Genomic DNA, 57,671 nt, shown 5'->3' with positions numbered 1-57,671 from the left:
ACAACTTGAAACTTGAAACTTTGAACTTTCAAACAAAAATAAATGCTAAAGCAATTTTTAAATTTAAAATTATCTCAAAAATTATCTCCTCAGCAAATTCAGCTGATGAAGTTAATTCAATTGCCTACGCAAGCATTTGAACAGCGTTTATTAGAAGAAATGAACGAAAACCCAGCTTTAGAAGCCGGAAAAGAAGAAGAGTACGAAGCAGATGAATTTGCGAATGAAGAATACGATGATTATGATGACGCAGAGTCTGACAGAATCGAAGCAGACGATATTAACATTGATGAATATTTAAGCGACGACGATACTCCAGATTATAAAACTCAAGCCAATAACTATAGTGATGATGATCAAGAGCGTGAAACTCCATTCGCATCACCAGTTAGTTTTCATCAAGATTTAATCAATCAGTTAAATACTTTTATATTAAGCGATGAAGAGCGTGAAATAGCTGAGTTCTTAGTAGGAAGCATCGATGATATGGGATACATACGAAGAAGTATTCCAGATATTGTAGATGATATGGCTTTTACGCAAGGTATCTATACCGATGAAGCAACGGTTGAAAAAATGCTACATGTAATACACGAACTAGAACCTTCAGGAGTTGGCGCACGTGATTTACAGGAATGCTTATTACTACAATTAAAACACAGAACTCCAACAGAATATGTAGAATTGGCAATCGATATTATCGAGAATCAATTTGATGCTTTCACCAAAAAGCATTACGACAAACTGTTACAGAAATACAATGTTTCGAATGAGCAGCTTAAAAAAGCAGTTCATGAAATAGAACGATTGAACCCAAAGCCAGGAGGCGCATTTACAGGAAATAATAAAGTTACTGAAAATGTAGTTCCCGATTTTGCAATCCGCATTGTTGATGGCGAGCTTGAATTAACCTTAAACGGAAGAAATGCCCCATCACTACACGTTTCCAAAGATTATCAGGAAATGATGCAGACCTATAAAGATTCTCGAGATAAATCGACAGCACAAAAAGATGCAGTACAATTTATAAAACAGAAACTGGATTCAGCTAAATGGTTTATAGATGCTATTCGCCAACGTCAGGAAACATTATATGTAACCATGAATGCGATCATGCATTATCAGGAAGAATATTTCCTAGATGGCGATGAAACCAAGCTAAAACCAATGATTCTTAAGGATATTGCCGATATGGTTGGATTAGATATTTCGACTATTTCGCGTGTTGCAAATAGCAAATATGTAGAAACTCCTTATGGAACGAAACTGATAAAAGAATTCTTCTCAGAAGCGATGAAAAACGATCAGGGTGAAGATGTTTCGACTTTGGAAATCAAGAAAATTTTACAAAATACAATTGAAGAAGAAGATAAAAGGAAACCGCTTCCAGATGATCAACTTGCTGAAATTCTAAAGGAAAAAGGATACCCTATTGCCCGAAGAACTATTGCAAAATACCGTGAACAACTTGATATTCCTGTAGCAAGAATGCGTAAGAAAATGTAATTCTTTATATTTTAAAATATAAAAACCCGACAAGTTCAAGAACCTGTCGGGTTTTATTTTATATAAGAATTATTTATTTATACTGACTTGGAAGAACTGTAACCTTAAACAAAAATGCTTTCTTTTTGTCATTATAGCTATAAACCAATGTAAAATCATTTTCCCTAAAAACTTCAAGCCCTGAATTTGCTTTGGCTGTACTCAACAAGCTCTTTTCAATTTCTTCATGTATAACAGCAACATCTGCAGTTTCTTTTTCTACATTTAGTAATGTTAGATTATATTGAACAACTTTATCCTCATGCAGACTTACACTATCTAAACGAATTCCTTCTTGAATTGTTAAAGGGCAATTTTTATTATACTTCACTACCAATTCTTTCACTTCCGTTTTTACCTCATCAGCACTTTCATAAAAATAAAATTGAAAGAAGCCCACCAAAACAAGTGCAATACCAATTGTAATTATTAACCAAATATTCTGTTTTCTTTTACTCTCTTTTTCTTGCATTGCCTCTTTTAGTTTAAAATATTATTCAGAATATCAGAAAAACTACAACCTATTTTTCCTGATTTTTTTTCATTGCATTGTAATATGCCGCACGACTTAATGGCTCATACTCTTCGGTTTCGCCAAGCATAACCAATTTATCATTATCTGTCTTACGAAAACTATAATTAGCAAGATTTCCTGTTCTTGTACAAACTGCGTGTACTTTGGTCACGTATTCAGCTGTTGCCATAAGTCCTGGCATTGGACCAAACGGATTTCCTTTAAAATCCATATCTAATCCTGCAACAATTACACGAATTCCTTGATTAGCAAGATCATTACATACTGTAATAATTTCGTCGTCAAAAAACTGAGCTTCATCAATCCCGATAACATCACAGCCTTGTGCAAGAATAGCAATATTAGCAGCTGCAGGGACTGGTGTTGAACGAATTTCGTTTGCATCATGCGACACAACCATTTCGTCATGATAGCGGGTATCAATAGCGGGTTTAAAAATTTCGACTTTTTGTTTGGCAAATTGAGCACGTTTTAATCTGCGGATTAACTCTTCGGTTTTACCCGAAAACATTGACCCACAAATAACTTCAATCCAACCAAACTGTTCTTTGTGATTTACTGTATTTTCGAGAAACATTTTGTATTTTTCTACCTTTAAAAATGAATAGTTTTCATTACTTTGTACAAGTAATAAATCAACATAAAAATTCAATACTTTTTACGTTTTTCAAAAGTAGAAAATTTTTATCAAATCGAAGATTCAAGAGCACTTATTTAAATAAATAAAAAGAATATTGCACAATGTTTCTTTCATTTTTTGATTTCACTCAAAAGAATACACATTAATAAATATGCCTAACACATTATAATTTTCAAACGTTATGAAAAAAAAATTGGAAGCCGATTTAATCAGCATTGCACATCGAATTTTAAAACTTAAAAACAAGTCCGATATCAATCAATTATATCTTGAAACGCAGAAATTATATGAAAAATTAGCCGTTTTAAAGTTTATTGATGAAAATTTTGAAGAGACTAAACCAACTATTGGTCGTGGTCAAATAGATGCTACAATTGAAACTGCATTTGAAAAGGAAGAAGTAATTCAATCTGAAAAAACAATTGCAGTTGAAGAACCAATTACAAAAGAAGAAATCATTGTAAATCAAGTTGTAGAAACTCCTATTGAAAAAGTTTCTGAACCAGTGGTTAATGAAGTAATTGAAGGCAAAACTGAAGAGATTATAGAAGAAAAAATTATCGAAGAAGAGGTTATTGCAGAAATCCCAGAATCTACAGAAGAGATCCCTGAGCCATTTTTGAAAGAAGTAATCGAAAGTAAAACGGAAGAAATTATTGAAGAGGTAGTTGTAGAAACTCCTGAACCAATAGCAGTCGAAGAATCTGTTGAAGAAGAAAAAATTGAGGAAGTAGCAAGTCCAATTACAAATTTTACTCCTTCATTTGATTTCACTCCAGAAGTAAAAGAAGAAACTCCAGAAAAATCAGATGTAGTTCATATTTCGTTCGAAGATATAATGGGTATCGATTATAGCAATGCACAATTTGTAAAAGTAGATAGTTTTGAAGCTGCATCTCCTGCTTCAACACCGCCAGCTCCAACAGAATTTAAAGAAAAAAAGAAAGAAGCAGCAACCACTTCCGTTTTAGAAGAATCTAAACCTGTTTCTTTAAACGAAAAACTTTCTAAGGGCTTTCATATTGACCTTAACGATCGTATTGCATTTACAAAACATCTTTTTGGAAACAGTCCTGAAGACTACAATCGTGTTTTAAACCAACTAATCACATTTGATAGTTTTGGTGAAGCCAATGAATTTCTTGAAAACATGGTAAAACCAGATTACAACAACTGGGAAGGAAAAGACGAATATGCAGAACGTTTCGTTGCTATTATCGAGAAAAAATTCTCATAAACACGAATTCCACAGATTTACACTAATTTATTTTCGTGAAATTTTTAACATTCTAATCATTCGTGTTAATTCGTGCAATCTGTGTTTAAATATTAAAAAAAATTATGTCTAAATTATATATCGTTCCTACGCCTATTGGCAACCTAGAAGACATGACTTTTCGAGCCATTCGTATTCTTAAAGAAGTAGATTTAATTTTAGCCGAAGATACTCGTACAAGTGGTAAACTCTTAAAACATTTTGAGATAGGTACGCACATGCACAGTCACCATATGCATAACGAACATAAGACTACCGAGAATTTAATCGCAAGATTAAAAGCCGGAGAAACCATTGCCTTGATTTCCGATGCAGGAACTCCAGCCATATCAGATCCTGGTTTTTTACTTACGCGTGCTTGTGTTGAAAATAAAATTGAGGTAGAATGTTTACCTGGTGCAACAGCTTTTGTTCCAGCACTTGTAAATAGCGGATTACCAAATGACAAGTTTGTTTTTGAAGGTTTCCTGCCTGATAAAAAAGGAAGACAAACCCGCTATTTAGTTCTTGCTGAGGAAACCCGAACGATGATTCTATATGTCTCTCCACATAAATTAGTAAAAACACTGGCTGAATTTATCACATATTTTGGCGAAGACAGACAGGTTTGCGTGTGCAGGGAATTATCAAAACTACATGAAGAAAATGTACGTGGAACCGCAAAAGAAGTATTAAACCATTTTGAAAAAACAGCACCACGCGGAGAAATTGTTGTAGTTGTTGCTGGAAAAACAATAATAAAAGAACCTAAGAAAAGTAAATTTTCTAAGGATGACAAAGAAGAAGACGAAGAAGATTAACACGATGTTAGTTCAAACACCATTTTGTCACATCGAGCGGAGTCGAGATGCAACAATTGGTTCTCGACTCCGCTCGAACTGACAATTAAGATCATTTTAAAGATATTAATAAAACATAATATGAGCATACAAGCCTTTTTAGAAAAACTAAAACAAACTCCAACCGAAATAACTTTTCCTGAAACTATTGCAGTAATCGAAGAGAATTACACATTTACTCCAACTGCTTTCCAAAATGGAACTCAACACAATGCTGCTGGCGAAAACTCAGGTTCTTGTAAATTATTTGCCTTCGCGAAATCGCAAAACCTTTCTCAGGAAGAAACTTTAGCTTGCTTTGGCGCTTATTACTTCGAAGAAGTTCTAGGAGATCCAAACGGAACCAATCACCAAAACATTAGAAACTTCATCAACTTAGGTTGGGACGGAATTAAGTTTGAAGGAACTGCTTTGGAATTGAAATAAATGCTAACACCATTATTTAATAAAACATGAAGGAAAGACTAGAGGAAATTGCAGTAGTAATATTTCTGCTTATAATAGGTATTCCTTTATCTATATTATTTCTTCCTTTTATTATACTTTTTTCAATATTTGATTTTTTTCAAAGAAAACGCTTTAAAAAAAGATATATTAATTATTTATCATCAATTGAAGGGAAAAAATTCTTCTGCTTTAATACTCGAAAAAACGGGCATCATTATATTGAAAAAAACGTCATTCCGAAACTTGCTGACGACATTGAATATATTTTCATGGAAGGTAAAAATTTAAAATCCGCATACACTAGAGAGTATATTTCTCATATGCTATCTACCATTTCTGATCGAAAAGGCTTTCCATACTTAATAAAAATTAATAATGGAAAAGTATTGAATAAGTCGTTAAATAGTCAGTTTTACAACTTTAAAAGTCAAAATAAAAATTCTGACGATTTGATTATCTTAATAAATGACAACTTTAATAAGCTAAAATAAATCTTAGATAACTTTAAACTAAATTCAAAATCTTTGTCAAAGTTTAAAACTTTATCAAAGTTAAAACCGAATAAAATGCGTTGGACTTTAAAATCAAAACCATCCGAAGATAAAATCAACCATTTAGCACAAGCACTAAATGTAGAAAATTTTGTTGCGACACTTTTAATCCAACGTGGCATTGAAACTTTCGATGATGCTAAAAATTTCTTTCGCCCATCATTAGAACATCTCCACGATCCCTATCTTATGAAAGATATGGACAAGGCAGTTTCCCGAATAGAAAAAGCAATTGCTAATCAGGAAAACATCCTCGTTTTTGGAGATTATGATGTCGATGGCACAACTGCTGTTTCCTTGGTTTCCTCTTATTTAAAATCATATTATCCAAATGTAGCAACCTATATTCCGGACCGCTATGCAGAAGGTTATGGGGTTTCATTTATGGGAATTGATTTTGCCGATGATAATGGTTTTTCACTGATTATTGCACTAGATTGTGGTATAAAATCTATTGACCATGTCGCTTACGCAAAAGAACGAAATATCGATTTCATTATTTGTGATCACCACCGCCCAGGAGATACCCTTCCCGATGCAGTTGCTGTTTTAGACCCAAAAAGAGAAGATTGTTTTTATCCTTATGATGAGTTATGTGGTTGCGGTGTAGGTTTTAAATTAATTCAGGCTTTAGGGACAAACCGCAATGAAACTATTGATGATTTATTTCCTTACTTAGATCTAGTTGCAACTGCAATTGCTGCAGATATTGTTCCTATGACAGGCGAAAATAGAGTTTTGGCTTATTATGGCTTACAGGTTATTAATAGCAATCCAAGACCTGGAATAAAAGCGTTGGTTCACCAAGTAAAGAAAAAATCACTCGACATTACCGATGTCGTTTTTATCATAGCTCCTCGTATTAATGCTGCTGGCCGTATTAAACATGGCAACCATGCTGTAGAATTGTTGACCGAATTCAATTTTGAACAAGCCCAACAATTTGCATCAGAAATAGAAAAATACAATGCAGATCGTAAAGATCTTGACAAACAAATTACTAAAGAAGCCTTTCAACAAATAGAAAAAAATCAAGAACAGAACCGATTTTCAACTGTAGTTTTTCAGGAGGATTGGCACAAAGGTGTTATAGGTATTGTAGCCTCACGATTAATAGAAACCTATTACCGACCAACACTTGTTTTTACAAAAAGTGGTGATAAATATGCTGCTTCTGCTCGTTCTGTAAAAGGATTTGACGTATATAATGCTCTAGATGCCTGTGCTGAACATTTGGAACAATTTGGAGGACATATGTATGCGGCTGGAATGACTTTGAAAGAAGAAAATTATCCAACATTTAAAGAAGCCTTTGAAAAACAAGTAGAAAAAACAATTCTACCCGAAATGTTAACTCCGGAAATAGAAATTGATGCCGAGATTAATTTTACAGATATTACTCCAAAGTTGATTCGGATTTTAAAACAATTTGAACCTTTTGGCCCTCTTAATATGACCCCTGTTTTTATGACAAAAAACATAAAAGATACAGGTTATGCAAAAGCGATGGGAGCAGATGAAGACCATCTTAAGCTCTTTGTAAAACAAAACAACTCCGAAGGAATTTCGGCAATAGGATTTGGTTTAGGAAAAAAACTAGATCTTACAACACATCAAAAACCATTTCAAGCCGCTTATTGCATCTCAGAAAATGAATGGAACGGTACTATATCTACACAATTAATGTTAAAAGACATTCAGTAAGATGACAGATAAAATCAAAAAAAATGACCCATACGCGGCGCTGCGTTATAGAGAATTTAATGTTTTTTTAATATTGCGTTTTGCCATGGTTTTTGCCTGGTCTATGCAATTTATTGTTATTGAATGGGAAGTATATAGTTTAACCAAAAATCCACTTTCGTTAGGAATTATTGGTTTAATGGAAGTAATTCCAGCTGTTTCGATGGCTTTATTCGCTGGTCATATTGTAGATCAAAATGAAAAAAAAGGGCTATTAGTTAAATGTATTTTAGGTTTTTCGGTTATTAGTTTTGGTTTATTTTTACTAACATGGCCAAAAATGGTAAGTGGTTTTTCTAAAGACGCTATTTTATACTCTATTTATTTTTTGGTTTTCTTAGGTGGATTAGTAAGAGCTTTTTTAGGCCCAACAATTTTCTCCCTCTTGTCTTTAATTGTACCTAAAAAATTATATCCTAATGCTGCTACCTGGAGCAGTTCGGTTTGGCAGGTAGGTTCTGTTTTGGGCCCTGCTATTGCAGGATTTTCAATTAACTATATTGGTGTTCATTGGTCTATGTGCTCCGTTTTTGCCTGTTCTCTTTTTGCATTAATCGCACTATCACAAATTAGCAAAAAACCTATTTTAAATCCAAAAATTGGAGAACCAGTTATGGAAAGCCTAAAAGAAGGAATCAAGTTTGTATTTAATAACAAAACGATATTAGGCGTACTGTCTCTTGATATGGTGGCTGTTCTTTTTGGTGGAGCTGTTGCTTTATTACCAATATTTGCTCAAGACATTTTAAAAGTTGGTCCCGAAGGTTTTGGTATATTGCGAGCTGCTCCTGCAGTAGGCGCCTTTATTACTATGCTAATTTCTGCCTATGTTCCTTTGTATAAAAAAGCAGGAATCAAACTTTTAGCTGCAATTTTTGTTTTCGGACTATGCATAATTACGTTTGGTATATCTACTATTTTCTGGCTTTCAGTTGCTGCTTTATTTTTAAGTGGTGTTGCCGATGGAATTTCAGTCGTTATACGTCAAACCATTCTGCAACTTAAAACTCCAGATCATATGCGTGGCCGTGTTGCTGCAGTAAACTCGATGTTTGTAGGTTCTTCTAATGAGCTAGGAGCTTTTGAAAGCGGTTTAACAGCAAGACTTATGGGAACAGTTACTTCGGTTGTTTTTGGCGGAAGCATGACTCTCTTAACTGTTTTAGGCTTTGGCATAAAATCTCCAACTTTTAGAAATCTGGATTTACAAAAAGATATGGAAGACCATCAAAATATGTAGTAAATGAAAATAACATTCTTGTTCTCGTTTTTATTTTTGACATTCTTAACTAATTCCCAAACACTACATATAAAAACATACGGAAACAAAACCAATACCCCCATAATCTTTATTCATGGCGGACCAAGGGGTAATGCATGTCTTTTTGAGGGAACTAATTCAGCCGAAGAACTTTCGAAAAGAGGGTTTTATGTTATTGTATATGACCGTAGAGGCGAAGGAAGATCTATAGATCCAAATGCAAAATTTACCTATAATGAAGCTTTTAAGGATTTAAACACTATTTACAAAACTTACAATCTAAAAAAAGCAACACTACTTGCTCATAGTTTTGGAGGTTTAGTCGCTACACTTTATTCTGAAAAATATCCAGAAAAAATTAATTCTCTTATACTTATTGGCGCTCTATTTTCCCAACAAAAAACATACAATCATATTTTAGATTCTGTCAAAAAAATCTATACTAAAAACAATAATTTGGTTATGCTTGATAAAGTTGCTCATATAGAAAAACTTGCCAAAAATTCTGCTGAATATAGAAAAGCATGCTTTGAACTAGCTGGAGAAAATAATTTCTTTAAAATGCCAAAACCCACAACTGAATCTAAAGCTTTATATCATCAATATGAAATAAGTGAATTTTATAAAACGAATATCAGGAATAAAAACGCTCCTCTAATATTTTATAAAAATGAAAAGCAAAACAATATCGATACCAAACCTATTTTGCAGAAATTAAAAGCGAAAGAGGTACCTATTTATGCCATATACGGAATGCAAGATGGTATTTTTTCTGTTTCAGAAATCGAAGCGTTAAAGAATATTGTAGGGAAACAAAATTTCGTAACTATCCAAAACTGCTCTCATTATTTATTTGTAGACCAACAAAGAGAATTTCTAGACAACATAGATAAGTGGCTTAAATAAGTAACATGAGCTTACCCTAATCATATCGTTAACAAAATTTAAGCTTTTTTATGATTTTTTTATTTAGAATAAATATAAATAATAATTATATTTGTTTTATAATTGATGATCATGAGAGAAATAGAACAAATATATCATAACGACTTCGGAATTTCTTTTTATTGGAAGAGCCATAATGAAACTCTATTTGATAAAATACAATTGATATTTAAAGAAACTGGATTTTACTTTTCTGTATCCGAATTAAAAGATTTTGATGATTTAATCGAAGACAGCTTAATGACAAATGCCTGTTGTGATGAATGTGCCCTAAAAAATAAATGCCATAAATTTTTACTAAAGACTCCTTGCTCTCAAATAGACTTGGCTGTTTCTATGGACGAATTAAAAGCAATTGAAGATTTAGTAAAAGGTTCTTTATTTAAAATTCAGCTAGAAGAATATGTTTACGGAGTTGGTTTAAACTAAACCAAGTTTGCTTCATTTTAGCAGAAACCTCAATATGATGTAAATATATTTTGAATAATTCCAAAGTATATTTACACCATAAAAATGATTATTTTCCAAATTCTTTCAGTTCGAAAGTTTCACCATCAAAAACACCGTAGGTAAAATATCCAATCCAGTCACCAAGATTTACATAATTAGAATCTTGACCTACTGAAAGAATCATAGGTAAGTGGCGGTGACCAAAAACAAAGTAATTATAATGTTTAGTTTCTAATTTACGCTTCGCATATAATACCAACCATTCATTTTCTTCTCCCAAAAACTTTACATCTTCGGCTCCAGAAATTAATTTATTTTTTACTGATAAATATTGTGCTAATTTCACTCCAACATCAGGATGAAGCCATCTAAAAATCCATTTTGAGAATGGATTGGTAAAGACTTTTTTCATTCTTTTATACCCTTTATCTCCGGGGCCTTTTCCGTCTCCATGACCTATCAGAAATGTTTTTCCTCCAAAAGTAAATTCTTTATTATCATGATAAACAGGAATATTAAGTTCTGTTTCAAAATAATCATTCATCCATAAATCATGATTCCCTACAAAGAAATATACAGGAATTCCGCTATCACGAATTTCTGCTAATTTCCCCAAAACACGAATAAACCCTTTTGGAACTACTGTTTTATATTCAAACCAAAAATCAAATAGATCACCTAATAAAAAAATTGCCTCAGCATCTTTTTTACCTCATCAAGCCACGCAACAAATTTTTGTTCTCTAGGAAAACTTAATTCGGGTGTAGGTGCTCCAAAATGTTGATCAGAAGCAAAATAAACTTTTTTATTATTGGGTAATTGCATGAAAATATATTACGATTACAAATTATCGCTTGCATACCATTCTGCAAATGACGATTCTGTTTCTTGAAGTTTTAAAGAGAAAAGAGAAATATTTGTTGGTAATCTTTTGATAATTCTTTCAGAAAAATCGACAACCATATTCTCACTTGTTGGCTGATAATCAACTAAAATCACATGGTGTCCACGATTTTTTAGTTCGTTTGCCAATTCAATATGTGGTGTTGTTTCATTAAAAACTGTAGCGTGATCAAACTGATCTACAATTTCTTCTTTTATAATCTTTTTTAGATCCGAAAAATCAATTACCATCCCATACTTTACGTTATTACGATCCGTAATTGGTGAACCAATAACTGTTACTGAGAGCTTATAACTATGTCCGTGAACATTTTTACATTTCCCATCATAACCATAAAGTGCGTGTCCTGTTTCGAAACTAAATTGTTTTGTAATTCTGATATTACTCATCGAGTTGTATTTTAGGTTGCAAATTTACTAAATTAAAAACCGTTTTGGTCTCTTTTTTTAGCTCGGTTATACATCCAGTACGCTACTCCAACCAAAATAACGAATGGAATAAACGAACCTATCACGACTCCTATTTGATAACTACTATCAGGAGCAGTCTTCATTTTCTCTGCAACATCTACTTGCTGAAGGGATAAAAAAACATTCATATTAATTATTTTTTAAATTGTAATAAAGCTGACTTTGTAAAATCAGACAAAACTAATTTTCCCGAAATCTGTGCACGTTCCAAAAGTAATGAACCCCAATGCTCAGTGCCTTGCCAAATAATTTTTTTCATTTCGCTTAGCGCTTCAGGATTATAACTTGCCAGTCTTAATGCAAAATGAGACAACTCTTCGTCCAACTCCACTTCGTTATCTAATACTTTTGCAAAAAGTCCTTTATGGTTTGCCCAAGTAGCCGATTTCCATTCATGGGCTGCAAGTGTCATCTCAGTCATAGCCGTTTTTCCAATCTTTTTAGAAACAGCAGGCTCAATAACAAATGGTCCAATTCCGATTGCCAGTTCTGATAGTTTTATTGCGCTTTCTTGTGTAGCAAATGCATAATCGCAAGCCGCGGCAATACCAACTCCTCCTCCAACAGATTTACCATGAATACGTCCGACAATTATTTTAGAACAATTTCTCATAGCATTGATAAGATGAGCAAACCCTGAGAAAAACTCAGCTCCTTGCTCCTCATTCTCAACTGCCAGAAGTTCATCAAAAGAAGCTCCTGCGCAAAAAGCACCATTTCCCTCGCTTCTTAAAATAACAACTGTAACAGCATCATTTTTACTCAAGTTGTCGATTTCAGCAGTTAATTTATTAAGCAAAGTTCTAGGAAAAGAATTACTTGCTGGATGATAAAACTCAACTGTTGCTATATTATTTTGAATTATGGTATGAAGTGAACCGTATTGATTTTCTGAGCTCATAAAAAATAGATTTGATTGTAAAGTTACGATTTTGACAACTATTTTAAGGTGATGCGTTTTGAAATTTGCTTTTTGCCAATTAAATGACTTTATTTGCTATCGTATTGGGGGATTAGCTCATTTGGCTAGAGTGCTTGCCTGGCAGGCAAGAGGTGATCGGTTCGAATCCGATATTCTCCACATAATAGAACAATAACCCTTGCAAATTAATTTTTGCAAGGGTTATTTTTTTATAATAAAGCTATTATTCTTTCTAAATTTAATCTCATAGCTCATTAAACACAAAATAATTTATAATTTTTGCTTTTCGTAAATGCTAAATTATGCTGTTTTCTCCTCATTGCTATTTATTTTAAAATGCCCCGTAAACCCAAGAAGCCACAGCTTAAAACTTCTAACGCATTACAAAAACACCTTAAAAATAATCCTAAACTTACAAATTAATATTATTTTATTTTTTATATAAGAAAAATACACTTATATTTACTCGTAACATTTAGTTTAAAAATCAATTTTATTATACTAAATACCACAACAATAGATTTATTTATAAAGGAATAATAGCAACATATGGTTATACTAAATGGTAACGAACCAACCTGAGAAAATAGGATATAATGAAAATTTCACAAAAGAAAATCATTTGTTTTTCGAATAAAATATAACACATTTTAAATATTTCTGAATTAGTAAGTGGAAATAAAGCACGTCATTAAAATTGTTTAATAAGAGAAAACAAATGCTAAACCGTAATCCGATTTGAAATATACGATTACGGTTTTTTTTATTGCTTTTACAAATGACAATTAAATAACTAAACCAGTAAAAAATGAAAAACAAATTAAAAAGAATTGCACAAGTATTACTATGCTGTTTTCTTCTCATAGTATGGAGTTGTGAAACCGAAAAGTTAGTAACTGACGAACAAACACCTCAGGCGAAAAGTATTCTATCAGCTAAAACATGGTTTGATAAATATGAATCTAATGGTATTAATTATGAATTATTTCAGAATTTAGAATACAACTGGAGCGAGGCAAACATTACGAAATCAGAAGATGGAACAGAAACTATTATTGTCCCTGTTATTGAATTAAAAGAAGATAAAGAGGAAATTTGGTCACAGAAATTATATCTTTATAAATTAGATGAAGGTAATTTCAAAGCATTATTATTCGAGATATATCCCGATAAAGATGTTCTAGCAAGTAGTCAAACGATAGATGGGGGTGATTTCAATGGTTACATTAGCTCTTGGGATTTGAAAAATGGTTTTATAAAAGCGGCTCAATTTGAAAACAATAAAGTTGTTCTAGAAGGGAAAATATCAATACTCCCTTCCATAAATAATGAACAAGGAAAAATGATAGCCGACCCTTGTTATTATTGTCCCGATGAAGAAGAACCAACTGGTGGTAGTAGTGGTTTTCCTGGCACACCGCTTAGAGAAGTTATAATTAAATCTCCATCATCACCACCATCGTTTCCTCCTATGACCTTTATCCCGCGTGGTCCCTCATATGGTGGTGTGATTAATCCGTCTGAATATACAAATCCTCCTCGTGGCGGCGGAGGTAGTAGTGGTGGATCGAAAAGCAATAATGAAGAGGTTTATCCTGATTGTGCTAGTATCAATTTTATAAAAATGGCGGGATTGCCTTGGCAAGAAGCTGCTGTAAAAAATATTAAATTTGACATTGTAATAGTTCAGTCTTTGACTCCCTTAAGGACTAGTACCGAAACAATTATATTACCGCAATCTGTATCTTTTCAAATGCCAACAAATACAATAGTAGGAAATACAGATATTACCCCAGGAACAGCAGCTAGTGTTACTGCAAAAGCTATAGATATGGCAATGAAACAAACAAGAGATTATTATAAAGCTGTTCCAGCAACTGAATTAATGGTTACTGAATTCTTTAAGAAAGCTTTAAAAAACACTTTTGAATTAATGACTCCAGGAAGCAGACTTCAAATTAACCCAGGCAAAACCGTTACTCCAACAGAATATAAAAGCAACTGGTTTTTACCAGGTAACTGTAATTAAACACATATGCTGATAGAAATTTTAAAAAACATTTCAAATTCAAATTACCCTGATAATATTTCAGAACTTAATGAAGTAGAAAAATACAACGAAAGTTGTGAGCATAAAAATTTATGTAAAACATTAACTTTATTTGAAAATATGCATCGTAATGAAGGATATCTAAATGAATTAATAGAAGAATTTAAAGCCATAAATTTAACGATGCATTTTCATGATGTAACTCTGTTTAACTCTGGTGATAGAGCCTTTAATTTTCAACTAACTAAAATGAACGGAAGCCATCTTCATTCTATTTGTTTAAACATTAGTATCTTGTGTCCATATTTCACATATTATGTTCTTGATACATTAGTTGATTTAGAACAAGTAAAATGGATTGGAAGACCTTATAAAAATGAAGAGTTAGAAATTCTGTACGCCACAGAAATTAATAAAATCATTAAATTAGTTGAAAAAAAGCTTAGAATTACAAAATTTCCATCAGAATTACTAACTTACAAGCTCCCACAAATTAGCAAAGGATTTATTCCGTTTGGCGAGTTTACTTTTTTTAATGCATTCTTTTTGGATGAATACTATACAAGATTATGAAATACTTTATTTACGCACTTTTAATTTTAGGAATAGGATTATTGATTTATGGCTACATCTATCCAACTGAATATTGTTTGGATATCAATATTAAAGATACCTATTACGCATTTACTTATACACCAATAGCAACATTTGTTTTATTGTTTTCTTTAATCTTTTATATAGCTAGTCGTTTATATAAACTAGTTAGATGATATATCAATACTCTCTTCCATAAATAATGAACAAGGAAAAATGATAGCCGACCCTTGTTATTATTGTCCCGATGAAGAAGAACCAACTGGTGGTAGTGGTGGTTTTCCTGGCACACCGCTTAGAGAAGTTATAATTAAATCTCCATCATCACCACCATCGTTTCCTCCTATGACCTTTATCCCGCGTGGTCCCTCATATGGTGGTGTGATTAATCCGTCTGAATATACAAATCCTCCTCGTGGCGGCGGAGGTAGTAGTGGTGGAGGCGTTACAGCTCCAGCGCCTGTGCAAATTATTGATGCACTTACGGAAAAAGCAAAGTGTCTGAATGCTTTATTAAATAAAAACGGAAATTCTTTTGTGCAAAAAATATTATCTAATTTTGTTGGTAAATCTGAATTTGATATTAAAATTGTTTCTAAAGAGAAAGTAACTAATTTAGATAAAAATGGAATCCTCAAAGAAATTAACGGAAAAACAATTCATTTACCAGGAAGTGCGCTAATGACAATTGAAATCAGTACATCTAAAGCAAATGAAAATGCTGCTTTAGATGTTGCAAGAACCATTTTACATGAATATATACATGCTGACATCTTTAGAAAATTATATACTACATCTGATGAAATTGGTAATAAATCAACAGATTTTAAGAAAACGTATGATCAATATGAGAATCAACATGGAGCAATTGCAGGATTATATCTTAACAGTATGAAAGAAGCTTTAAAAGAGTTTCATAAATCCGTACTTACCGATGATTACAATAAATATATTAATTATTTTGGAGAAGTACCGAATGATGCTTTTTATGAAGCTTTGGCTTGGGGTGGTCTAAGAGATGGTGATGTAAAAGCTTGGACAGATCTGCCAGCAGAAAAAAAAGCTGAAATTGAGAAGCTTTCAAGCAGAATACCACTTTTAAGCAAAGCAGCGCCATGTTCTAACTAACATTATAAAATTATTTAAAGATGAAAATATTAACAATTGTATTGTTTCTCCTTTTCTTTATTTCTCTAAATGCTCAAGAGAAAACAAAAGATACACTCTATTTTAAGTATGATAATAAGTATATAAATTTGTATACTGAAATCCCAGGTCATTTTTATTTAGATGATAGTAGTGGAGGTAGTAATGGGTCTTTTTTCTTTAAAAAAGGAGAAGTGAAAAGTGATCTAAGTCCTAAAAAGATTTTGTCACTTAAAAAGTTTATACGCTCTTCAGATTTTTATGATAAAAAGAAAAAATTGAATAATGAAAAAATTGCTGTTTTTTTAGTAATTACGTTGTGTTTTTGGTTAAAAATATTGATAAAAAAGTAGAATATATTCAAGTCGAATCAGGCTTTGAGATAGAATGATAATATTTAACATGAAAGTTATTTTTTTGATATTCCTTACAATTGGGGCTTTATTGTGGATTTTTTCTGCTTTGTAGAATATAACTTTAATTTTTGTATTTCTAATACATTTTATATTGTAAGTTATTTTTACCCAGCCATACTAGTTTTAGCTAGTTGGTACATTTTTTTATTCTATAGAATTTATAAAGAGAAAAAATAGAAAGAAATAACTTTGTCAAAATTTTAGGTTTTGTCAAAATCCTGATGCTACTGATTTATAATCCGTGCCCACAACAGTAAAGTATTTTAAAATAACATACGAAACTTGTGGAAATCAACACAATACTATTGCTTTAATGTATCTAAATAGCATGAGAGAAGCTTTAAAAGAATTTCATAAAAATGTGTTTACTGATGACTATAATAAATACATTAATTATTATGGAGAGGTACCAAGTGATGTTTTTTATGAGGCGTTGGCTTGGGGAGGTTTAAGGGATAATAACGTAAAAGCTTGCCAGCAGAGTTCTACTTTTAAGTAAATTAGTTCCTTGTCCATAACAAAACAATTAAAGAAGGTTGTGGATTTAGGAAAATGTATTGGAATCTCAATATAATTTAAGTTATTGCCTTATAAAATCACTCAACTATGAAAAAATATATTTCACTTTTTATATTAATACTTTTTTCTATTTCTGGCCTAAAAGCACAGGAAAGAAAAAAAGACACTCTTTTTTTTAATATAGATAAATATTATACCATATCACCCACAATAACTCCAAATCTTTCAAAGCAAATTTACGCTGAAAGGATAGAATTTGAAAAGGAACAGATGAAGCATACTAAAACAAATGGTTATATATTTTTGTTGGGGATGGTTTCTTAACAAAAGATTTAAAGCCGAAAAAAATCCTATCAATAAAGAAGTATATTGAAAATCGGAAGTTCTATTTTGATGGAAAACATAACGAAATGGTAGACAAATGGAAGCTGAAAGATTCGTTGACTGAGAAGTACATAATATACTTTGTAAATGGGAATGAATTTATCCAACCTAGATATTTAGAATATTATTCTTATTATCCAATTGGTAAAGGAGAAAATGCTGTTAACAATAAAATAAAGGATACTCTTTATTTTAAATTAGATAATAGTTACGTGTATCGACCAAAAGATGAATCAAAAACTTTTTTACTTAAAGATGGGCATGATACAACTAATGGGGGGATTTATTTTGAAACAATTAGAATATTAAATGGTTTAAAACCCAAAGAAATATTTAGTCTAGAAAAATTTGTACGTTCGTCAAAGTTTTATGATGATAACAAAAAAGTAAAATTAAATGATTATGAACTTTATGGATATTTTAATAATTATGTTTTAGTCCTGGTTGAGGAAGCTTTTGGGCAAAAGAAATATGTTGAAGTAGAACCAATGTATGCTATTGAATAATTGCTAATTATGATAAGACATATAGGAGTGTCAACGCATTTTGTGATGCATAAAATTTAAAAAATGAAAATAGTTGTCTTTATTTTAATAGCTTTATTTTCTTCTGTCATTTTAAAGGCTCAAGAAAAAACAAAAGACACCCTGTTTTTTAATTACGATAATAAGTATATTAAAACTCATGCTGAAATACCAAATCATTTTTATCTTCAAGATGGTAGTGGTTCCAATTATGGTAGTTTCTACTTTCAAAAAGTTAAAAATTTAGATAATCAAAAAACAAATAAAAAAACAGCTCTTTGTCTTAAAGATTTTGTACAATCCTCTGCGTTTTATGACAAAAACAAAAATCCTAAATTAAATGATTATAAGCTTTGGGAATATTTTAATAGTTATGTGGTGATTTTGGTTAAAAAAAATCATCAAAAAATAGAATTCATTCAAGTAGATTCAGCTTATGAGATTGAATAAAAACAAAAGCAGTATTTCAATATTTTGAATACTGCTTTTTTCATTTTAAAGTTATTTTGACTGAAAATCGATTTTAAGGCGGTTTCTTGTTAAAAAGCTTTATTTTCATTTCTTCATCATTAATGTAGTTTGAAAGCTTGTTTGCAGTGGTTAATTTTGTGTTTTTAAGTAGATTCGTATTCTTTCAAATAGCTGTAAAACATCACAATCAAAAACTATTTACTAATTGTGTCAACTAATGTAATTGTATCAGAAAGATTATTATTATAAAAGATTCAAAGCTACTTGGAATCACGAAATGATGGCTAATCATTATAGAGGAGCCATTGCAGATATCATTCAACAATTTGATAATAATAGATTGCCACGTTTAACGTACGAAAAGATTGCCTGGGTAGGCTTAGGGAAATTAGAGAAAAATGTTACGTCTATTGCTTGGGATAACTTATCAGCTATCGAAAAAGAATCAGTTACTAAATTAATTAACGAGCACTTTTATAAAGGGCCTTCAAACTGTAAATAATCATGAAAAAGAAGATTTGTCTAATAATACTATTAACGATTAATTTCATAATAAATGCTCAAAAGAAAGAAAGTGATTATTTTACTTTCTATAAAGGAGGAGGTAAATATTTAAAACCTTTAAAGTATGTATTATTTATCCCAAAAGAGGGTAATGTAAAAACAGAAGAAGGTAGAAAAAAAATTTTTAAGATAGGATCAGAGAGATTTGTCTTTGATAAAGACAAACATAAAGTTGATACATCTTCTGTTAGATTTTTAAATAATATAAAATTAGAAAAGACTACTAAGCTTAGAGATAATGAGGTTGTTTTTTATAAAAATGAAATTAAAAAAACTGAAATTTATAAAAAATCTGGATTCTCATATCCTTTTCCAATTACTAAAGTTCATCCATATTTTAAAATTTATCTTTTAGAAAAAACGGATATGAAATTAATAAAATATGAGGTGGATTGGGAATATTCAGATTTTTAAAAACCATTAATAAGGAATAAAAAATGAGAAATAAATTTTTAATATTCTCCACAACAAGTTTTTCGTTATTTGTATTTTTTTACTTTTCGGAGTATTATTTTGATTTTTGCATAGGAGATACTTTTTATGTGGTAAATTATTTTTATCTAGTATTATTAGTGTTTGTATTAGGATGTGTATATCATTTGATAAAGTATATAAAAAGATAAGAAAGTAGAGGGTTTATTTCTTTTGGAGATTTTACTTTTTTTAACGCATTCTTTATTTGGATGAATACTATACAAGATTATGAAATATTTTATTTACGCACTTTTAATTTTAGGAATAGGATTATTGGTTTATGGCTACATGGAATGCATTAAGTCAAACTCAAAAGCAAAAAATAGCAGACGTTTATAAACAATGGCTTTCTAAAGCAGGAAAAGCTTGTAATTAATTCACATACAAAATGAAAACATTATACATAATCTTAAACGTTTTATTTTTCATGAGTGCCTTTTCTCAGGAGAAAAAAGATATTATTGTCTTTGGTTTTGATACTACGACAGATGAAGTTATCTACAGAGTACATAAAGGAAAAGAAGAAATATCAGGTTTTAAAATATTAATAAATAAAAAGAAAGTTTTTTTTAGTTCTAGTCCTTATTTAGGAAATAAAAAATTAACAACAAATACTAGTAGAAAAGAATTAGAGATGGTTTTAAAGAATGATAATATTAACAAACAACATACTTTTTTCCTTTTTTATAAAGGAAAAAAATATTATTCTGTTGATTATCTAGTCAGAAAACAAATCAATTAATTGAGGTAATATATTTTAATCTCAAAAGATACCAATATGAACCTCTATTATATATCGATAATTACTGAAGTTGATTAATAATTATAAAACTCAACTTATGAAAAAAATACTGATTCTAACATTCTTTATCGCAATTTCATTTTCTTGCCAAGCGCAAATTTTACCTGCTACTAATTATAAAACTAATTATTTCACAGCGGGAGATTGTAGATAATATTAATACTATAACTATGATTGATAAGGTTTTAATGAATTTAGTGTATTTACTCTATCCACGAAATATATGTGCTTATACTGAAAAAGATAAGTATTTCATTAGTGAGGAGTATAAGAGATTAAATCAAATCATAACTGATTTCGATACTGAGGATGGAAAGGTTCTTAGGAAGACTATTCTTGAAAAATTTGAAAATGATAAGACTTTAAAACATTTTGCAGACTTCTCATTGTTTAATCTGGGAGATAGATGTATGACGTTTAATGTGTCAATCATTGCAGACAGAGAATTATACACAATATCATTGTTTGTAAGTGTAATATTGCCTTACTATGTAATCAATGTGCAGAAGAATATGATTGAATTATTTTTTTCCGAATCTGAAATTACTGACTTAGAAAATAAAAATACAGAAACCAGACAGATAAATGACTTAGTTTTAGAAATTGAAACTATAATTGAAGATAAATTTCTGTATAGAAAATTCCCAAACGAATTGCTTAATTTTGTCGTTGACGATATCAGTTTTCAAGATTCAGAATTCGGCTATTTTACAATGTATAATGCTTTTTTTAATAATGTAATAATGAAAGAAAATGAAAACTAATTTTTTAACATTCCTTGCAATTGGCACTTTATTGTGGATTTTTTTCTACTTTATAGAATACAATTTCAATTTTTGTATTTCTAATACATTTTATATTGTAAGTTACTTTTACCCAGCCATACTAGTTTTATCTATTTGGTACATTTTTTTATTCTATAGAATTTATAAAGAGAAAAAACAGAAACAAATAACTTTGCCAAAATCTTAAGGTTTTGGCAAAATTATCTTTTAAACTTGTTCATTTATTTGGACAGGTTTTTTTGTATTTCATAAAAATTTATTGTTTTTTTTAATTAAAAATAAATGAACTTGAACTGGCAAATACGGACACTAGAAAATTGAAAGATTTAATCTTAGATGTAGAATCGATTGTAGAAAAGAAACTCCTATATCAAAAATTCCCACAAGAACTAATCCATTCTGTCATAGATAATATTAGTTTTCAAGGAATATATTTAGGACATTTCAAAATGTATAATGCTTTTTTTAATAATGAAAATATATGAAAACACTAAATAGAAATTATTTAATTTTTGTTACACTCTGCATTTTGTTGTTTATCTATTTTTACTTTTACCAATATTTCTATACCATTAATTTGTATGATACTTACTACCTAATAAGTTATTTCTTTTTCGTGGTTGCAGCTTTTATTATTGGGACAGTTTTTTATTTGAGGAAAATTTTAATACAAAAATTAGAAAAACGCATAGAGGAATCTCAGGAGAAACATTCTTCAAAATATTTATTGATGTTCCTTAAACCAATTTCATACCTGAAAATGAACTCAGTTACTAAATACTATTTAATTTTTGTGGTACTCTGTGTTTTATTATCTGCCTATTTTTACCTTGCTGATTATTTTTATTTAGCTAGCTATAATGGCGCTTATCATTTTGTAAGTTATTATTATTTTGTTTTACCAATTCTGATTATTGGTACTATTTTTTATTTCGTAAAAACCAGACAGACAGATTAGAAATGCTTTAAAATTATAATTCAAATTAAAAAGCAGCATTTCAATATTTTTGAATACTGCTTTTTTCATCTTAAAGTTATTTTGACTGAAAATCGATTTTAAGACGATTCCTTAAGAGCTTCCTAACACATCTGCTGTGCGAAGTCTCCTGACTTCGTACTCACTCTAATTTATTTTTCTTTTACTTTCTACCAAAGCTATATTTTCCTATCGTTGTCGCTACGAATTCGGGAGACTTCGCAGAGCAAGGGACACTCGCTCTAGCCAAAGCTATATTGAATAAAAAAAATTGCGAGTTTGCGAGTTATAAAAACCTCAGAACCTTAGTAACTTTAAAAAAACTATTTCAACAAATACCCAAATCGAATAGAGCCAAAGAAATACCCCGTATTAGTATTATACGGATCTCCCTTTAATTCTTTGCCACGGTAAATAAAAGAATAAGACATATTAAAATTATTGTGGCGATATTTTAAACCAAACTCAGCATTAAAACGAAGCGGTTGTAAGTCAAAAGTTATTGGACTTGAATTGTTAAACATACTACCCTGAATTGTAGCGTCATAAAACTGGTAATTAACGCTTGGCATTGCGTAAAAGTAAAACTCTCTAATATTAAATTGCGGTTCAAAACTTACAGAAGCATCATGCAAATTAGAGTCATAAATTGGGAGTAATCTCTTAAAGCCTATTCGGGTTAATAATCCTGTAGAAACTCCCGTAAAAATAGTCCCAAGATTTGCTTCAGACTGAAAATGAAGATCAATAAAATCATTGTGTTTCGTTGGGAATAATTTCTTAGAATACATAACATGAGCCTGCACGGCAAAAGCATTACTAAGCTGATTTTCCCAACCATATACATTTTTATACCCTATTAAATGGTGGAAACTTTCCTGAGTTTCTTTCCCTAAAGCATTTGGTCCCATAAAACCTAACTGAAAATCTGTCTTTAAAACCGATTCGCTTTGATAAAAAAAACTTCGGCCTGCTTCTACAAAAAGATATCCTGTAAAAGGACGATCATTTTTATCAACAGCCGATTTATTAATAAATCTTGGATTATAAATATATTGTCCAAGACGAAATTCTGTAATTTTCTTGTTTATCTTTTCATTCTCATTCTTTGATAAAAAACGATAGAAAAGCTCTAAACCATTTGTATAATACATGTCATTTTTAGACGATGTATATAAATCATTATCAGTAATCAATCCAATCTCACTGGTTCTACTTTGGGCAAAAACAAAAGTGGTTGCTAAAATAAACAGAATACTAAGTCCCTTTTTTGGTATCATCATAATTAATTTTACCAACGCTGCGCATCACTTTAACAATTTTATTTTTTCTTTTATTTATGTAGCTTGAAGATCCGGTTGCTTTAAATTTACGGGGATTTGGTAAGATAGCTGCAATTCCAGCAGCTTGTATAGGAGTAAGACTCTTTGCGCTCTTTCGGTACCAATGTTGTGCTGCAGCCTCGGCTCCATATACTCCATCTCCCATTTCGATGCTATTAAGATACACTTCCATAATACGTTCTTTTCCCCAAACTAATTCGATCAAGACTGTAAAATAAGCTTCAAGTCCTTTACGGAAATAACTTTTTCCTTGCCATAAAAAAACATTTTTGGCGGTTTGCTGTGATATAGTGCTTCCTCCTCTTATTCTTCTGCCACGCTCGTTACTTTTATATGCTTTTTGCAATGCCTTAAAGTCAAAACCATTGTGTTTCAAGAAAGTTCCATCTTCACTCGCAATAACTGCTTTTTGTAAATTCATGGATATATTCTCAATTGGCTCCCAATCGTGACTAAAATAATTCTCTTTTCCGTCTATTTTATTTTCAATACCACGAATTACCATTAAAGGTGTAAAAGGGACAGGGACATATTTAAAAAGCACCACAAAAAATATTGAAATCCCAAAGAACCATAAAAGGAGTTTACAAAAAAAACGAACTATTTTACTGCCAAATGACCTGTTACTTTTTTTAGAAGTTGGTTTTGCTTTACTTGTTGTTGTTTTTTTTGGTGCTGCTTTTTTAGTCGCCATTATATTAAATCTGCTAATTCTGTTCCTATTAAACTACCTATTGCTACTCCCATTCCTCCTAATCGAACGCCACAATATACGTTTTCAGAGAATTGGGTCACAATTGGGTTTTTACTATTTCCTACTCCCATTATCCCACTCCATCTGTGAGCGATATCAATTTTTTGATTTGGTAAAATTACATTTTTCAACAAATCTTCCAATTTATTTTGTATTATTTCTGTATGCCCAAATTCGGTTGTTGTTTCGGTTTCAAAATCAAGATTTCGACCACCTCCTAATAAAATTCTATCACCGACATTTCTAAAATAATAATACCCTCTATCTAAGTGAAATGCCCCTTTAATTTCTAAATCATGAATAGGTTCTGTAATAAGAACCTGTGCTCTTGCAGGCTTTACTCCTCCATCTGTAAGCTTACTAGCAAACCCATTTGTTGCGAATAGAATTTTATTTGTAGTAAAAGTAAAATCGCCTAATGCAACCTCGACATTATTCCCTTTGTCAAAATAGGACGTAACAGTTTGCTTATTCAAAATCAAAATATTAGCTTCAATTGCCTCTTTTAACAATGCTTGCATCATATTACCCGTATCTAATTGTCCTTCAAAAGGATTAAAAACCAAATACTCATGAATCCCTTTAAACTCAAAACAGCCTACTTCTTTAGCAAAAACATCTGTCTTAAAAAAAGGTTTAAGGATTTCATTCACAAAAGGTAATTTGCTGGAACATTCATTGTATCCTTTTTCATCTTCTTTCAGAAATAACTCATACCCTCCATAAGGTTTAAAATCGATCGCATGATCTCCCAATCGTTTACGTAATAATTGCAATCCTTTCCAACGCTTTTCGATAAGCTTGATTACATCTTCTTCTGTATGCGATTTTAAATCATCAACTATTTCAGATAGGCTTCCAAAACAAGCAAAACCAGCATTTTTTGTACTTGCTCCCTGAGGTAACATTCCTTTTTCGAGAATCAAAATTTTGGCTTTGGGAAATTTTTCGCGCAAGCGTAATCCTGCATGCAAGCCTACAATTCCACTACCAACAATAGTAAAGTCTACATTTGTAAACCAATTTTTAAGCTCCCAATAACTTAATTCCATATTGATATTTTTTATAAAAATAGTGATTTTTTGAGTATTTACAATAGGAAGTCTTTTACTGTTTAAGCCTTTTATCCAAACATTTAGAAAACATAAAATCATATAACAAAATTGTCCAAAACAAACTCAAAACAAACTCATATCACTTATTATGATTGAACTAATTATTCAAATCTGCAATTATCCTTTATCTTTTATTTTAAGAGAATACCTACTACACTATCATCAGGTTGCTGGAATAAATTTTGTACTTTTAGAACCTTAAAAATTAAGTTTAAATCTATGAAAAAAGCACTATTTACAACCTTAGTAATGATGAGTTTAAGTACCATGGCACAAAATGTAATGTCACCCGAATTATTATGGAAGTTAGGTCGAGTTACTCCACTTGGACTTTCGAAAGATGGAAAAAACGTTGTTTACAAGGTTACAACACCGTCTATTGCCGAAAATAATTCGAAATCAAAATATTATACACTACCTGTAAATGGTGGAAATGCAACCGAAGTTTCGGATATAAAAACAGTTTTAACTGATAAAAACATCTCCCCAGACGGAAAATTTTTAGTGTACAATGAAGAAGTGAAAATTGACAAAGTATTAGGGAAAGATTTTTATCCAACTCTAGAAAAATCAGATGCACAAATTTACGATGGTTTAGATTACCGCCACTGGGACACTTGGAATGAAGGTAAATTTAATCATGTTTTTTACAAAGAGAACAAAGATGGCGCTACTGGAATTGACATTCTAAAAGGAGAAAATTTTGATAGTCCTCAAAAACCTTTTGGTGGAGATGAAGATTATATTTGGTCTCCTGATGGGAAAAGCATTTTATATGTAAGCAAGAAAAAAGTGGGAACACAATATGCAATTTCTACTAATACTGATATTTACGAGTATAATCTTGAAACTGGTAAAACAATAAATAGAACTGAAGAGAATTTAGGTTACGACATGGCTCCAAAATTTTCACCAACAGGAAATTTAACCTGGTTGCAAATGAAACGTGATGGTTATGAAGCTGATAAAAATGATATTATTGTTGATTTTAAAGGTTTAAAAATCAACCTAACTGCTAACTGGGATGGAACAGTAAATAGTTTTATGTGGAGTAAAGACGGTAAAAAAGTATTTTTTGTAGCTCCTATTGATGGCACAAAACAACTTTTTGAAGTAAATTTCCCAGGATTAACTAAAATTGCAATTAAAGTACTTCAACTTACAAATGGTAATTACGATGTAAATGATTTAGTTGGTTTTGCAGATGACCACATTATTGTTACTAGATCAGATATGAATCATGCCAATGAAATTTTCTCTTTTAATTTAAAAAAGAATACTTGGAAGCAATTATCTAATGTAAATACTGAGGCATACGAAAAACTTACGTTAAGCAAAACTGAAAGACGTTATGTTACTACAACAGATGGTAAAAAAATGTTGGTTTGGGTAATCTTACCTCCAAATTTTGATGCTTCAAAAAAATACCCAACTCTTTTATACTGCCAAGGTGGACCACAATCTGCTTTAACACAATCGTATTCTTTCCGTTGGAATTTCTCATTAATGGCTGCTAAAGGTTATGTCGTTGTAGCCCCTAACCGCCGCGGAATGCCAGGTCACGGTGTAAAATGGAATGAACAAATTAGTAAAGATTGGGGTGGACAGGTTATGGATGATTATTTATCTGCTATTGATGATGTTGCAAAAGAAAGTTATGTTGACAAAACTCGTTTAGGCTGTGTAGGCGCAAGCTACGGTGGTTATTCGGCTTTCTTTTTAGCAGGAATTCACAACAACCGTTTTAAGACTTTTATTGCTCATGATGGTGTTTTCAATACACAAAGTATGTTTGGAACTACCGAAGAAGTTTTCTTTAACAACTGGGATTTTGGTGGTCCTTACTGGGATAAAAATAATGCTGTTGCTCAAAAAGCATACACTACTTTTAACCCAATAAACTATGTTGATAAATGGAATAAACCAATCTTGATTATTCAAGGTGGAAAAGACTTCCGTGTGCCAATTGGTCAATCTCAAGAAGCATTTCAAGCTGCTCAATTACGCGGAATAAAAAGTAGATTATTGTATTTCCCTGAAGAAAATCACTGGGTTTTAAAACCACAAAACGCACAAGTTTGGCAAGGTGAATTCTTTAAATGGTTAGACGAAACACTTTAATCAAATTGTTCTTGAATTAGAGACTAATCAATCAATTCGTTTAAAATAATTTTATTTAAAAGCCACAGATATTAAATAGGTATCTGTGGCTTTTTTGCATTTACTAATTAAAATCATGTAACATATTGATTGTGATTTATAAGCCTAAATCAGAAAATTTTAAATAAATTGCGAAAATATAAAAAAACAAAACCCCTACAATTACGATCTATGGAGAGTAAAAACAGTTACATTCCGCTTAAAGTTTTTATAAGTTACATCGCCTTAGCTTCACTTGTAATTAGCGTGGGTTGGGTTTTATATTCAGAGAATGTTATTTATTCAAATATAGAAAGTAAAATTGCTTTTGAAAAAACTAAAATTTTAAAAGTAAGCCAGCTATTTTCAAACGTATACAAAACTGAAAGCCTAGCTCGAAAAACAATTCAATCCAATTCTGAAACTGATTTTAAACAGTATATCAAAGAATCTGATTCCTTACGAATTCGAATTGATTCTTTAAAAAAAATAGTCACTACCCAATCTCAAATTGTCTTATTGGATAGTGTTAATTATTTATTGGCCGAAAAAACCAGAAACATTCGACAACTAAAGTCCATCAAAAATAAAGCCAGCGATGAAGTCACCGTAAATAATGCGATTGATGAATTAACAAAGCTAGAATTTTCTTTACGAAAATTACAGCTCGAGGATTTTACAAAAAACCCTGAAAAGCTAGGATCTTATCAACGTAATGTCTTGCAAAAATATGTTGACTACCTTAACCAGAATATCCCAGACGACAGTACAAATACACTAAGTAAGAAAGCATCCGACTCTATTTTATCTACATCTAAAAAATTATTGAGCTCGGTAAAAAGAGAAACTGAGAAGAAGAAAGAATCCCTGAATTATCAAGAAAACAAACTACTTAAAAATGAGATTTTAATTTCTGAGCAACTCCGAAAAGTACTGCGTATGATTGAACGAGAAATTATAATAAACTCAATAAAATACAATACAGACAAAGAAAAATCACTAAAAAAGATAAACGAAATTATAACTGGCGCAGCAATTGTTGGATTACTCCTTACCATCTTTTTTTCAATTCTTATTGCGAGTGATTTCTCTAAGACACAACTTTATAAGAAGCAATTAGAAATTGCCAATTTTAAAACCAGGAATCTCTTAAAAAGTCGCGAACAGCTTATTTCCACAGTAAGTCATGACTTAAAAACCCCATTGAGCACAATTGTAGGCTATACTGAACTATTAGACAATTCTGACGTGAATACAAAGCAATCGTATTTCATTAAGAATATCAGAAATTCATCTCAGTACATTTCGCAATTGGTTCAGGATTTACTTGATTTTTCTCAAATTGAAGCGGGGAAAATCACAATCGAAAAGAAGCCCTTCTTACTTCCTGAAATCATAACAGAAGTTGCCAAAAGTATCCAATCTGTATATATTCAGAAAGACATAGAACTTATCATTCAGGCTGACGAAAAACTAAACCAAAGAATAATTGGAGATTCATTTCGTCTCAAACAAATCTTAAGCAATATAATTGGAAATGCTTATAAATTTACCGAAAAAGGTTTTATAAAAATCAACGCTACAATTAATGACAAAGGAGATTTTGTTATTATTAAAATTGAAGATTCTGGTATCGGAATTGAGAAAAAAAATCAAAACCTAATATTCGAAGAATTTGCTCAAGCCAATGAAAATATTGAAAAAAAATATGGAGGAACAGGCTTAGGTCTCGCCATATCAAAAAAATAGCGACTCTTTTGGGTGGTGATTTACAGCTAAAAAGTGTTTTTGGAAAAGGAAGTACCTTTGAAATTCAGCTTCCACTAGTTTTCGATACCAACCCAAAACCTGAATTAGAAGAGTTAACTACAAAAGAACATAATACTCCTTTAATCTCTCCTAAAACTGCAATCGTAATAGACGACGATACTAATTTACTAGGTTTAACTTCTGAAGTTTTAAAGCAAAACAACTATACAGTTTTGGCTTTTAATAATGCAAACGACGCTTTAAAAACAATTCAGAATACTCCTTTTGACTTTATCATAACCGATATACAAATGCCAGAAATTGATGGATTTCAATTTATAGAAAAATTAAAAGAAACTACGAACTCTCAATATCAAAACCAACCAATAATTGCCTTAACAGGGAGAGAGGATCTATATTTGAAAGTTTATTTAGATGCTGGATTTACAACTGTTGTAAAAAAACCATATTTACCTAAAACATTACTAAAAACGATATTTTCGTTATTTGATAGTTCGTATAAAATTGAGTCTGAAGATAGCGAGACCAGTAACTTTAATTCAGAGAAAAAAATCTCTCTAGATTCTTTAAAATCATTTTTAGCAAATGACAAAGAGGCTCTACAAGAAGTACTTAAAACTTTTATAACAACAACACAAGAAAACTTAGTCGTTTTAGAAAAAAGCATCAATAATAGAGATACGATCGAAATTAATGCTATTGCACATCGAATATCCCCAATGTTCAAGCAAATCAATGCAATTGAAATCAGTGAAATTTTAAGCGATTTAGAACAAAATAAATATTCAGATACAGATTTAGAAATAATTTTCAATGAATTAAAAACTAAAATCAATTCATTACTTCAAACCCTTAAAAAAGAAATAAGTTAGTCTATATTATATTGTTTTAACTTATTATATAAGGTTTTTCGAGTGATCTTCAGCATTTTTGCAGCTTCTGATTTATTATTTTTAGCTTTTGAAAGAGCATGAATAATAGCCTCTTTTTCATTTTCAGACAATGAAAAATCATTTGGTACCTGCTTTTGAATCTGAAAAAACTCTAATGGCAAAACACTACTTTCTATAAAATCTCCTTGTGATAATAAAGTTGCTCTCTTAACACAATTTTGAAGTTCTCTTAAGTTTCCTGGCCATCTGTATTTTTGAAAAACAGCAACTACTTCATCCGAGAAACCAATAACATTTTTATTTAATTGCTCATTAGCTTTTTCAAGAAAGTAATCCGCAAAAATCATTAAATCCTCTTCTCTTTCAATCAATGAAGGCGAATGAATAGAAAACTCATTGATTCTATGGTATAAGTCTTCACGAAAATCTCCTTTTTGTACCGCTTCACGCAAATCTTCATTGGTTGCAGTTACAATACGAATATCTACATCAATTTCTTTATTACTACCAACTGGTTTTATCTTGCGCTCCTGTAATGCTCTTAAAAGTTGAATCTGATTTTCATAAGAAAGATTTCCAATTTCATCTAAAAAAATAGTTCCTCCATTAGCCGCTTCAAAGTAACCTATTTTATCGGTGATAGCTCCTGTAAAAGAACCTTTTAAATGTCCAAAAAATTCACTCGCTGCTAATTCTTTAGGTATTGCACCACAATCTACCGCAATAAAATCATTTCCTTTTCTAGGACTTTGTTCGTGAATACTTTTAGCAATTATTTCTTTTCCAGTACCGCTTTCTCCAATTATCAAAACCGACATATTAGTTGGGCTAACCAATTTAATATGCTCTGCTAACTTCTTCGAAGCTTTAGAAATTCCTTTTACAAACTCAAATTCGTTTGACTTTTTTGGACTTTTTACTTTCTGTTCTTTTTCAGGAACTATATCAGAATTTTGTAATGCATTAGAGATTACTAACAAAACTTCCTCTGGGTTAAATGGTTTCGAAATATAATCTGCAGCACCATTTTTTATAGCTTTAACAGCTGTATTTACATCAGAGTAACCTGTCATTAAAATCACAGGAATTTCAGGGTAGATCTTTTTAAATTCAGCCATTAATCCAATCCCGTCTGAATCTGGAAGTCTCAAATCGGTGATAATAAGATCAAAAGATTCATTCTTAATTATATTCCGTGCTTCGGTTGCAGAAAAAGCAGTCACGACAGTGTATGCTTTTTTTGTTAGAAATCTATCTAATAACTTACAAAACGAAATATCATCTTCTATTAATAAAATCTTTGGCATTAGTGTTTGAACTTTTCATGCTAAAATAAGACTAAAATAATTGTATTCTCATAAAATTATGCAAAAAAAAAGAGATTGCAGATGCAATCTCTTTCCAAAAAAACCTAAACTAATCTACCTAAATTATATTTTTATCCAATTGCCATTGACATCTGCATACACAGTAGCCTTTTGGTCACCAACTGAAATTTCTAATTTATATTCTTTCTTTTCATTTACATATGCTTTATCAAGTTTCACATCCGGATAAGCCTTCTGTAAAGCTGTTTTTACAGCTACTGGCACTGCATCTGCACTAACTTCATTGTAGCCGTCTTGCACTTGCACAATTACAACTTCATTAACTGGCTCTGTAATTGTTCTAGTTGCTGCATAAATTGACAAACTCCCTAAAACAATTGCTGCGGATAAGATTACTTTTTTCATAATGATATGTATGTTTAAATTTAACTTATTTGGTTTGTGATCAATTATTTTTTGATCAGATTCCCTAATGCGTCAGAGAAAATAGTATATTTTTTATCGCCATGAACGATTTCTAATTTGTATATATTTTTTTCGTTTTTATAAGCCTTTTCGAGTTTTGCATCTGGAAAAGATTTCTCAAGAGTAGATTTTACTTCCGCAGGAAGTGCATCTGCACTAATCTCTACGTACTCATCCTGAATACTAACTATTTTTACAGTTGATGCTGCAATTGCTACAGTCGTCGCATTAGCCGAGAAGCCTCCTAATATAATTGCTGCTGATAAGATTATCTTTTTCATGATACTAAATTTAATGATTATAAACTTCTAAATCGAATTTCGATTATTTTTTAATCCAGTTTCCTGTTGCATCTGCAAAAAGATTTCCGACTTTATCCCCTACAGTTACATCTAACTTATACTCTTTATTTGCATTTACATATGCTTTATTAAGTACTGCATCTGGATATGCTTTTTTCAATGCTGCCGGAATTGCTGCTGGTAATTCTTCAATTTTAATTTCAGTATATTCTTCTTGAACTGATGTAGTTTTAACATCTATAACTGAAGTTGGTAAAGTTGTTGCGAATGAAGATAAACTTCCTAATACGATTGCTGCTGATAAGATTAACTTTTTCATAATGATATATTTTTATATGTTTTTTAATTTATTTTGATTTTCTAAATTGAATTATTTTTTAATCCAGTTTCCTGTTGCATCTGCAAAAAGACTTCCCACTTTATCTCCTACAGTTACATCTAACTTATACTCTTTATTTGCATTTACATATGCTTTATTAAGTACTGCATCTGGATATGCTTTTTTCAATGCTGCTGGAATTGCTGCTGGTAATTCTTCGATTTTAATTTCAGTATATTCTTCTTGAACTGATGTAGTTTTAACATCTATAACTGAAGTTGGTAAAGCTGTTGCAAATGAAGACAAACTTCCTAATACGATTGCGGCTGATAAGATTAACTTTTTCATAATAATAGATTTTAAATTATTTGTATTGTTTTTACACTTCAGATAAAGAAATTATTATGCCGTAAAAACAAAAAACACCTCAATGCACTAATTATCAGTGACTTAAATAAAAATACATAAAGCCGCTAATAATCAAAAAGTGTGTAAAATGGATAAAAAGTGTGTAAAAAATACACATAAATTGATTTCTAAAATCATATAAACAAAAAAAAGCCTCACATTCCTGTGAGGCTTTTGAATACTATATGGTAATAATCTATTCCAATTCTTTCATTTTAAATGTATCCATAAAAGCAGTCGTATAATCTCCTGCAATATAACGTGGATCATCCATTAATTGTCTGTGAAAAGGAATTGTTGTTTTAACTCCTTCAATTACAAATTCATCCAAAGCTCTTCTCATCTTGCTAATTGCTTCTTCACGAGATTGTGCAGTAGTAATTAATTTAGCAATCATCGAATCATAATTTGGCGGAATACTATAACCAGAATACACATGCGTATCTAAACGTACACCGTGACCTCCTGGCATATGAAGTGTTGTAATTTTTCCTGGTGAAGGGCGAAAATCATTATATGGATCTTCAGCATTAATACGACACTCTATAGCGTGTAATTCTGGTAAATAATTTTTTCCAGAAATTGGAATTCCAGCAGCAACCATAATTTGCTCACGGATCAAGTCATAATCAATAACTTGCTCTGTAATAGGGTGCTCTACTTGAATACGTGTATTCATTTCCATGAAATAGAAATTTCTGTGTTTATCAACAAGAAACTCTACTGTTCCAGCTCCTTCATACTTAATAAATTCAGCAGCCTTAACAGCAGCTTCACCCATTTTAGTACGCAATTCATCTGTCATGAATGGCGAAGGAGTTTCTTCAGTTAATTTTTGGTGACGACGTTGTACAGAGCAATCTCTTTCTGAAAGGTGACATGCTTTACCATATGAATCTCCAACAATTTGAATTTCGATATGACGAGGCTCTTCAATTAATTTCTCTAAATACATTCCGTCATTACCAAAAGCAGCTAATGATTCCTGACGTGCACTATCCCAAGCTTTCTGAAGATCTTCAGCTTTCCAAACAGCTCTCATTCCTTTTCCACCACCACCGGCAGTAGCTTTAAGCATTACTGGGTAACCAAATTCTTCGGCTAATTTCTGTGTTTGTTCGAATGATTCTAACAATCCATCTGAACCTGGTACACAAGGAACTCCTGCTTCTTTCATAGTAGCTTTAGCAGAAGCTTTATCACCCATTCTATCAATCATTTCAGGAGCAGCACCAATAAATTTGATTCCATGTTCCTGACATATTTTAGAAAACTTTGAATTCTCTGAAAGAAATCCGTATCCCGGATGTATCGCATCTGCATTAGTAATTTCAGCAGCAGCAATAATATTTGACATTTTCAAATACGATAAGTTACTCGGAGGAGGACCTATACAAACCGCTTCATCTGCAAATTTCACATGTAGGCTTTCAGCATCTGCTGTAGAGTAAACTGCAACAGTCTTAATCCCCATTTCCTTACATGTACGAATCACACGAAGTGCAATTTCCCCTCTATTCGCAATTAATATTTTTTTAAACATCTTTTTAAAAATTAGATAATTAGATTAATTAGATCGTAAGATTATTAGCTTATAGAAAACTTCTAAAAGCTAAAATCTAAATCTAATTTTTTATGATGGATCTACTAAAAACAATGGTTGATCAAACTCAACTGGAGACATATCATCTACTAAAATCTTAACAATTTTACCAGAAACTTCAGATTCAATTTCATTAAATAATTTCATTGCTTCAATAACACAAAGAACATCTCCTTTTGCAATTGTTGAACCTACTTCAGCAAATGCTGGTTTGTCTGGTGATGGTTTTCTATAAAAAGTTCCAATAATTGGTGATTTTATAGTAATCAAATTAGAATTTTCTGCTGCAGCTGGAGCTTCTGTAGTTGTTACTACTGGAGCAGCTTGCTGAGGCACTACAGCTTGCGGCAATGTTGCTTGAGCTGGCAATTGTTGAACATACGTGGTTTCAGTTACATTACCTTCTAAAGTTGTTCTAATGGTGATTTTAACATCATCCATCTCCAACTTTACTTCAGCAACTCCCGAATTTGCTACAAATTTGATTAGGTTTTGAATTTCTTTTAAATCCATAATATTCGTTTTTAGTTTAAATTTATTTTTTATCGTAAGCCCATTTTAAGTAAATAGATCCCCAAGTGAATCCACCTCCAAAAGCGGCAAAAATAATGTTATCTCCTTTTTTGAATAAATGCTCAAAATCGCTAAGTACCAAAGGTAATGTAGCCGATGTTGTATTACCATATTTTTCAATATTCATTAATACTTTTGAGTCTTCTAAATCCATTCTGCTTGCAGTAGCATCAATGATACGTTTGTTTGCCTGATGCGGAACCAACCAATTTACATCTTGATTTGTTAAATTATTTCTCTTAAGAATTAATTCACTTGCATCAGCCATATTGGTAACAGCATATTTAAAAACAGTTTTCCCGTCTTGTATAATATTGTGTCTGTTTTCTTGAACTGTTTCTAAAGTAGTAGGAATCAAAGATCCTCCTGCTGGTATTTTCAAGAAATCACGACCAACTCCGTCACTTCTCAAATATTCATCTTGCAATCCTAAACCTTCATAATTAGGTTCAAATAATACTGCTCCTGCGCCATCTCCAAAAATAATACAAGTAGATCTGTCTGTATAATCTACTATAGAAGACATTTTATCTGCTCCTATTAGTAATACTTTTTTGTATCTTCCTGACTGAATATACGCTGCTGCTGTAGACATTCCGTAAAGGAAGCTAGAACAAGCTGCTTGTAAATCGTATGCAAAAGCATTTGTTGCACCAATTTCTGTTGCAACGAAAACTCCTGTAGAAGCTACTGGCATATCTGCTGTAGCTGTTGCCATTATTATCATATCAATCTCCAAAGGATCAATATTAGCTTTAGCTATTAAATCTTGTGCTGCTTTTATAGCAAGGAATGAGGTTCCTTTATCAGTATCTTTAAGAATTCTTCTTTCTTTTATTCCGGTGCGGGTAGTAATCCATTCATCATTGGTATCTACCATAGTTTCTAAGACTTTGTTTGAAAGTACAAAGTCTGGAACATAAGCTCCAACAGCGGTTATTGCGGCTGTGATTGTATTCATTATATTCAATTATTTCCTTCCAAATACTGGTATTTGAAAAATTTTTAAAAGACTTGAAAATTACAAAAAAAATTCTAAACGTATTGTCTTAATTTTCTTAAATAACGAAAATTATAACCAACAAAAAAACTCTCACATAGTGAGAGTTCTAATATCATTTACAAAAATGTATTAAGCAACAGCTACAGATTTATCTATAACAACTTGCCCTCTGTAGTACATTTTCCCTTCATGCCAGTAAGCTCTGTGGTATAAATGTGCTTCTCCAGTGATAGGACATGTAGCGATTTGAGCTACAGTAGCTTTATAATGTGTTCTTCTCTTATCTCTTCTTGTTTTCGAGATTTTTCTCTTAGGATGTGCCATTTTACTATATTATTTATCCGTTAATAGTTTCTTTAATTTGTCCCAACGAGGGTCAATATCTTCTTCTTTTGTACTCTCTTCTTTTTGTTCTTTTATAGTTAGCTCATTCAGCTTATCTAAAGCTTCAGTTTTTAAACTTCCATCTTTAATTCCTGGATGAATCCTTTTTAGAGGTACCGAAAGCGCAATCATTTCATAGATATATTGTGCAATATCTATTTCAAATTCGCCATAAGGCAGAATAAGCAGTTCTTCATTGTCATTATTAAAAGCTTCTCCAAAACGAACTATCAACTTCATATTACCTTTTAAAGGCAAATCAAAATCTTCGCTTGTTAAGTCACATGGTACATTTACAGTTCCTTTGTGCTTGAAACCCAACTCTAACATGTTGCTTTTCTTCTCTAAAACTACATTTACTTTGATATCCGAATTTTGAAATTCCTCATAATCAAAGCCTTCAAAGAACACATTACTTATTTGATACTCAAAATGGTGTTTACCTAACTTTAATCCTACAAATGGAATTAAATATTCTTTTGTCTTGCTCATTTCAACATCATTTTTCCAAATTCATATTCTGAGTCACAGAACTCTGAATCGGGGTGCAAAGATATAAAATTATTGTAAAACTAATAATCTTATTCACCTTTTTTTGTTTATAACTGTTTTTCTTTTATTTTAAGAGGTTTTTTACTAATCTCCTCATATTGATTACGTGAGCGAAATATGTCTATTGCTAAATAAACAGCCTCTTTAAATGAATTGTAATCTGCAATATCTTTTCCTGCAATATCATATGCTGTACCGTGATCTGGCGAAGTTCTTACCTTACTTAAACCCGCAGTATAATTAACTCCTTTACCAAACGACAATGTTTTAAAAGGTATCAATCCTTGATCGTGATAAGTTGCTACAATAGCATCATATTTTTCATACTGACTACTTCCAAAAAAACCATCTGCAGGAAAAGGCCCAAAAACTAATGTTCCTTTATCAAATATTTTCTTTAGTGCTGGTTTTAAAATCGCATCATCTTCTTTACCAATTACGCCACCATCTCCACAATGCGGATTCAGTCCTAAAACTGCAATTTTAGGCTTATTGATACTAAAATCACGAATTAATGATTCTTTAATCGTTTGAATTTTTCTCTCGATCAATTCTTCAGTAAGATGCGACGCTACTTCGCTTAACGGAATATGATCTGTTAGTAAACCTACTCTTAAATTATCTTGAACCATCATCATTAAAGCATTACCTTCCAATTCTTGATCCAAATAATCAGTATGTCCCGGAAATTTAAATGTTTCTGATTGGATATTATACTTATTAATAGGCGCAGTTACCAAAACATCTACAATTCCTTCTTTTAAAGCCTTTGTTGCAGCTACAAAAGATTTTATTGCATATTCCCCTACTTTATCATCATTAGTCCCCAGATTAATATCAATCCCTTCTCTCCAAAGATTAAAAACATTAATTTTTCCTGGTAAAATCTGATCTAACTTATCAATTCCATGCAACATTACCGTTGATGTGAAATTCTTTTTTATAAACGACAGTATTTTTACATTTGCAAAAATAACTGGGGTACATAGTTCTAGCATTCGAGAATCTTCGAATGTTTTAAGAACAACTTCGCTTCCAATACCGTTTAAATCTCCTATTGAAATTCCGACGATTATATTTTCTGCATTTTTTATCATGACCACAGGTTATTTATTACTAATTTTGATGTGCAAATTTAGTAAAATAAAATAAGAAATGTTTACAGGAATCATAGAAACCCTTGGCAATGTAGTCGAAATAAGAAAAGACAGAGATAATCTACACATAACTGTAGATTCTTCTATTACAAATGAACTTAAAATTGATCAAAGTATCTCTCACAACGGCATTTGCTTAACAGTTGTAAATATACAAGACTCCCTTTACACCGTTACAGCTATAGCTGAAACCATACAAAAAACAAATATCGGCGATTGGAAAATTGGCGACATCATCAACCTTGAAAGAGGTATGAAGTTAGGCGACCGCCTTGATGGCCATATTGTGCAAGGTCACGTAGACCAAACAGGAAACTGTATTGCTATAGAGGAAGCCAACGGTAGCTGGAACTATACTTTCGAATATGACGAAAAGCTAAACAATATTACCATCGAAAAAGGATCAATTACTGTAAACGGAGTTAGCTTGACAGTTGTTAATTCTAAAAAAAATCAGTTTAGCGTATCAATAATCCCATACACATTTGAAAATACCAATTTTAAAGATTTCAAAGTTGAAACCAAGATAAATTTAGAGTTTGATGTAATTGGTAAATACGTATCAAGATTATACCAAAATAACTAAATACGAAACAGTGTTAAAACAAGAAAACTCCAGTTTATGCTGGAGTTTTTTGTTTTAACCTATGTTTATATATTATATAAATTCCAAATAATAATGCCATGATAAGCAATACCATGAGATTTTCATCAATTGGCACGCGATCACCAGGCGGCGGAGGCGGAGGCCTTCGTGGAGCCGGAGGGGGCGTATTCGCAAGACCATAAACCGGACCTAGCAAAACCAGTACAATTACTAAAAACTTTTGTAGGTTGATCTTCATAATAAATTTTAACTATTTAATACTGGGGACTATAAAACGGAAAATTTATCTATAACAAATGTAACCTTTTTTAAATAAAGCAACAACACCTATAATAAAAAAAAGCTTACAAAAAAAACCATCAAAAAAACTTCAAACCACTATAAATCAACTGTAAATAACTTTATACCCATCAGCCTTTATAGATAATTTACAATCAAAAAATAGGTATTTATTTTCACCTCTATGCAAAAAGATGTATATTGTTATGAATTCTAAGCAATCAATAACACAAGAATATATTTTCCACTGAATCAAAATCTATTTGGCGGTTCCTAACTCTAGCAAAAACGAATCTCTAGATAAATCATACAGCTACTTATACCTAACATAAAAGATAATGAAACTTATTAAAGATAATAATAATTACCATACTTCTTCAAAAAAGGAATTTGAAGGCAGTAATATATCAATATCTTCAGTAACAAAAGCTTTTGAATTTGCTTATGAAATGGCTTTCGGCTTAGGATATCATCGAGAACACAGATCTGGAGGGGTAATAAACCGAAACAAAACAGAGATATTCCAGAATACTTTTCAAGGAAAAATAGCTGAAATTATAGTTTATGAAAATTTAAAAAATGCTGGCATCCCTGTTGAAGAACCCGATTTTAGCATTAGCGGTAAGGAAATTTGGGATGATACAGATTTAAAATCGAATGAAAAATCTATTTGCATAAAATCAGCTGCATTTTTTTCGAATCTTTTACTTCTAGAAACAAAAGATTGGGACAACCAAGGAAGATACTTACCAAATATCAATAACAAAGAAGCAACATCTACTCATGATTTCTTTGTGTTAGTAAGAATAAAACCCAATATAAAATCGATGCTAAATGCTCTACCTATTGTTAAAGAATTATACCTAAAAGAAATACAATCCTTTCAGTGGCTATATGATATCCCTGGATGTTGTAGTATAAAAACCATTCAGCACATAATCAACAACCAATATATCCTTCCTCAAAATTCTAATTTAAATAAAAAAACAAAGATGGATGCTGAAAATTACTATATTCAAACAGGGAATTTACGAGCAATAGAAGTCCTACATTCCTCTTTAAAGGAATAACAAACCCTTTTCTTTAATTTTTTTGACCAATCTTATACTCAGAAAAACCTCAAAGAGAAACTTTACTTTCAAAACTAAATAAATGTTATTTTTAAAAACACAATCTGAACAAAATATTAAAAAATATACCAACTCATTAAAAGCTATTGGTGCATTTTCTAATTTATTTAGCTCCTCCGAAAAGCCATTTATTCAATACCGGGTAGCCGAAAATGCATTTTGCGAAGCCTTTGCTGCCGAGAATTTAGCCAGAGCTGATGTTGCCTATGATGCAATTATAAATGGATGCGGAATTGGTATTAAAACATTCATCTTATCCGGGAATTCTAAAATAGAAAAAGTTGCCGAATTTAATTCACTTAGCACCGAATTAAGACTTTTAAAAGGAATGGACTTAGCAAACAAGCTAGCCGACTGTAGAAATGAAAGAATCAAATTTGCCGACAGATCTTACAAAACAACTAACAGGATTTATCACATAATAGGCAGAGACAAACTTGAATTAAAAATTTTCGAGATCCCTTATGATCTAATAGACAAAGCATCAATAGAAATAATTGCAGAGAACAAAACTTCTTTAAAATTTAAAGATTCATTAAACGAATACAATTTCAACATATCTAAAAGTGTTTTAATGAAGCGCTTTGTCGTCCCTAAAGAGCACATTAAAATTGACATTGAAATACTTAAAGACCCCATTAGTGTATTACTAGATCTAGTGAAGCCTGACTCACAAATGAGCACTAAATTCATCAACAAAAATGAAATAAGCAGCTCTATTGGTCAACTTACACAGGATGAACTTATACCATTTAAAGACTATGTAATACTACCTCTATATTCTCCCAATGCAAAAAAACTCTCAAAAGAGCCTATTGTTCCGCTAAAAAGTCAGCTGAATCAATGGAATGCAGGAGGAAGAACCAGAGATTTTGGAGAAGTATATATATCCATACCAGCAGAGACCAGAAACAACGCTCCTGATTTTTTCCCAAATAAAGACTCTGTTTTTAATTTAAAAATTCCAAACGGAAATGTTTTTTCTGCAAAAGTTTGCCAACAAGATAGTAAAGCGTTAATGACAAACCCAAACAATGCCATGTCTAATTGGATTTTAAGAGAAATTTTTGCCTTAGCCGAAGGGGAAATTCTAACCTACGACAAGCTCAAGGAAATTGGATATGACAGTGTAAAAATTACAAAATCAAGTAGCGATGAATACTTCATTGATTTTACCCCTTTAGACGAATACGAAAAATTCATGGAAAAAAGCAAAGAAGATCTAGCTTAAAAAAACCTCCAAAAACAACTCGCCCATTCCCTAAAATCCAAACAAAACAATAGCGCTTTCTTAAAACAAAGAAAGCGCTATTACTTTATAAATATTGTTATTAACACAGAAGCACATTAAATCACAGTCTTCTGTTTTTTTATTCAATTTTTATTTCTGCGAATGAATCAAAACATTTATGATTTCATCACTAATTCGTTCTATCAAAGTTGTCGTTACAGAATTTCCAGCCTGCATATAAAGCTTACTATTTGCTAAACTTGGCAAAACATAATTTTCTGGATAACCCTGAAATAAAAAACACTCCTTTGGCGTTAGTTTTCTGATTCCAAATTCATCTCTAATAAGAGGAACATTATGCCCTCCTGTACCCATATTTGCGGTTAATGTTGGACAAACATTACTTTTGTTTTCTCTCGCATAAACTCTACGCCATTGATAAACCGTATCTCTTGAAGTCATTGCTTTTTCAAGCTCTGGAAAATAAGCATGATCCTTGCTGTAATACAAATTTTCTGCTTGCTTTCCTTTTTCTAAAATATCATGGATCGTTTTTGTTAATTTAATCTCCGACGGAAACTTAAAATCCGAAAAATGCTTTACTTGATTCGGATCAAATGCAACTATAAAGATTCTCTCACGGTTTTGTGGCACATTGGCGTGTGTCATTGAATTCAAAATTTTTGTATAAACTTTGTAGCCCAATTTTTTTTCTAGAATATCGATAATAGTTTTAAATGTATTCCCTTTATCATGAGAAACTAAATTTTTCACATTCTCCAAAAAAACAACTTTCGGCCTGTGTTTAAGAACAATTTGTTCGATATCAAAAAACAACGTCCCTCTTGTATCAGCAAAACCTTTTTGATTTCCTGCAATAGAAAACGCTTGACAAGGAAAACCCGCACACAAAACATCAAATTCCTGTGGAATGTAATTTTTTACTTGCTCATTTGTAATATCTCCAAACGGAGCTTCGCCGAAATTTTTTCTATATGTTTTTTGAGCACCTAACTCCCACTCACTTGTAAAAACACATTTACCTCCTACATTTTGCATAGCAAGTCTAAACCCCCCAATTCCTGCAAAAAGATCAATAAATTTAAATGTACTTTTTTTTGGAGTCGGAAATGATGCATTTTTTACTTCAAAAAGTAATTGTTCCAAAACATCTTCAGCAACCACCTTAACTTGCTCTTCGTCTTGTTTGTATTGAACAAAATTATTTAAAACTTTCATAGCATCTTTCTCATAATGCTTTGAAACATCGTTGTCTCCGTAATTATGCAAGTAATGGGTTAATACAGCCTTATCGAATGGTCCAACAAGTTTTGATAGATATTTTTTTTCATCAAATTCATCAATACTTATTCTTTCAATTACCTCCATTTTTCCACTCTAAAATTAATGCTGCAATTTATGACAATAATTTGTGATAAAGAATTAAATAAATAAAATAGATATTCTGGCTTTACGTTTCAACACCAATAATTTTTACAGGTTCACAGGTCTTCGTATTGATCTACGAAAAGTGGATTTCTTCTTATTCAGATCATCTAATCTTTTTGCTTAATCCCCAACTTCTGAACCTAATCCTAGATTATTTTAAAACCATCTATTTCTCAATATCTTGATTAATTTGAGTTTACCCCACAAAAAAAGCCTCTACATTGCTGTAAAGGCTTTTTAAGTATTAACTGTGGTCCCACCTGGGCTCGAACCAGGGACCACCTGATTATGAGTCAGGTGCTCTAACCAGCTGAGCTATAGGACCGGTTTTGAGTTTGCAATATTACCACTATTTTCCATTTGTAGCAAATATTTAGACATGATTTTTACGTTAATTTCATTATTATTTTTCGAAAATTCGAAACTAACTGATTTTTAAGCATCTAATTCCACCCATAAATGCTCAGAATTATTTAATTTCTTGACATAACTCTATTAAAACACCATTTGTACTTTTAGGATGCAAGAAAACAACGAGTTTATTGTCGGCTCCCTTCTTCGGAACTTCATTCAAAACCACAAAACCTTCATGCTTTAAGCGTTCCACCTCTGCAACGATATCTAAAACATCAAATGCAATATGATGAATCCCTTCTCCCTTTTTTTCAAGAAACTTAGCGATAGGGCTATCTGGGTTGGTTGCCGCAAGAAGTTCTATTTTATTAGGTCCTGTTTGAAAAAACGAAGTAATAACCCCTTCGCTTTCCACCGCTTCAGACTTGTAAGCAGAAACTCCCAAAAGCTTTTCAAATAAAAGATTCGAAACCTCTATATCTTTAACTGCAATTCCTATGTGCTCTATTTTGTTCATCATCTTAATTTGGTTTTTAAACTTACTGATTTATATACGTATTAAAATAACCGCATTCAGCAATTACATCCTGGTAATATTTTGTATCCGAATAATCTTTTTTCAATATTTTAAAACTATTCCATGCCAAGAAATTTATCTGATCCTGATCTGCAGTCCACCAATTTGTCACCGAATTATACTTTTTATTATAATATTCATTTCGCTCGCATTTTGCCAACATATAAACACATTTTGCTTTTTGCTCTTTTGTAGTAGCTGCTTCCAGCGCTTTTTGATAATACATTTTAGGCAATGAACAATTTGTTATCATTTTTTTCATAGAATCTCTAAATGAATATGGACTAGAACCATAACCGACAATTGAGATTTCATAAAAACTTCTTCCATTCCCAAAATGAGTAATATTATAAAATGCATTTCCTAACAACAAACTGCTTGTATATACATCTTCATTTTTAGCCAATTTGTCCTGCATTGCATTTATTGTAGTTAAGAATTCTATTTGAGAATACTTCTTTTTCTGAGGCATAGCATGATCACAATCATGACAATCTTTAATACTTCCATTAAATGGATTTCCGTAAAATACTGCATTTTGCAATGTGTCAGTTTGCTTCATAAAAGCTATTGCCTCGGGTATTTTATTCTGATAGGTCGCCTTTACAGCCTGAAAATTATTAATATTATTTAAATTCAAATTATAAATACCAGCACCTATTTTTTCTATTTCTGTTTTATCTTGCTTTGATAAAAACTCTTTCATTCCTAATAAATTCTTTTCAACATCATAAAAAGAATTCCCCTCTCCCCAATAGCCATAAACAGAATTACTGGTAAATACCTCCGCCATTACATAATTTTTCTGTTCTTTATAAAGCGTCGCTAAATACATTTTGCTCCAGCTAGAAGCATTATCATAACGAAAATCGCCCACATGTTGCTTCGGAAGCTCTTTATACAACCAATTTAAATCTTTAAGAATAGTTTTTTCGTTCTTAGAATTCAATTTGTCTATTTTACTCATGTTATTAACAAATCGAAGCAATCTAAGTTGATTGTTTGCTAATTCAGTTTTAGGCATTGTTTTTTCAGCTTTAGCAAAATTCGCATCTGCTTTAGCAAAATCACTTTTTAATGTCTGTAAATAACCCAAAGCAATATCCCACAAATAAGGTTTCTCTGTATTTCCTGCTGTAGCAATTTTTGAAACTAGATCGAATGCTTTTACATCAATTTTACTTTTATTTGTTTCTTTATTTTCTGCTACTGTTTGTTTTTTTGATGGCTGATCATCATTCGTACTTATTTCAAATGAATTATTAATCCCTTGCTCCTGCTGATTAACCAATCTCGTTAGTAAATAATTTAAATGCTCACTTTTAGGTTCTAAATCATAAATCTTATTAATAGCCTGCACCTCATCTTTATAATACCCATGAATTGCCCAAAGCGCAGCTTTTTCTTTATTATTTTTAGCCATACCTAAGGATTTATTCCAATCAGCATCATTTTCCGGACGAAAACTATAAGCCGTAACGACTCTCATTTCTGGGCATTTATCAAATACTTGTGCATATAAATAGTTAGATGTCGAATATTTTCCTTGCTGATGATTTATTCCTGCCACATAAGATAGCGCACGATAATACAGCACATTTTTAGGTACTGAAGCTTCTGTTTTATTAAAAAAAGTAATTGCTTTTTGTTGATTACTACTATAAAAATAAGCTTTCATAGTAAGGAACCAATACCTGTTTTTCAAAAATGGATCTGATATAGTATTATATACATTTTCGATAGATTGAATCAATTTAAAATCATCAAAAGTTTTAGTCGCCACAGGTTCGTAGCTCCAATAGTTCTCTCCAACTGAAACTGTTTCTATTTTTGTGCCAAATATAAAAATTCAACAAAAGCCTTTATTTTATCATCTTTCAAATTCATTTTCTTACCCCATTTTAAAGAGGCTTGATTATTTTTTTTGGTCTTAAAAAAAACATGAAGTTGCGTAATTTCATCCTTGTATTTTGAAGCCTTCTCATTATCATAAGAATATCTATTTGTTTCATCACCTATCAAAAAATAGTTTACCGTTGCAGTATCAACTTTAGTTTTTAGATAAGTACTCCAATCTGATTTAATATCATTATTAAATCTAGAATTATGCTCGGTATCAAAACCAATCCCATAAAAAACTTCCCCAGATAGAAACAAAGGTCTATACGATTTCTCTACAAAGGTTTCTGGTGTAAAATTTGAACTATAACCCATTCCCCAATCATCGCCACCACCACAAGCATAAATTACACCATAAGCAAATAATAAAACACCACTAGAAACAAGAAAGAACTTGTTTAAAAATATTTTTTTCATAATTTATTAAATTGAATTCGTCTAAGTCGTAAAAAATAATCTCTTTAGGATATTGAGCTGTATTCTCCTCTAAGTCGGAAGCCATTTCAAGCAAATCATCCTTAGATATTGCCTCTACTTTTAAAATGTCATTTTGTTTATAGAAAGATCCTTTTTTATAATTTGAATGCTTTACAACAAAATAATTCTTTTGCTTTTGCACAAAATTAGTATCTTTTTTCAGCTCTCTTATATCTATTTTACTTTTCAACCCTATTACTTTATTGTCTCGGATATGGATAGCCCATGAATAAATAGGTAACGCAAAATCTAGTGGTAATGGATATTTTTTTAAGCTCTTTATGTATCGTTTCGCTATTCTTCTATCATAAATTGAATTTAGCGAATCAGGCGCTATTGTTCCCATATTGTAATACATCAATACTCCTGAATCAACATTGGGAATTTTGGTTTTTTCAAAATACTTAACCTGATGCAATCGTATCGTAGCCGAGAGTTTTTTATGCGATATCTTCTTAAAAGACTCAATGAATTTCAGATAATTCGATTTACTGGCCAAAGTCCAATCGCAATCGATTTGGATTTCCTGACAAGAAATCCCATTTTTATTATTTACTAATTCTATAAAATCGAATGTCTTTTTCGCCAGATCCTCAACATCTATTTCTTTTTTTAACATCACTTTGTTTTTGATGTATATTACAGGAACAACCTCTAAGTTTTCTGTTTTATTTTCGAAATGAATTGGGCTCAAAGGAAATGGCTCTTGTGTTTTTGGATGTAAATCAATATCAAAATATCGAATATAAATCTTACTGATTTCGTTTTGTTGCAAAGCTTCTTTTTCTTGTACAGACAGCTTAAAGATTGTCTTCCAATAATAAAAAGCAGCTACTGGCTTTTCTTGCTTATTACATGAAATTAATAGCAAAGACAAAACACAAAAAATAATGCGAAGTTTCAAAATATTCTAAATTATATCTCTGTCAAATGTAAGAATACATTTTATTTTATCAGTAAAATTTGGTTGTGTTTTTCTATAAACAAATAAAAAAATGGTCCAACTCTTTATATTTTTGAATAAAATAACAAGTCCTAATAATTCGATAAAAAGTTTCAATTAAAGCAAATATAATTGTTATTTTGTGGATTCAAAATTCAAACCCATTATGTTGAAAAGCAACTCAAAATATATTTTCTTTTTATTAACCTTATTTCTTGTAAGTTGCGCTAAACGCGGAAGTATAACTGGTGGATTAAAAGATACCCTTGCCCCCGTTTTAGAATCTAGTTTTCCTAAAAATTTCAGTACAGAATTTAAAGGAAACACTATAAAACTAACTTTTGATGAATATGTGAAATTAAAAAACGCAAATAAGCAATTGATAATTTCGCCACCAATGAAAAACGAGCCTATCATAACTCCAACTTCGGCAAGCAAATTTATCAACATAAAGATAATTGACACTTTACAGCCGAACACCACTTATAGTTTTAATTTTGGACAAAGTATTACCGACAATAACGAAGGAAATCCATACAACCAATTTAAATACATCTTCTCTACAGGAACTTATATAGATTCTTTGGCTCTAGGCGGAAAAATAAAAGATGCTTATAATAAAGAAGCAGATTCATTTGTATCTGTGATGCTATACGAAATAAACGACACCTTTAAGGATTCTGTTGTTTACAAAGAAAACCCACGCTATATCACCAATACATTAGACAGCTTAAAAACATTTAGATTAGAGAATTTAAAAGCAGGGAAATACCTTTTGGTTGCTTTAAAAGACAAAGGAAACAATAATAAATTCAATCCTAAAGACGACAAAATAGGCTTCATAAAGCACCCTATTACCATTCCTAATGACACTATTTACGAATTGGAATTATTTAAAGAAATACTCCCTTTAAAAACGCACAAACCTGCTCAAGTTTCTGGAAACAGATTAATTGTGGGATATGACGGAAAACAAGATTTCAAAAATTTGAGACCAAAAATCACATTGAAAAACAATGGCGAAATTATTCCTTCTATCGTTACTCAATTTCCTAAAAAAGATTCCTTACAAATATGGTACAAACCATTAAAAGCGGATTCATTATCGATGGAAATAAACAGAGGGTCTTATAATAAAAACTACACTTTTAAAGTAAGAGATCAAAAGAAAGACACTTTAAATATAAGCGCAATACAAAACGGAACCATACATTTTAGAGATCGATTTACATTAGAAAGCGCAACTCCTTTAGTACGCTTTGATGAATCTAAAATAAAATTAATAAATAAAGATTCTATCGCTGTTCCTTACAAAATAGAATATGATGATTTTAACCAAAAATTATTCTTCGACTTTAAAAAAGAACCATCAGAAAAGTACTCATTCACTCTTTTGCCTGGAGCACTAAATGATTTTTATGAAAAAACAAACGACACTCTAAAATACAATTTAAGCACTAGAACTACTGCCGATTACGGAAATCTAACTCTTGATTTAAGAAACGTAAAACGTTTTCCTGTAATCATAGAACTAACCGATAAAAAGGGAGAAAAAGTCCTTGCCAGCGAATACACTGAAGGTACTACAAAAATAGAATTCAATCTTTTGGAACCTACATTATTTACACTTCGTGCAATTTATGATGACAATAAAAACAAACAATACGACCCCGGGAGTTTCTTAGAAAAGAAGTATGCCGAAGAAGTAATTTATTTCTCAAAAGAGGTCGATGTTCGAGCCAATTGGGATGTTGAACAAGTTTTCGACTTGAGCATTCCCTACACCCCTGAACCTGAAAAAAAGAAAACAGATAAAAAGAAATAAATTACAATCCTTCGATTGTAAAACTATCTTTATCATTTAAAAAGGCTAGTTTTTTTCTTGTCTCATTCATTTTTTCCTTGTCTAATTCAACAATAAAAACACCTTCTACTTCCTGAGGCTTAATTAAATATTCTCCTAGAAAATCGATGGCTTGCGAATGTCCATTGTGTTCAAATTGATGATTATCAAGTCCTACTCTATTTACTCCTATCGAATAACATACGTTTTCGATAGCGCGTGCTTTCAGCAATGTATCCCATGCATTAGTGCGTATTTTAGGCCAATTGGCTACATATAAAACTAAATCGTAGGACTCTGCATTTCTAGAAAAAACAGGAAACCTAAGGTCATAACAAATAAGTGGACAAATTTCCCAACCCAGATAATCTACGATTAATTTCCGTGTCCCTTTTGTATATACTTTATCCTCACCTGCCAAGGTAAACAAATGACGCTTATCATAATGTTGCAATTCACCCGAAGGAAAAACAAATAACAATCTGTTATAAAAATTGCCATTCTCTTCAATTACCAAACTTCCAGTAATTGCTGTTTTTTTAGCTTTAGCTAATGACCTCATCCACAAAACAGTTTTTCCTTGCATCGTTTCAGCTACCTGTGACGGATTCATAGTAAATCCCGTAGAAAACATTTCTGGCATTACTATCAAATCAACGGCTTCTTTTATTCCATTGATTATTTGTTCAAAATGATTTCGATTTCTCTCAGGACTTTCCCAATGAAGGACAGATTGAATTAGTGCTATTTTCATATTTGTAAAAATACTCTTTTTAAAATTATTATTTTTTATCAAATCCAAATATAAACATTGCCATTTAAAAAAAACACTCAACTCAATAAACACCGCTATTTTGGGAATAAAAAAACATTATCAAAAAAAATATTGCAATATTTTTGCAATATTTTTGCAAAAAAATTTCAATCAATGAGAATTAATTATATATTTGGCAATTAATAAAAACCAAAAAATCTTTAAATCATGAGAGAAAAACTACCCTGCCTCAAAAATTTTAAAACCACCCCCTTTGTTGAACTCTGCAAAAAAACTTGCAAAAAAATCTAATAACCACTTAACCAAACTCATTACCACAATATCTTTTTTACCAAAGCTATTATAAAACAAATAGCATGACCCCCTAAAAAGAATCAAACAAAAACTCATTGATACTATTAGGTAGAATTATAGAATATAACAACCAATAATTTATAATACACTAACAAAAAAACCATACAATGAAACAAACAATTTTAATAATTATGTTTTTGTTTACTGTGCAAATTACCCTAGCACAAGTAAAGACAATAAAAGGAACTGTCACCGACTCTAACGGTATTACACTACCAGGCGCATCAATAGCGGTAAAAGATGAAAGAAGAGGCGTGACCACCGACTTTGATGGAAAATTTTCTATTGAAGCGCAAAAAGGAAAAACACTAACAATCTCTTTCCTCGGACTAGAAACTCAAAATATACTTATAGGTGATTCCAACACTATTGACGTACAACTAAAAGAAGCTGCTGCAACAGTCCTTTCTGGAGTTGTAGTTACAGCCTTAGGAATAAAAAGAGAGAAAAAAGAACTTGGTTATTCTTTTCAAGATGTAAAAGGAAAAGAATTAGCCGATAACCCAACATTAAGTCTCGCTCAATCATTATACGGAAAAGTTGCTGGTGTAAACATCTCACAAACTACAGCTGGTATAGGCGGTAGCTCACGTGTTGTTATAAGAGGTAACAGATCTATTAGTGGCGACAATCAACCACTATACATTGTAGACGGAGTTACTCTAGGAAACACAGGATTAGCAGGAATTACAGATTCTAAATCCGGAAGATATGCCGAAGGAGTAGACAACGGAGATGGATTATCAAGCATAAACATTGATGACATCGAAAACATTTCTGTCCTAAAAGGAGGAGCTGCCAGTGCACTTTACGGAGAACGTGGTGCCAATGGAGTAATTGTTATTACAACAAAAAAAGGAAAAAGAAACTCTTTAAAAACGGAATGGAACAGCACAACAACTTTTGACCAGATTAGTACTAAATATGAAGACTACCAAACTCAATATGGTACTGGATCAAATGGAAGACTACCCCTTACCAATGACATAAAGAATAGCCAAAATGCTACCACAAGTGCTTGGGGACCTAAATTTGGATCTCCAGATGTTATGGTAAGAATTTTTGATGGTTCATACAAACCGTATCAGCACGTAGAAAACAACATAAAAGATTTTTTTAGAACTGGTGTTACCGTTAATAACAGCTTTAGTCTTTCTGGTGGTGGTGAAAACACAACTTTCCGCGCAAGCTATTCTAATCTAAACGCTACTGATGTTATACCAAAAAGTGATTTAAAAAGAAACACATTTACATTGGGTGTAAATTCTCAGATAAAGAAACTTACAATAGATGCTAAATTCAGCTACATTATAGAAGACACTAATAACAGACCTTCTTTAGGAGATGACGCTAGCAACCTTGGTTTATCTGTAGCCGCACTAGCTCCTAATATTGATCAAGCATGGTTAAAAAACTATGAAGACGAAAATGGAAATTATTACCCTTGGAACTCGGACGCATACCGATTAAATCCTTATTTTGTATTAAATGAAAACAAAAACGAAACTGAAAAAAATAGAATAATAGCCAATTTCAGTGCAACATATGCCATTACGGATTGGTTAAGCGCAACAGGAAGAGCTGGAATTGACCGATTCACATTTACATCTTCAGATTTTGTAAACGCAGGAACAACATGGCCAGGGAGACAAAATGGTTCTTTAATCAACAACACTATTACATTTCAAGAATATAACACCGAAGCGTTATTAAATGCCCAAAAATCAATAGGCGATTTTAATATCTCTCTAGGAGTTGGTGCTAATCAAAGAAACTCTCAAAGAATCTTTACTGGGAGTACACTTACTGATATGATTATTAATGGACAAAACAAACAATCTAATTTCTTATCAAGTGTTTTAAATCCAAAAACCAATGACGAAATATTAGTAAGATCTTTATATTCTTATTTAAGAGCAAATTATAAAAATTATTTATTTTTAGATTTTACAGGCCGTAATGACTGGAACTCAACACTTGCTTCTGCTTCTAGCTCTGATTACAACAATAACTATTCGTTTTTCTACCCTTCTGTATCAACAAGTTTCATCTTTACTGAAGGTTTAGACATGAATAGTGGCGTGCTAAATTTTGGAAAAATTAGAGCTTCATGGGCAGGAACTGCAAAAGCACTAGAAACACCTTATGCAACAGCACTTACTTACAACATGCAAGCAAAACCTTTATTAGGAAATCCAATTGGATCGGTTGCAAATAACATCATTCCAAACAACACTCTAAAACCCGAATTCACAACCAGCTATGAAGTTGGAGCTGATTTAGGATTCTTCAAAAATCGTTTAGAACTAGACTTATCCTATTATTACACCAAAACAAAAGACCAACTAATTGTTTTAAATACTTCACAAACATCTGGTTTCGTAGGTGCTAATGCAAATGCAGGAACAGTTGAGAATAAAGGTATCGAAGCTTTGCTAAAAGCAGGAATATTCAGAAATCCAAACGGTTTTAATTGGGATATAACCTTAAACTTTGCAAAAAACAAAAATACACTATTAGAATTAACAAGCGATACAGATACTCAAATAGTATCTAACGCAAGATGGGCAGGAGCTCAAATTATAGCTAAAGTAGGAGAAAGTTCTACAGAAATTTATGGTAGAAAATTTCAAAGATCACCTGATGGAAAAGTTATCATCGGAGCAAATGGAAATCCTTTATTAACACAGACATATGAAAACCTAGGAAGAGTAGCTCCAGACTGGATTGGTGGAGTTACCAATGAATTTTCATATAAAGGAATCAGTCTAAGAACCAACATAGACATGAAGTTTGGAGGAAAAATGTATTCAATGACCAATGCAAATGCAGCCAATACTGGATTATCCAACCTAACATTAGAAGGAAGAGATGAATACAATGCTTGGTATGGTGAGCAAATTGCCGCAGGAAAAACACCAGCAGATATAGCACAATTAATTCCAACAGCTGGACTTATTGTAGATGGTGTTAAGGAAATCAAAGACAGTAATGGTAATGTAACTGGATACGAAAACAACACAACTCCAGTAAACCCACAAACCTATTGGAGAAGTTTATATGGCGACAACGCTACTGCTGAGCCTTTTATTTATGATGCTTCTTATGTAAAATTAAGAGAAGTTACTTTAGGTTATGATTTTCCAAAAAAATGGTTAAAAGGAACAGGATTCGATAAATTTAAATTTTCTGTTATTGCAAGAAACCTATGGACTATCTACTCAAAAGTTCCAAATATAGATCCTGAATCTACCTATACAAGTGGTAACGGACAAGGTTTTGAATACGGTTCTTTACCTTACAGAAGATCATATGGATTCAACTTACAATTATCTTTCTAACAACCTAATTTCATCAAAATGAAAAAACATATAACACAATTGCCAATATACATATTAGGTGCAGTTTTACTACTTACCTCAATTAATTGTGCCGATGACGAACTTTTTAGAGACAAAAACACCAATCCTGAAGCCTTCGTAAGCATAGATCCTTCTATACAACTTACTGGAGTAGAAGCTGCACTATCGGGTGGTTGGTTTGAACAATGGAGAGCCAACCTCATCTATGGTGAAGGATTTATACAACATCTTGGTGGCTCTTGGAGTGTAGCTAATTACGGTTCGTTCTACATCTCAAGTAGCGAATATCAAGGCGCACTTTGGAATTCTAATTATGGAGGCGGAATTGTACGTAATCTAATAGATGTACTTGAAAGAACAGATGGGAAAGCTGAATACACTAAAATAAATGCTGTTGCGAAAACATTAAAAGTAATGGTTTTTCAACGTTTGACAGATACGTATGGAGATGTTCCATACTCTCAAGCAGGATTAGGCTATTATGGTAAAATTTATTACCCAAAATATGATAATCAAGAAGACATCTATACTGATTTCTTTAAACTTTTAGACGAAGCTCAATCTCAAATGCAATCAGGGACAGACGCAATAAAAGGAGATCTTTTTTACGCAGGTGATGCAGTTAAATGGCAAAAATTGATTAACTCAATTAGATTGCGTTGTGCAATGAGAATATCAAAAGTAAATAGCACATTGGCAAAAGAGCAAATCCAAAAAGCGGTTACCAATGGGATTTTTACCAGCAACGAAGACAACTGCTTTATGAAACACGATTCTTCCCCATCAGAAACTGCTGGTGCACTAACAAATGGAAACGGAATGTCTCATGCAATAAAAGGAACCGGAGATCTTGTAGACCATCCTACAACAATCCTACTAAACACATTAGGTAACGATCCTAGAAAAAAAATATGGTTTCTACCCAACTCCAATGGTGTTTACGAAGGTATAAATCCAAACAATTACAGATGGGATCATCCTGGAGGAGGAGGAGCCATTCTTTCTAATCTTCAACCTTACCTATACGCAAACAACGCTCCTTATTTACACCTCACCTATTCAGAAACAATGTTACTTTTAGCAGAAGCTTCTTTTAGAGGATTACATTCTGGAAACACAGCTGATTTGTACAAAAAAGGAATCGAAGCAGGAATTAGACAATGGTCTATCTTTAAAGACGCAAGTATTATCGACGACAATGCAGTTACAGCTTTTGTAGCTACAAAGAATCTTACTCCTGGAAAAGAGCTAGAAGAAATTGCAACACAACAGTGGCTTACTCTGTTTTTAAACGGAATGGAAGCGTATAGTAATTACAGAAGAACCAATTTCCCAACGTTAATTCCAATAACAAACGTTAACTCTGAAACTGGAGGAGTAATACCTAAAAGAATGCCTTATCCAATAGAAGAATCTACTAGTAATAAAGAAAACTTCCTAGCAGCAAGTGCAAAATATGACAACAACAGCTGGTTAGCTAAGGTTTGGTGGGATGTTGACTAAAAACAAAATCTTTTAAAAAATAACACACCTCCAATACCACAAGGAAATAGTGCCGTTCACAATTCATTTTGAATTGTGGATGGCACTATAATTTTAAAATACTTTCTTGAAATAATAACCCGCAAAAACAACACAGTCATTTTGCTAACAACCAATTTAAATTACCCATAATCATATAAAACCTATCCTAAAAACATCAATTTAACCAAAACCACCTACTTTTTTCAATACAGAAAATATTCAACTCCATGTATTTTCTCTAATTCTAACTTAAAAGATTTTTGATTTTAGCCCAATCACATTTATTCATCAAAACCACCCAGCTCAACGAACATCCGCCTTTTGAGAATAAAAAACACTGCAATATTTTTGCATTAATTATGCAAAAATATTGCTATATGTAGAAATTAATTATATATATTTGATTGCTAATCAAAAACCAACAAAAAACATTAAATCAATGTAAATAAGTTAAATTATAATAAAAAGTTATTTTACTTAACATTTATTGGAGGAATAGCATATTAAGTAAATATGTATGATGTTGCAATTAAAAAGCATTTTATCGAACAAAGTATTAATCAAATTGGAGAAGAATAGGCTACCCGGTATTAACTCCTGTTAATTTTCCAGGAAAAGTTACAAATGGCACAATTCCAAGACGCATAAAATACCTAACTGGCAAATATTCAGTTAATTCCACTAATTTAGCTGAAACCATAAAACGCCAAAGAAACGATTCTTTTTTAACAAAAATATGGTGGAATAAACAGATAAACTAAATGAGTATATTAATTCTTTCGGCTTGCATTATTTTTTTAGTATTACAAATAACGTGGTTTAAAATCAATCCCTTTATTGCCTTTATCATAACATCTTTATTAGCAGGCCTTGCATTAGGACTGCCAATAACATCATTAACAGGAACCGTTCAAAAAGGACTGGGCGACATGCTTGGATCAATTTCCTTGATAATTATTTTTGGTACCTGTATTGGTAAACTTACCGTTTCCTCTGGCGCAGCATCTGTAATTGCAAAAACCGTAATGCAATGGACAGGGGAAAAATATGTTCGTCTAGGCTTAATGATTACAGGGTTTATCGTTGGAATTCCCTTATTTTATAGCGTAGGCTTTATACTTCTGGTTCCTTTAATATTTTCTGTAGCCAATCAATTTAAATTACCCAAAGTTTACATAGCCATCCCAATGCTTGCATCTCTTTCGGTAGCACATGGCTTTCTGCCTCCTCATCCTTCGCCAATGGCGTTGAGCAATATTTTAAATGCAGACATAGGCCTTGTTTTAATTTATGGAATCATCGTTTCAATTCCGACCATTCTTATTGCGGGCTTACTATTCTCAAACACACTTAAAAACATTAAGTCTGATGATAAGAACACCATAGTCCCAACCGAAGAACCTATAAATTTAGACATAAAACCTAGTTTTTTTACTAGCATAACATCTTCACTATTTCCAGTTTTTGGACTAACAATTACCTCAATACTTCCATTAATCTGGAAAAATGAACAAGTTAATTTACTATGTCAAACTATAGGCGAACCAAGTATTATTATGCTAATTTCGTTAATAATTTGCACCTATACATTAGGCGTTCGCACTGGTAAAAACATGAGAACAATCATGGACGAATATGCAGTAGCCATCAAAGACGTTGCCTTAATAATACTTATAATTGGTGGAGCAGGAAGTTTAAAAGAAATAATGATGGTAAGTGGTGTAAGCCAAACCATTGTTGACTCTTTAATAAAAATAGACATCCACCCTTATTTACTTGCTTGGCTAATTGCGGCCATAATCCGAATTTGTGTTGGCTCAGCTACAGCCGCTGGACTAATGACAGCTGGCGTATTATTACCATTACTAAAATTACAAGGACTAGATCCAAATTTGTTAGTTCTCTCAATAGGCGCAGGTAGCCTTATGTGCTCACATGTAAACGACCCTGGATTCTGGATGTTCAAAGAATACTTTGGCACCAGTATGAAAGATACCATTAAATCATGGACAGTAATGGAATCGTTTATTTCTATCCTTGGAATTATTTTTATTTTTATATTAAACACTTTTATACACTAACTACAATGAATTTATTACCACAAGAAAAATTTGAAACGCTTAACTTAACATTACCCCCAGCTCCAATGCCACTTGGGATATACAAACCATTTTTAATAGATGGCAAATATTTATACCTATCTGGGCATGGTCCTGTAAGAGATGACAAATCATTAATTATAGGTCGCATCGGAGAAGACATGGACATTGAAGAAGGAAAGCTTGCGGCGAGACAAGTAGGATTAACAATGTTATCTACCATTGTCACAAATTTTGATAGCCTAAATGCAGTAAAAAGAGTCATCAAAGTACTCGGAATGGTTAATTGTAGCTCCGATTTCTTAAGACATCCTTATGTAATCAATGGTTGCAGTGAATTATTTGCAGAAGTATGGGGACAAGAAAACGGAATTGGAGTAAGAAGCGCCGTTGGAATGGGTTCGTTACCCGATAATATCCCTGTAGA

Annotated in this window: 60 protein-coding genes, 2 tRNA genes and 1 pseudogene (1 of these 63 running past the window's edge); 36 read left to right on the top strand and 27 right to left on the bottom strand. The window is 31.7% G+C overall.

The genetic code is table 11. The features are described 5' to 3' along the window. The first annotated feature begins 42 nt into the window (after nt 1-42). Nucleotides 43-1,506, top strand: coding sequence for an RNA polymerase factor sigma-54 (gene rpoN / locus EAG11_RS19460; protein ID WP_129540638.1), 1,464 nt, complete (start codon nt 43-45; stop codon nt 1,504-1,506). 73 nt (nt 1,507-1,579) lie between these two features. On the opposite strand, the gene EAG11_RS19455 is transcribed toward rpoN, so the two are convergent. Continuing rightward, a complete protein-coding gene (locus EAG11_RS19455) occupies nt 1,580-2,017 on the bottom strand; it encodes a hypothetical protein (protein WP_129540637.1) in 438 nt (145 codons plus the stop codon). A gap of 49 nt (nt 2,018-2,066) precedes the next feature. After that, nucleotides 2,067-2,657, bottom strand: a complete 591-nt coding sequence (locus EAG11_RS19450; RefSeq protein ID WP_039115440.1) for a thymidine kinase — start codon at nt 2,655-2,657, stop codon at nt 2,067-2,069. A gap of 244 nt (nt 2,658-2,901) precedes the next feature. Between EAG11_RS19450 and EAG11_RS19445 the strand changes: the two genes are divergently transcribed. The 8 genes from EAG11_RS19445 (at nt 2,902) to EAG11_RS19410 (ending at nt 10,211) form a co-directional block, all read left to right on the top strand. Further along, nucleotides 2,902-3,957: a hypothetical protein gene (locus tag EAG11_RS19445; RefSeq protein ID WP_129540636.1), complete on the top strand. Its 1,056-nt coding sequence runs from the start codon at nt 2,902-2,904 to the stop codon at nt 3,955-3,957. 104 nt (nt 3,958-4,061) lie between these two features. Next, the gene (rsmI, locus tag EAG11_RS19440) at nt 4,062-4,796 is read left to right on the top strand and encodes a 16S rRNA (cytidine(1402)-2'-O)-methyltransferase (RefSeq protein WP_129540635.1); all 735 of its coding nucleotides are present in this window, start codon (nt 4,062-4,064) and stop codon (nt 4,794-4,796) included. A 120-nt stretch (nt 4,797-4,916) separates the two neighbouring features. Beyond that, nucleotides 4,917-5,261, top strand: a complete 345-nt coding sequence (locus tag EAG11_RS19435; protein WP_129540634.1) for a HopJ type III effector protein — start codon at nt 4,917-4,919, stop codon at nt 5,259-5,261. A 26-nt stretch (nt 5,262-5,287) separates the two neighbouring features. Next, entirely contained in the window at nt 5,288-5,773 is a 486-nt protein-coding gene (locus tag EAG11_RS19430; protein WP_129540633.1) for a hypothetical protein, read from the top strand. 75 nt (nt 5,774-5,848) lie between these two features. Continuing rightward, nucleotides 5,849-7,537, top strand: coding sequence for a single-stranded-DNA-specific exonuclease RecJ (gene recJ, locus EAG11_RS19425; protein ID WP_129540632.1), 1,689 nt, complete (start codon nt 5,849-5,851; stop codon nt 7,535-7,537). Between the two features lies 1 nt (nt 7,538). Next, nucleotides 7,539-8,816, top strand: a complete 1,278-nt coding sequence (locus tag EAG11_RS19420; RefSeq protein WP_129540631.1) for an MFS transporter — start codon at nt 7,539-7,541, stop codon at nt 8,814-8,816. A 3-nt stretch (nt 8,817-8,819) separates the two neighbouring features. Continuing rightward, nucleotides 8,820-9,743: an alpha/beta hydrolase gene (locus EAG11_RS19415; protein ID WP_129540630.1), complete on the top strand. Its 924-nt coding sequence runs from the start codon at nt 8,820-8,822 to the stop codon at nt 9,741-9,743. 111 nt (nt 9,744-9,854) lie between these two features. Beyond that, on the top strand, nt 9,855-10,211 hold the full coding sequence (locus tag EAG11_RS19410; RefSeq protein ID WP_129540629.1) for a hypothetical protein: 357 nt from the start codon (nt 9,855-9,857) through the stop codon (nt 10,209-10,211). An 88-nt stretch (nt 10,212-10,299) separates the two neighbouring features. On the opposite strand, the pseudogene EAG11_RS19405 reads toward EAG11_RS19410, so the two are convergent. The 4 genes and pseudogenes from EAG11_RS19405 to EAG11_RS19395 all read right to left on the bottom strand — a co-directional run bounded on the left by EAG11_RS19405 (nt 10,300) and on the right by EAG11_RS19395 (nt 12,507). Continuing rightward, nucleotides 10,300-11,057 (bottom strand): annotated as a pseudogene (locus tag EAG11_RS19405) (UDP-2,3-diacylglucosamine diphosphatase). Nucleotides 11,058-11,072: 15 nt separating this feature from the next. Further along, complete coding sequence (locus tag EAG11_RS19400) at nt 11,073-11,525, bottom strand: 6-carboxytetrahydropterin synthase (RefSeq protein WP_129540628.1); 453 nt, start codon at nt 11,523-11,525, stop codon at nt 11,073-11,075. A 32-nt stretch (nt 11,526-11,557) separates the two neighbouring features. Further along, entirely contained in the window at nt 11,558-11,734 is a 177-nt protein-coding gene (locus tag EAG11_RS21875; protein ID WP_164998741.1) for a hypothetical protein, read from the bottom strand. Between the two features lie 5 nt (nt 11,735-11,739). Further along, nucleotides 11,740-12,507 carry an enoyl-CoA hydratase/isomerase family protein gene (locus tag EAG11_RS19395; protein ID WP_129540627.1) on the bottom strand — a complete coding sequence of 256 codons (768 nt, stop codon included), beginning with the start codon at nt 12,505-12,507 and terminating at the stop codon, nt 11,740-11,742. Between the two features lie 106 nt (nt 12,508-12,613). Here EAG11_RS19395 and EAG11_RS19390 point away from each other — a divergent pair. The 15 genes from EAG11_RS19390 (at nt 12,614) to EAG11_RS19320 (ending at nt 21,742) form a co-directional block, all read left to right on the top strand. Next, nucleotides 12,614-12,687 (top strand) — tRNA-Ala (locus EAG11_RS19390). A gap of 649 nt (nt 12,688-13,336) precedes the next feature. After that, complete coding sequence (locus EAG11_RS19385; RefSeq protein ID WP_129540626.1) at nt 13,337-14,557, top strand: hypothetical protein; 1,221 nt, start codon at nt 13,337-13,339, stop codon at nt 14,555-14,557. A 6-nt stretch (nt 14,558-14,563) separates the two neighbouring features. After that, entirely contained in the window at nt 14,564-15,151 is a 588-nt protein-coding gene (locus EAG11_RS19380; RefSeq protein ID WP_129540625.1) for a hypothetical protein, read from the top strand. After that, nucleotides 15,148-15,348, top strand: a complete 201-nt coding sequence (locus tag EAG11_RS19375) for a hypothetical protein (protein WP_129540624.1) — start codon at nt 15,148-15,150, stop codon at nt 15,346-15,348. Before EAG11_RS19380 ends, EAG11_RS19375 begins: the two co-directional genes overlap by 4 nt. A 40-nt stretch (nt 15,349-15,388) precedes the next feature. After that, on the top strand, nt 15,389-16,300 hold the full coding sequence (locus tag EAG11_RS19370) for a hypothetical protein (protein ID WP_129540623.1): 912 nt from the start codon (nt 15,389-15,391) through the stop codon (nt 16,298-16,300). A gap of 20 nt (nt 16,301-16,320) precedes the next feature. After that, complete coding sequence (locus tag EAG11_RS19365) at nt 16,321-16,671, top strand: hypothetical protein (RefSeq protein WP_129540622.1); 351 nt, start codon at nt 16,321-16,323, stop codon at nt 16,669-16,671. A gap of 304 nt (nt 16,672-16,975) precedes the next feature. Next, a complete protein-coding gene (locus tag EAG11_RS19360; RefSeq protein WP_129540621.1) occupies nt 16,976-17,233 on the top strand; it encodes a hypothetical protein in 258 nt (85 codons plus the stop codon). Nucleotides 17,234-17,340: 107 nt separating this feature from the next. After that, on the top strand, nt 17,341-17,577 hold the full coding sequence (locus tag EAG11_RS19355) for a hypothetical protein (protein ID WP_129540620.1): 237 nt from the start codon (nt 17,341-17,343) through the stop codon (nt 17,575-17,577). An 86-nt stretch (nt 17,578-17,663) separates the two neighbouring features. Continuing rightward, entirely contained in the window at nt 17,664-18,143 is a 480-nt protein-coding gene (locus tag EAG11_RS19350; RefSeq protein WP_129540619.1) for a hypothetical protein, read from the top strand. Nucleotides 18,144-18,206: 63 nt separating this feature from the next. After that, nucleotides 18,207-18,611, top strand: a complete 405-nt coding sequence (locus EAG11_RS19345) for a hypothetical protein (protein ID WP_129540618.1) — start codon at nt 18,207-18,209, stop codon at nt 18,609-18,611. Between the two features lie 244 nt (nt 18,612-18,855). Further along, a complete protein-coding gene (locus EAG11_RS19340) occupies nt 18,856-19,134 on the top strand; it encodes a hypothetical protein (protein WP_129540617.1) in 279 nt (92 codons plus the stop codon). A gap of 2 nt (nt 19,135-19,136) precedes the next feature. Next, the gene (locus EAG11_RS19335; RefSeq protein WP_129540616.1) at nt 19,137-19,610 is read left to right on the top strand and encodes a hypothetical protein; all 474 of its coding nucleotides are present in this window, start codon (nt 19,137-19,139) and stop codon (nt 19,608-19,610) included. A 448-nt stretch (nt 19,611-20,058) separates the two neighbouring features. Beyond that, nucleotides 20,059-20,412: a hypothetical protein gene (locus EAG11_RS19330; protein ID WP_039117922.1), complete on the top strand. Its 354-nt coding sequence runs from the start codon at nt 20,059-20,061 to the stop codon at nt 20,410-20,412. Between the two features lie 230 nt (nt 20,413-20,642). After that, nucleotides 20,643-21,236, top strand: coding sequence for a hypothetical protein (locus EAG11_RS19325; protein ID WP_129540615.1), 594 nt, complete (start codon nt 20,643-20,645; stop codon nt 21,234-21,236). A 338-nt stretch (nt 21,237-21,574) separates the two neighbouring features. Beyond that, nucleotides 21,575-21,742 (top strand): hypothetical protein, encoded by a 168-nt coding sequence (locus EAG11_RS19320; RefSeq protein ID WP_207209607.1) that lies wholly within the window; start codon nt 21,575-21,577, stop codon nt 21,740-21,742. A gap of 814 nt (nt 21,743-22,556) precedes the next feature. On the opposite strand, the gene EAG11_RS19315 is transcribed toward EAG11_RS19320, so the two are convergent. The 3 genes from EAG11_RS19315 to EAG11_RS19305 are packed head-to-tail and all read right to left on the bottom strand — an operon-like array spanning nt 22,557 to nt 25,382. Next, entirely contained in the window at nt 22,557-23,516 is a 960-nt protein-coding gene (locus EAG11_RS19315) for a lipid A deacylase LpxR family protein (protein ID WP_371414610.1), read from the bottom strand. Next, nucleotides 23,491-24,270 carry a monofunctional biosynthetic peptidoglycan transglycosylase gene (gene mtgA, locus EAG11_RS19310; RefSeq protein ID WP_129540614.1) on the bottom strand — a complete coding sequence of 260 codons (780 nt, stop codon included), beginning with the start codon at nt 24,268-24,270 and terminating at the stop codon, nt 23,491-23,493. The genes EAG11_RS19315 and mtgA overlap by 26 nt, the downstream gene beginning before the upstream one ends. Next, complete coding sequence (locus EAG11_RS19305) at nt 24,270-25,382, bottom strand: FAD-binding oxidoreductase (protein WP_129540613.1); 1,113 nt, start codon at nt 25,380-25,382, stop codon at nt 24,270-24,272. Before EAG11_RS19305 ends, mtgA begins: the two co-directional genes overlap by 1 nt. 282 nt (nt 25,383-25,664) lie before the next feature. Here EAG11_RS19305 and EAG11_RS19300 point away from each other — a divergent pair, with 282 nt between their 5' ends. The 3 genes from EAG11_RS19300 (at nt 25,665) to EAG11_RS22490 (ending at nt 30,226) form a co-directional block, all read left to right on the top strand. Next, entirely contained in the window at nt 25,665-27,566 is a 1,902-nt protein-coding gene (locus EAG11_RS19300; protein ID WP_129540612.1) for a S9 family peptidase, read from the top strand. Between the two features lie 210 nt (nt 27,567-27,776). Further along, nucleotides 27,777-29,333 (top strand): HAMP domain-containing sensor histidine kinase, encoded by a 1,557-nt coding sequence (locus tag EAG11_RS22495; protein ID WP_242499206.1) that lies wholly within the window; start codon nt 27,777-27,779, stop codon nt 29,331-29,333. A gap of 8 nt (nt 29,334-29,341) precedes the next feature. Continuing rightward, nucleotides 29,342-30,226 (top strand): response regulator, encoded by an 885-nt coding sequence (locus tag EAG11_RS22490; RefSeq protein WP_242499205.1) that lies wholly within the window; start codon nt 29,342-29,344, stop codon nt 30,224-30,226. Here EAG11_RS22490 and EAG11_RS19290 read toward each other — a convergent pair. From EAG11_RS19290 to pdxA, 11 genes are all read right to left on the bottom strand, one after another. Continuing rightward, complete coding sequence (locus EAG11_RS19290) at nt 30,223-31,554, bottom strand: sigma-54 dependent transcriptional regulator (RefSeq protein WP_129540611.1); 1,332 nt, start codon at nt 31,552-31,554, stop codon at nt 30,223-30,225. The two genes, EAG11_RS22490 and EAG11_RS19290, sit on opposite strands and share 4 nt — an antisense overlap. Nucleotides 31,555-31,677: 123 nt before the next feature. Continuing rightward, entirely contained in the window at nt 31,678-31,980 is a 303-nt protein-coding gene (locus EAG11_RS19285) for a hypothetical protein (protein ID WP_129540610.1), read from the bottom strand. A gap of 44 nt (nt 31,981-32,024) precedes the next feature. Next, nucleotides 32,025-32,321 carry a hypothetical protein gene (locus EAG11_RS19280; protein WP_129540609.1) on the bottom strand — a complete coding sequence of 99 codons (297 nt, stop codon included), beginning with the start codon at nt 32,319-32,321 and terminating at the stop codon, nt 32,025-32,027. A 43-nt stretch (nt 32,322-32,364) separates the two neighbouring features. After that, a complete protein-coding gene (locus EAG11_RS19275) occupies nt 32,365-32,661 on the bottom strand; it encodes a hypothetical protein (protein WP_129540608.1) in 297 nt (98 codons plus the stop codon). A 51-nt stretch (nt 32,662-32,712) separates the two neighbouring features. Beyond that, entirely contained in the window at nt 32,713-33,009 is a 297-nt protein-coding gene (locus EAG11_RS19270) for a hypothetical protein (RefSeq protein ID WP_129540607.1), read from the bottom strand. A gap of 256 nt (nt 33,010-33,265) precedes the next feature. Beyond that, complete coding sequence (accC, locus tag EAG11_RS19265) at nt 33,266-34,612, bottom strand: acetyl-CoA carboxylase biotin carboxylase subunit (protein ID WP_129540606.1); 1,347 nt, start codon at nt 34,610-34,612, stop codon at nt 33,266-33,268. 90 nt (nt 34,613-34,702) lie between these two features. Further along, on the bottom strand, nt 34,703-35,185 hold the full coding sequence (accB, locus tag EAG11_RS19260) for an acetyl-CoA carboxylase biotin carboxyl carrier protein (protein ID WP_129540605.1): 483 nt from the start codon (nt 35,183-35,185) through the stop codon (nt 34,703-34,705). 22 nt (nt 35,186-35,207) lie between these two features. Next, the gene (locus EAG11_RS19255) at nt 35,208-36,206 is read right to left on the bottom strand and encodes a beta-ketoacyl-ACP synthase III (protein ID WP_129540604.1); all 999 of its coding nucleotides are present in this window, start codon (nt 36,204-36,206) and stop codon (nt 35,208-35,210) included. Nucleotides 36,207-36,377: 171 nt separating this feature from the next. After that, on the bottom strand, nt 36,378-36,572 hold the full coding sequence (gene rpmF, locus EAG11_RS19250) for a 50S ribosomal protein L32 (protein WP_007137315.1): 195 nt from the start codon (nt 36,570-36,572) through the stop codon (nt 36,378-36,380). Nucleotides 36,573-36,581: 9 nt separating this feature from the next. Then, nucleotides 36,582-37,124, bottom strand: coding sequence for a DUF177 domain-containing protein (locus tag EAG11_RS19245; RefSeq protein WP_129540603.1), 543 nt, complete (start codon nt 37,122-37,124; stop codon nt 36,582-36,584). A gap of 107 nt (nt 37,125-37,231) precedes the next feature. After that, nucleotides 37,232-38,281, bottom strand: a complete 1,050-nt coding sequence (gene pdxA, locus EAG11_RS19240) for a 4-hydroxythreonine-4-phosphate dehydrogenase PdxA (protein WP_129540602.1) — start codon at nt 38,279-38,281, stop codon at nt 37,232-37,234. Between the two features lie 58 nt (nt 38,282-38,339). On the opposite strand from pdxA, the gene EAG11_RS19235 reads away from it, so the two are divergent. The 3 genes from EAG11_RS19235 (at nt 38,340) to EAG11_RS19225 (ending at nt 41,588) form a co-directional block, all read left to right on the top strand. Next, nucleotides 38,340-38,927: a riboflavin synthase gene (locus EAG11_RS19235; RefSeq protein WP_129540601.1), complete on the top strand. Its 588-nt coding sequence runs from the start codon at nt 38,340-38,342 to the stop codon at nt 38,925-38,927. Nucleotides 38,928-39,565: 638 nt separating this feature from the next. Further along, nucleotides 39,566-40,297 (top strand): hypothetical protein, encoded by a 732-nt coding sequence (locus tag EAG11_RS19230; RefSeq protein ID WP_129540600.1) that lies wholly within the window; start codon nt 39,566-39,568, stop codon nt 40,295-40,297. Nucleotides 40,298-40,379: 82 nt separating this feature from the next. Continuing rightward, a complete protein-coding gene (locus EAG11_RS19225; RefSeq protein WP_129540599.1) occupies nt 40,380-41,588 on the top strand; it encodes a restriction endonuclease in 1,209 nt (402 codons plus the stop codon). A 150-nt stretch (nt 41,589-41,738) separates the two neighbouring features. On the opposite strand, the gene dcm is transcribed toward EAG11_RS19225, so the two are convergent. The 6 genes from dcm to EAG11_RS19200 form a co-directional block, all read right to left on the bottom strand. Next, nucleotides 41,739-42,977 carry a DNA (cytosine-5-)-methyltransferase gene (dcm, locus tag EAG11_RS19220; protein WP_207209606.1) on the bottom strand — a complete coding sequence of 413 codons (1,239 nt, stop codon included), beginning with the start codon at nt 42,975-42,977 and terminating at the stop codon, nt 41,739-41,741. A gap of 311 nt (nt 42,978-43,288) precedes the next feature. Beyond that, nucleotides 43,289-43,362, bottom strand: a tRNA-Ile gene (locus EAG11_RS19215). 144 nt (nt 43,363-43,506) lie between these two features. Further along, entirely contained in the window at nt 43,507-43,908 is a 402-nt protein-coding gene (gene mce / locus EAG11_RS19210) for a methylmalonyl-CoA epimerase (RefSeq protein ID WP_129541138.1), read from the bottom strand. A 22-nt stretch (nt 43,909-43,930) separates the two neighbouring features. Then, a complete protein-coding gene (locus tag EAG11_RS19205; protein ID WP_242499204.1) occupies nt 43,931-45,751 on the bottom strand; it encodes a hypothetical protein in 1,821 nt (606 codons plus the stop codon). Between the two features lie 41 nt (nt 45,752-45,792). After that, nucleotides 45,793-46,284: a hypothetical protein gene (locus EAG11_RS22485; RefSeq protein WP_242499203.1), complete on the bottom strand. Its 492-nt coding sequence runs from the start codon at nt 46,282-46,284 to the stop codon at nt 45,793-45,795. After that, nucleotides 46,244-47,221, bottom strand: a complete 978-nt coding sequence (locus EAG11_RS19200) for a hypothetical protein (RefSeq protein ID WP_242499202.1) — start codon at nt 47,219-47,221, stop codon at nt 46,244-46,246. The genes EAG11_RS22485 and EAG11_RS19200 overlap by 41 nt, the downstream gene beginning before the upstream one ends. Nucleotides 47,222-47,453: 232 nt before the next feature. On the opposite strand from EAG11_RS19200, the gene EAG11_RS19195 reads away from it, so the two are divergent. Beyond that, entirely contained in the window at nt 47,454-49,112 is a 1,659-nt protein-coding gene (locus tag EAG11_RS19195; protein ID WP_129540597.1) for an Ig-like domain-containing protein, read from the top strand. Nucleotide 49,113: 1 nt separating this feature from the next. On the opposite strand, the gene EAG11_RS19190 is transcribed toward EAG11_RS19195, so the two are convergent. Then, nucleotides 49,114-49,884, bottom strand: coding sequence for a nitrilase family protein (locus EAG11_RS19190; protein WP_129540596.1), 771 nt, complete (start codon nt 49,882-49,884; stop codon nt 49,114-49,116). A 482-nt stretch (nt 49,885-50,366) separates the two neighbouring features. Here EAG11_RS19190 and EAG11_RS19185 point away from each other — a divergent pair, with 482 nt between their 5' ends. The 5 genes from EAG11_RS19185 to EAG11_RS19165 all read left to right on the top strand — a co-directional run. Continuing rightward, nucleotides 50,367-53,600: a SusC/RagA family TonB-linked outer membrane protein gene (locus tag EAG11_RS19185; RefSeq protein ID WP_129540595.1), complete on the top strand. Its 3,234-nt coding sequence runs from the start codon at nt 50,367-50,369 to the stop codon at nt 53,598-53,600. A gap of 18 nt (nt 53,601-53,618) precedes the next feature. Beyond that, the gene (locus EAG11_RS19180; RefSeq protein ID WP_129540594.1) at nt 53,619-55,124 is read left to right on the top strand and encodes a SusD/RagB family nutrient-binding outer membrane lipoprotein; all 1,506 of its coding nucleotides are present in this window, start codon (nt 53,619-53,621) and stop codon (nt 55,122-55,124) included. Nucleotides 55,125-55,720: 596 nt separating this feature from the next. Then, nucleotides 55,721-55,906 carry a SusD/RagB family nutrient-binding outer membrane lipoprotein gene (locus EAG11_RS19175; RefSeq protein WP_129541137.1) on the top strand — a complete coding sequence of 62 codons (186 nt, stop codon included), beginning with the start codon at nt 55,721-55,723 and terminating at the stop codon, nt 55,904-55,906. Next, nucleotides 55,907-57,226 (top strand): GntP family permease, encoded by a 1,320-nt coding sequence (locus EAG11_RS19170; protein WP_129540593.1) that lies wholly within the window; start codon nt 55,907-55,909, stop codon nt 57,224-57,226. A gap of 5 nt (nt 57,227-57,231) precedes the next feature. Continuing rightward, a protein-coding gene (locus tag EAG11_RS19165) for a RidA family protein (RefSeq protein WP_129540592.1) crosses the window boundary here: on the top strand, nt 57,232-57,671 show its 5' portion. The gene runs 28 nt beyond the window's last position; 440 of the gene's 468 nt are visible here — the first part of the coding sequence; it begins with the start codon at nt 57,232-57,234; its stop codon lies beyond the right edge, outside the window.

This window comes from Flavobacterium sp. 140616W15, assembly GCF_003668995.1.
GTDB lineage: Bacteria > Bacteroidota > Bacteroidia > Flavobacteriales > Flavobacteriaceae > Flavobacterium.
This window is presented reverse-complemented; position numbering and strand designations above follow the sequence as displayed.

Coding starts and splice junctions, on each gene's coding strand:
- EAG11_RS19275 (WP_129540608.1), bottom strand. CDS start 32,661: ATGAAAAAGTTAATCTTATCAGCAGCAATCGTATTAGGAAGTTTATCT.
- mtgA (WP_129540614.1), bottom strand. CDS start 24,270: ATGGCGACTAAAAAAGCAGCACCAAAAAAAACAACAACAAGTAAAGCA.
- EAG11_RS22495 (WP_242499206.1), top strand. CDS start 27,777: ATGGAGAGTAAAAACAGTTACATTCCGCTTAAAGTTTTTATAAGTTAC.
- EAG11_RS19420 (WP_129540631.1), top strand. CDS start 7,539: ATGACAGATAAAATCAAAAAAAATGACCCATACGCGGCGCTGCGTTAT.
- EAG11_RS19445 (WP_129540636.1), top strand. CDS start 2,902: ATGAAAAAAAAATTGGAAGCCGATTTAATCAGCATTGCACATCGAATT.
- EAG11_RS19255 (WP_129540604.1), bottom strand. CDS start 36,206: ATGAATACAATCACAGCCGCAATAACCGCTGTTGGAGCTTATGTTCCA.
- EAG11_RS19415 (WP_129540630.1), top strand. CDS start 8,820: ATGAAAATAACATTCTTGTTCTCGTTTTTATTTTTGACATTCTTAACT.
- dcm (WP_207209606.1), bottom strand. CDS start 42,977: ATGGAGGTAATTGAAAGAATAAGTATTGATGAATTTGATGAAAAAAAA.
- EAG11_RS19330 (WP_039117922.1), top strand. CDS start 20,059: ATGAAAACATTATACATAATCTTAAACGTTTTATTTTTCATGAGTGCC.
- EAG11_RS21875 (WP_164998741.1), bottom strand. CDS start 11,734: ATGAATGTTTTTTTATCCCTTCAGCAAGTAGATGTTGCAGAGAAAATG.
- EAG11_RS19365 (WP_129540622.1), top strand. CDS start 16,321: ATGAAAATATTAACAATTGTATTGTTTCTCCTTTTCTTTATTTCTCTA.
- EAG11_RS19430 (WP_129540633.1), top strand. CDS start 5,288: ATGAAGGAAAGACTAGAGGAAATTGCAGTAGTAATATTTCTGCTTATA.
- EAG11_RS19410 (WP_129540629.1), top strand. CDS start 9,855: ATGAGAGAAATAGAACAAATATATCATAACGACTTCGGAATTTCTTTT.
- EAG11_RS19300 (WP_129540612.1), top strand. CDS start 25,665: ATGAAAAAAGCACTATTTACAACCTTAGTAATGATGAGTTTAAGTACC.
- EAG11_RS19230 (WP_129540600.1), top strand. CDS start 39,566: ATGAAACTTATTAAAGATAATAATAATTACCATACTTCTTCAAAAAAG.
- EAG11_RS19290 (WP_129540611.1), bottom strand. CDS start 31,554: ATGCCAAAGATTTTATTAATAGAAGATGATATTTCGTTTTGTAAGTTA.
- EAG11_RS19245 (WP_129540603.1), bottom strand. CDS start 37,124: ATGAGCAAGACAAAAGAATATTTAATTCCATTTGTAGGATTAAAGTTA.
- EAG11_RS22485 (WP_242499203.1), bottom strand. CDS start 46,284: ATGAAAAAAATATTTTTAAACAAGTTCTTTCTTGTTTCTAGTGGTGTT.
- EAG11_RS19325 (WP_129540615.1), top strand. CDS start 20,643: ATGATTGATAAGGTTTTAATGAATTTAGTGTATTTACTCTATCCACGA.
- recJ (WP_129540632.1), top strand. CDS start 5,849: ATGCGTTGGACTTTAAAATCAAAACCATCCGAAGATAAAATCAACCAT.
- EAG11_RS19375 (WP_129540624.1), top strand. CDS start 15,148: ATGAAATACTTTATTTACGCACTTTTAATTTTAGGAATAGGATTATTG.
- EAG11_RS19380 (WP_129540625.1), top strand. CDS start 14,564: ATGCTGATAGAAATTTTAAAAAACATTTCAAATTCAAATTACCCTGAT.
- EAG11_RS19280 (WP_129540609.1), bottom strand. CDS start 32,321: ATGAAAAAGATAATCTTATCAGCAGCAATTATATTAGGAGGCTTCTCG.
- EAG11_RS19400 (WP_129540628.1), bottom strand. CDS start 11,525: ATGAGTAATATCAGAATTACAAAACAATTTAGTTTCGAAACAGGACAC.
- EAG11_RS19305 (WP_129540613.1), bottom strand. CDS start 25,382: ATGGAATTAAGTTATTGGGAGCTTAAAAATTGGTTTACAAATGTAGAC.
- EAG11_RS19395 (WP_129540627.1), bottom strand. CDS start 12,507: ATGAGCTCAGAAAATCAATACGGTTCACTTCATACCATAATTCAAAAT.
- rpoN (WP_129540638.1), top strand. CDS start 43: ATGCTAAAGCAATTTTTAAATTTAAAATTATCTCAAAAATTATCTCCT.
- rsmI (WP_129540635.1), top strand. CDS start 4,062: ATGTCTAAATTATATATCGTTCCTACGCCTATTGGCAACCTAGAAGAC.
- EAG11_RS19350 (WP_129540619.1), top strand. CDS start 17,664: ATGGTAGACAAATGGAAGCTGAAAGATTCGTTGACTGAGAAGTACATA.
- EAG11_RS19270 (WP_129540607.1), bottom strand. CDS start 33,009: ATGAAAAAGTTAATCTTATCAGCCGCAATCGTATTAGGAAGTTTGTCT.
- EAG11_RS19185 (WP_129540595.1), top strand. CDS start 50,367: ATGAAACAAACAATTTTAATAATTATGTTTTTGTTTACTGTGCAAATT.
- EAG11_RS19435 (WP_129540634.1), top strand. CDS start 4,917: ATGAGCATACAAGCCTTTTTAGAAAAACTAAAACAAACTCCAACCGAA.
- EAG11_RS19180 (WP_129540594.1), top strand. CDS start 53,619: ATGAAAAAACATATAACACAATTGCCAATATACATATTAGGTGCAGTT.
- EAG11_RS19345 (WP_129540618.1), top strand. CDS start 18,207: ATGAAAATAGTTGTCTTTATTTTAATAGCTTTATTTTCTTCTGTCATT.
- EAG11_RS19385 (WP_129540626.1), top strand. CDS start 13,337: ATGAAAAACAAATTAAAAAGAATTGCACAAGTATTACTATGCTGTTTT.
- EAG11_RS19450 (WP_039115440.1), bottom strand. CDS start 2,657: ATGTTTCTCGAAAATACAGTAAATCACAAAGAACAGTTTGGTTGGATT.
- EAG11_RS19370 (WP_129540623.1), top strand. CDS start 15,389: ATGATAGCCGACCCTTGTTATTATTGTCCCGATGAAGAAGAACCAACT.
- EAG11_RS19285 (WP_129540610.1), bottom strand. CDS start 31,980: ATGAAAAAAGTAATCTTATCCGCAGCAATTGTTTTAGGGAGTTTGTCA.
- EAG11_RS19335 (WP_129540616.1), top strand. CDS start 19,137: ATGAAAAAGAAGATTTGTCTAATAATACTATTAACGATTAATTTCATA.
- EAG11_RS19455 (WP_129540637.1), bottom strand. CDS start 2,017: ATGCAAGAAAAAGAGAGTAAAAGAAAACAGAATATTTGGTTAATAATT.
- EAG11_RS19355 (WP_129540620.1), top strand. CDS start 17,341: ATGAAAAAATATATTTCACTTTTTATATTAATACTTTTTTCTATTTCT.
- pdxA (WP_129540602.1), bottom strand. CDS start 38,281: ATGATAAAAAATGCAGAAAATATAATCGTCGGAATTTCAATAGGAGAT.
- rpmF (WP_007137315.1), bottom strand. CDS start 36,572: ATGGCACATCCTAAGAGAAAAATCTCGAAAACAAGAAGAGATAAGAGA.
- accB (WP_129540605.1), bottom strand. CDS start 35,185: ATGGATTTAAAAGAAATTCAAAACCTAATCAAATTTGTAGCAAATTCG.
- EAG11_RS19225 (WP_129540599.1), top strand. CDS start 40,380: ATGTTATTTTTAAAAACACAATCTGAACAAAATATTAAAAAATATACC.
- EAG11_RS19315 (WP_371414610.1), bottom strand. CDS start 23,516: ATGATGATACCAAAAAAGGGACTTAGTATTCTGTTTATTTTAGCAACC.
- accC (WP_129540606.1), bottom strand. CDS start 34,612: ATGTTTAAAAAAATATTAATTGCGAATAGAGGGGAAATTGCACTTCGT.
- EAG11_RS19190 (WP_129540596.1), bottom strand. CDS start 49,884: ATGAAAATAGCACTAATTCAATCTGTCCTTCATTGGGAAAGTCCTGAG.
- EAG11_RS19170 (WP_129540593.1), top strand. CDS start 55,907: ATGAGTATATTAATTCTTTCGGCTTGCATTATTTTTTTAGTATTACAA.
- EAG11_RS19235 (WP_129540601.1), top strand. CDS start 38,340: ATGTTTACAGGAATCATAGAAACCCTTGGCAATGTAGTCGAAATAAGA.
- mce (WP_129541138.1), bottom strand. CDS start 43,908: ATGAACAAAATAGAGCACATAGGAATTGCAGTTAAAGATATAGAGGTT.
- EAG11_RS19195 (WP_129540597.1), top strand. CDS start 47,454: ATGTTGAAAAGCAACTCAAAATATATTTTCTTTTTATTAACCTTATTT.